Here is a 57671-nt window from a genome sequence, read left to right as displayed (position 1 = left end):
AGTCTCAGCTTCCAAAAAAACTGCATCCTGCTCGCGGCAAGGCCACTCAGCAGATCCCTGTACTGCGGCTGAATGGAGGTCAGCCCCTTAAACAGGCTGACCGCCATAGCCGCCATCGTAATGACGGTGATGACTGCAATACGCGACCAGATCCCGTCACCGAACCAATTGTTCATAATCGGGGCAAGGGCCACAATCGGAACGGCGTTCAGTGCAGACAGAACGGTAACTGCCGCCTTGCCGCTTGTTGGAAAGAAAGACGCACCCGCAGCCGCCAGAGCGCCTAGCAGAGAACCTAGCAGGAAACCGCCCAGCATTTCCGTTCCGCTGTACATTGCGTAACGAAAGAGCATATTGGCATTTTCCTGAATGGATATCGCAATCGCGGAAGGCACAGGCAGTTGGTAACTTTCCAGCGAGAATATCCAATGAAGCAACCTGAGCTGCCAGAGAGCGAGAAACATCACCCCTGCACCCCAAGGAAGCATGTTCAGTACAATCGAGCGCCCACGAACGCTGGTATACAGTCTGGTCTTTCCGGCTTGTCCCGGATGTCCATGAATTTCCGTTCCGGGAGCAGATGTCATCTGTGAACCAGTGAGTGGTGCAGCCGCGCCATTGATCGCAGCAATTGCCACACCTTCGTCCTGCTTCCGATGCATAACTCTACCTTCACTCATGTGGCATTGCCTCCTTTGGCCCTGAATTCAGGCTGCCAGGGGGTCAGCCAACGTTCGGCCAAACTAATGACCAGATACGAGATCAGGCCAATGCCAATGCTAAGCATGATGGTGGCCCAGAACATGCCCACTTGGGCATGGCCGTAATATAACGAACTAACCATCAGGACACCGAGTCCGTCAGGGGCACCCATCAATTCCACAACGATAGAGGAGGTCACCGCCAGCGGAGCAGCTATTTTCATACCTGAAAATAATCCCGGCAGTGCTGAGGGCAACAGACATTTGATATATCGTGCAGTCAATGAAGCTCCACAGGAACGCATCAGTTCCAGATGCTCCGGTGCCGCGCTTTTCAATCCTTTTAAGGTATGGATGATGATGGGGAAGAAAGTGACATACGCCGCCATAACCATTCGCGCCCATTCTGCATTGTGAATGATGCCGTACACAATTGGTGCGAGACCAATCACCGGAACCATCTGTGAGGAGACAACATATGGCGATAACGTGCGCTCCAGCCAGACAGCCCCGCTCATGAGTAACGCCAGCCCAAGACCAAGCATCGTTCCCCCTGCAAAACCAATGGCGGCATTGCCAAAGGTCACAGCTCCCTGCTCTGCCAGCGAACCCGAGTAACGAAACAAGGCTACAAGGACATCGTGCAGATAAGGAAGGCGAGACGCCGCCTGCTGGGGTGACAGGAACAGTTGGAGCATCCAGGCAATTCCTTCCCACAGCACCAATACGGCCATAATCCATATGACAACCCAGGATCGATATCCCGGTTTAAAGAACCGCAGGGACATGAGATTCATCACGCTCCTCGTAGAAGCAGTTGCGGATGGTCGTAATCATGTGGTAGAAAGCTTCCGTTTCTCTCAGTTCACTATGACGTTCAGGAGGCAGATTCACAGAATGAATGGAATGTACTTGCCCCGGATGCGCCGAGAGTACGATGATCCGGTCGGACAGAAATACCGCTTCGGGGATACTGTGTGTGACAAAGAGGAAGGTCTTGCCTGTCGAGCGCTTGATCTCAAGCAGCTCCAATTGAAGCTTTTCTTTGGTGAATTCGTCCAAGGCGGAGAAGGGTTCATCCATGAGCAGCAGTGGCGGATCAAGCGCAAGGGCACGGGCAATGGATACTCGTTGCTGCATGCCTCCGCTGAGCTGCCATGGATAATGGTCAGCGAAGCGGGTTAGCCCTACCATTTCAAGCAGCTCACCGCTAATGCGGCGACACTCCTTCCGGCGGGTACCGAGCAGCTCCAGTGGCAATTCCACATTGTGACGAACGGTGCGCCAATCGAACAAGGCAGGTGTCTGGAAGACAATACCGAACTGTCGCTGTAGTCGAGCCCGCTCAGGCTCCTGACCGGCAATGCGAACGGTGCCTGAGGTGGGCTGAAGTAGATCACCCACTAACCGGAGCAAGGTCGACTTGCCACAGCCGGAAGGGCCCAGCAGAGAGACAAACTCATTGGACTGGATCTGGAATGTAACATCCGACAATGCAGTGACTTGTTGTGTACCTGTGCCAAAGACAACGGACACATGATCTACATCAATATGGCAGGCTTCGGGGACTGTAGCTGAGGGTGCGGAGGACATGGGCATTCTCCTTTGTGGAAGTTATTTTCATTGCACACCAAGGCTGAATGGGAGGTTTATATACACGAACGTAACAGGTTTTGCTTGTTAGATAATACTATATCGCTTTGGGCGGGGATTACATTATACAGTGTGTTTTGAGTATGGGCCTGTTCATGTTACACAATGTAAAATGAGATGAATTCTCAGATACATCCATGTGAGTTTTCTTCGTATTTAGCTAACATACATTTCACTTAACAACAAACGCACGATCATTTGTATTTATTGAATAAATATTCGGAAAATATGACATATGCCCTCGTATTCTTGTTCATTTTCTTGTATAAAGATTGAATAGACGTACAAGGACTTCCACCTCTACGTGAATCAAGGCTCCAGAATGATGAAGGCGGTATCACTATTCCGGATCAATCACCACGCAGGCTGGCTTCCTTTGTCACATATCACTTTGAAAACCACATATATAGGTCTATCCAAAGATCAGTAGAACGAAGCTTTCAAATCCAGAAATCGGGGTGGTCATGATGTTTGATTGGCTGGGATGGAGAAAAGGATTGCCGCTGTGGCAATCGTATCGGTTGAACGCACATATGAAGGAAGATGTGGAACAGATTTTTGAGGGAATTGCCGAAACGAGACGGCAGATTATGATGGACTGGGCAGATGAACAGTGGAATCACCTGGACCGTTTGCTTCAACAGATACAGTCGGTCCAATTACAGGATGTATTAAAAGATTCACAGCAACGAAGCAAACTAGAAGCATCGTTTCAATCCAGTTATATTCGAGCCGTTGATAGCACGGAGCTATTCATGATGAACGAACAGAATCAGGTGGTATTCTCTACATATAAGAAACATATTGGACAGATCTATGAGGATCACGAAGCTTTGATAGGACCAGGATTGAAGTACTCCAGAGCAGATCGACATGAAAAAAAATGCTTGTATGGTCCTTACTCTGATCCACTGACGCTGGATATTGGTCCACGCTCGTCCGCTTTTCACGATGATGTCACCTTGCTGTTTATCTCCCCAATTCTGCAGGAAGGTCGCTATGTCGGTTCATTATGTAGCCGTGTACCCGGGGATGTACTGGGTGACCTGATTCAACGAGAGTCCGGTCATATCTATCCCGATTCCGGTGACAATTACCTCTTTATGGCCGAGTCGATATTACGGCCTCATCTGCAACCCGGCACTGCCTTATCCCGAAGCCGCTTCGAAGACCGTACCTTTACGCATGGGGAAAACCTCAAAGATGGCGTCACCACCGAATGGGGCATCGTTTCCGTTAAAGAGCATACCGAGCTGGAACTGATGTTCACCGATCCATCGACCGGAGAACTACACCCCGGAGTAGCAAACACCATTCAGAATGGTTCCAATCTGTTCGTAGCCTTTCCCGGCTACTCGGATTACAGACATATTTCTGTGATCGGCAAAGGCATTACCTTCCAGCTGCCACACTGTCCTGATCGCTGGGGCATGATGTGTGAAGGGGATCTGGAGGAAGTGTATCGGATACGAAACATCGGCTGGCGCCAGTTCAAGCAGCATAGTCTCTTCACGCTTTTGTCAGGCGTTGCAGGAGCCGCCCTTGTCTATGCCTTCACTGGAAGTAGTTGGAGCGCCGCAGCAATAGCAGCTTTTAATGTGTTATTTGGATTCTTCACTGCATTACAGCTGCATCGTAGCCAATATAGGCGGGTTCATGAAGACTTGCGTCGCATCAGCCGATTTATTCGAATTAATGCGGAAGGCAGGGGGGATCTGACCCAGCGCCTGGACACGTCTGCTTTTGCCCAAGACGAATCGGGTGAACTGGCGAAGTGGATCAACAACATGATTGACTCTCTGGAAGGCATTATGCTGAAGGTACAACTTGCCACAGTAGACGTAATGGACAACCAGTTTCAGATGCGAACTTCAACAGAGACAACCCAGGGCACGACTGAGCGTGTGAACCACAAGCTTGGTTCGATGATTCAGGCCATTCGCACCCAACTGGAAGATCTCGATCAGGCCAGAATTGCTGCCGATCACATGCGCATAACGCTGCAACAACTGGAGACCTCTGCAACCGAACAGATCGGCGTGGCCCAGCAGGAAGTGGAACGAATCGGCGATAAAATGACCCAAATCTCAGGAGCGGTATCCGACACTAACCGTACCATCCTGTCCTTCATGGATACCATGAAAGAGATTTACCGCGCACTGGCTGTCATTGATGAAATTTCAGCTCAGACCAATCTGCTGGCTCTGAATGCTACCATTGAAGCTGCACGCGTGGGTGAACATGGCCAAGGCTTCTCGGTTGTGGCAGGGGAAATCCGCAAACTGGCCGAATTATCCCGCTCTTCTACTGAAAATATTCATCAGATTCTGGACCGAATCTCCACGGCAGCAGGAGCTGCATCCCAATTAATCACAGAGGGAGATCAGGTACTTGCTGAAGGAACGACACTGGTTCAAGCCGCTTCGCAACTTCTGAAAAATGCTACCGCTGAAGAACCTGAGCGCACACAAGTCGTGGATCAAGTGGTCATGCTGATGGAAAATATCGCTGCAATCAGCCATCAGAATCGGGCTACTTCCGCTGAAGTGGAGGCCGAGATGATGGAGCTGATCCGTGATATGTTACAGGTTCAGCATTCTTCGCATAATGTGGAAGCCATTACAGTCTTTCTGCAACAACTCGTGGGACAATTCCACCTGAACCACCCCGCCAAAAATGCTGTCATCTGACGTTATCGTTGACGCGGATTGGAGAAATAGCTAAAATTTGATGCAACTGTTCCTTTTGAAATTGTCGTATCATTTATAATAGAAGATTTCCAATCTGAACCGATGAAAGGGTGGTCTGCATGGAATTGCTTCAGGATTCATTTGGCCGGATACATGACTACATCCGTATTTCTGTTACGGACCGCTGTAATTTACGCTGTGTGTATTGCATGCCTGCAGAGGGCATGGAGTTTGCTCCACATGATGAGATTATGAGCTACGAAGAGATCGCACAGGTGCTGAAGGTGCTTGCTCCGATGGGCATGCGTAAAGTTCGGCTCACCGGGGGCGAACCGCTGGTGCGTAAGGATCTGCATAAGCTCGTCGGCATGATCTCGGCGATTGACGGTATTGACGATATTGCACTGACGACCAACGCTCTTCTACTGGATAAGCAAGCTCAGGCATTGAAAGACGCTGGATTGAACCGGATTAACATCAGTCTGGATTCCCTGCGCGCTGATCGCTTCTCCATGATTACCCGCGGCGGAGATGTGAACAAGGTACTGAAAGGTATTGAAGCTGCAACAGCTGCTGGGCTTGCTCCGATCAAGCTAAATGTTGTGCTGATGAAGGGTATCAACGATGATGAGATCAAGGATTTTATTGCAATGACGATGGATCAACCTCTTCATGTGCGTTTTATTGAATATATGCCGATTGGACACGCTTCGGATTCATGGCGCAAATCTTATTTGCCGCTGGAAGCCGTGACAGATGTATGTGCTGAAGCAGGCTGGACGGTAGAAAATACAACAGGCCCTGCGGGCAATGGCCCATCACGCAATATGAAAATTGTGGGCTCCGAAGGCACATTCGGATTGATTCATCCCGTGAGCGATCATTTCTGTGACAATTGCAACCGACTTCGGCTGACCGCTGACGGACATATCAAAGCCTGCCTGTACTGGTCGGATGAGTATAATGTTCGCCGCTTCGTGGATGATCCGGATGCCATGGCGGCACTCTTCCTCAAAGCGCTGGGTACGAAACCGAAGAATCATGAGATGGCTCTGGCTTTGGAACAAAAAATGCAATCTCATACGCCGACTGTACGACGCATGTCCCAGATTGGCGGATAACAAAGCAGACGAGAACTTGATTGTTCTCGCCTGCTTTTTTGTCATGTTTTCATAAATTTCTGAAAATAATCAATTCTCCTGTTTCATTTGTTTAAAATTTAATTAATATATCTTATTGCCCTTGTTGGGTCTTCAAGATTCCCATAATTCTGACGATGTATATACAATACATCTAGATGATATGCACACATACACTATAGGAGCTGAACCTTATTGAACATTGTTGAAGCACTCGTTGCAGCGAGTCCGTATTTTAAAATTATGCTCAAGGAACACGATATCATGATTGCAGTAACCGATACGGAGAAGTTCTGGTATTATGTTCCCAGCAACGAGCTCGATCTGGGCATCAAGGCTGGAGACCCCGTTTCCCTCGATGACCCTACACTCCGTCGGGCACTTATACATGGGGAAACTTCAGCGAACCGAATTGATGCAAAATTCTATGGCACATCCATCAATTCGGCGGCCACCCCACTTCGGGATGAGCAAGGAAATATTGTGGGCACACTTGCCATTGGTTTCTCTCTTCAGAATGAGGAGAAACTGGAGTATTTCACTGAATTAATCGGCGGGATCAGCGGCAGATTGACGGATATGGTACAGACGGTAGCCGCTCAATCCGAACAATTGACAGCCTCATCTACACAGATTTTGGATAATACTCGCATGGCTGTGCAGAACTCAGGCGAGGTTAACAAAGTCGCCGCATTCATCCGTGAAATCTCAGAACAGACCAATCTACTCGGCTTGAACGCGGCTATCGAAGCAGCCCGAGCAGGCGAAGCAGGCGCCGGATTCAGCGTCGTTGCATCTGAAGTGCGCAAACTTTCTACGGGTACCAAAGAAGCTACGGTGAATATCGAACGTTCCTTGAAAGATGTTCAGCATTCCATTCAGCAGATGGAGCAGGAGATTACCTCCATCTCACAGTCTAGCAACCAACAGGCTGTGATGGTAACCGAGTTCAGCGAGGTCATTGATCAGTTGAACACTGTAAGCCGTGATTTGAAAGTGTTTATTGAATCCATGCTGTTGAAGGCAGAATAAATTCGATACGATGACCTTCACTCCAATGATTAACCATATATAAAAGACGCTACACCGAAGCGGTATCGAGCTCTACATGTTTCATCTCAATAACCAGATCAGCAGGCATCTATTGATAACCAAATTCAGCACCCACATACAACTCCCCGCGCGATTAACGTCACGGGGAGTTTTCTAATTCCAGTCAAAATGAACCACATCACGGTCCTTCTATGCATAGATAAGCTTCCACAGCATCATAACCGCCAGCCCGACCATGACCACAGCGGACAACCGATTGAACACCAGGCTGATGCGTCCAGTTCGATCCGTTCTCCCAATCACCCTGCCCGCGCCTGCAAGTCCCAAGAACCATATCCACGATACAGCCGCGGCTGTCAGGGCAAAATACATGCGCTCTACGCCTTCATACTGAAGTGAACTGGTGCCAATCACGGCAACCGTATCCAGCAGAGCATGGGGATTGAGTAGAGATACTGATGCGGCAAACGCAATCTGACGCCCCGCGGACATTACCGCCTGTGAACCTTCGACTAATTCGGATGACCTCCAGATACTCCATGCCATATACAGCAAAAACAAACTTCCTGCTGCATACAACACATTCGCCAGCACTGGCCATTGCAGCAAAATAAGCGACACCCCTCCAACGGCTGCCCCGATCAACAACGTATCACTGACACCTGCCGTTATTACAGCAGGCATAGCATGTATATAACGTCTCTGGCTCATGCCCTGATTAAAAATAAACACATTCTGCACACCCAGTGGCAGAATCAAGCCAAACGCCAGAATCACCGCGTGAATAACAACCTCCATCGTTCTTCCCCCTTATCTCTGTATTCCATCGTAGGGCAGATAATGGCTGACGTAACCAACCACTTGGATGGCATCAGACCCAACCAAATGTTATAGTGTTGGTTAAAAAGACAAACAGAGGTGATTCTGCCTGTCATGGAACGTTCTGATTCTCGACTAAACATGGGTTGGAAGCCGAATCCTTCTCTCGACTTGCCCTTATATCGCCAGATTGAAGCCTATATCCGCCAGAAGATCACAACAGGTGAATGGTCCGCAGGATACCGTCTCCCCTCACAGCGAATATGGGCTGAGTCTATGGGGGTAAACCGCAGTACATTGGTCACTGCCCTTGATAATCTGGCCGCCGCGGGTCTGCTTGAAGGCAGACATGGCGGGGGAACTTATATTTCCGGCTCCGGTTGGCATGGCATGGCTCACGGAGCGATGCCCAACTGGAATGAAGCCATTGAGGAGGGTTGGTACTATCCCAACCTGCCAGAGATCCAACAGATTAATCAGGCTGAATTCCGGCCTGGCATCATCCGTCTTGGTACAGGGGAGCTTGCCCCGGAGCTGATGCCTCAGGATGCTTTTAACGATATTCTATATGCCCTGTCCCAACGTTCTCGTACACTGAACTATCTGGAACCTCAGGGAAGTCTGGAGCTTCGTAAGGCCATATCCGTCCATTTGCAGACAACGGGCATCCAGGCCTCCCCGGATTCCATACTGATCGTATCCGGGTCTCTTCAGGCACTGCACTTGATCTCGGTTGGACTGCTCCCTCGCGGATCAGCAGTGCTGCTGGAAAAACCGTCGTACCTCTATTCCATTCATGCCTTTCAATCGGCAGGATTGAAAATGAGCGGGATCCCGATGGATGATGAAGGTCTACATATTGCAAGTCTGGAGATCGCAGCGCGGCATGTAAAAGATCAAGACCACATCTCGCTTCTCTATACGATTCCGAGCTTCCATAATCCCACCGGCTCTGTGATGAGTGATCCCCGCCGGGAAGAACTGGTGACCACCGCTCGAACAATGGGCATCTCCATACTGGAGGATGCCGCCTATAGTGATCTGTGGCTGGATAAGCCTCCTCCGTCATCGCTAAAAGCGCGTGACCAGGAAGGACGGGTGCTGCATATGGGCACCCTTTCAAAGGCAGTCAGTCCCGGGCTGCGCCTCGGATGGCTGGTTGGGCCAGAGCCGGTCATTCGCCGGCTCGCAGATATCAAGATGCAGACCGATTATGGTACCAGCTCACTCGCGCAAGAAGCCGCTGCCTTGTGGTTCGCAGAAGGACATCATGCAGAACATATGGAACGCCTTCGCCCTGAGTTACGCAGACGCAGAGACTTCATGCTGGATCTGTTGCAACGTCACTTTCGTGGCATGGCAAAGTGGAAAATACCCGCTGGCGGCTTTTATATCTGGCTGCAATTCACTGTATCCCCTCTCTCTATCCGCCAATTATTCCATACTTCTCTGGAACAGAATGTACTTATCCACCCGGGCTACCTATATGACCGGCTGGATGCGAGTCACATTCGGCTGTCTTACGCCTATGCTTCCCCTGATGAGATGGAACGCGGGTTACAATGCCTTGCAGAAGCTGTACACAGGCTCATGGATTCTGGCTCATGACTTCAAATGCTGGGTCCTGATTTCAAAACCAAAAAAAGCCTTGACCGAAAAGGACAATGTCCTTCAGATCAAGGCTTTTTGCGTTAGTTTTGTAAGTTTGATCGAATACCAAAAGCGGGTCGATACCAGCAGTGCTCCGGGATTCCATCGTATCATTCTTCTATTCGCTTACCCTTTGACCGCACCTTCCGCAATGCCCTCCATGATGAACTTCTGGAAGAACGCATAGATCAGGATAACCGGGATCGCAGTCAGTACCAAGGATGACAGAATCAACGGCCATTCCTTGTTATATTCGCCAAACAACATGTTTGTGGACAGAATCAGTGTATACCGATTCACATCGGTAAGCATGAGCAGTGGCAACAAGAAGTCATTCCAGATCCACAGAAAGTCCAGAATCGCAATGGTGACTGTGATTGGAAGCAAGAGCGGGAAGATAATCTGGAAGAACGTCTGGAACTCGTTACATCCATCAATCTGAGCCGATTCCTCCAATTCCCGCGGGATAGACTTCACAAACCCGTGATAGAGGAAGATAGCCATATTTACACCAAGCCCGATATAGATCAAGGCCAATCCGTACGTGCTTCCCTGTACACCCATGCCTTTGGCTACCCGTGTCAGCGGAATCATGATTGAATGAAACGGCACCAGCATGGACGCCACAAACAGGAAGAAGATCAGATTGCTCAGTCGACCGGAGGTACGTGACAGCTTGTATCCAGCCAATGAGGCACAGAAGACGATACCACCAATCCCCAGAAAGGATACAATCGCCGAGTTCATCGAACTGCCCAACAGATTGATTTTGTTAAATGCGTCCGAATAATTCTCCCAGTGAAGCGTCGTCGGCAGCGCGATAAAGGATTGGAACATCTCACCTTGGGTTTTAAAAGAGTTCACCACCGCCATGTAGATCGGTAGCATGGCCACGAGAGAACCCAGAATCAGCAGCAGGCGAATCAGATAGCTGTTCAGTCGTTGCATCCTCATGCTTCCACCTCTTTCTTCTTCATGACGGTGATCTGGATGAGTGTAAAGATGAGTACGATGATAAACAGCACAACCGATTTGGCACTCGCATAGCCGTATCTGAAGTTGTTGGAGAACGCTTCTTCATAGATATTCATCGTGATAACCTGTGTAGCACGGCCTGGTCCACCACCAGTCAGTCCATACACCACTTCAAACACTTTAAATGCTCCGTTCAGCGTCAGGAAGAAACAGATGGTCACAGCATGAGTAATCATCGGCAGCACCACATTGCGTAGCACCTGGAATGCGTTGGCTCCATCAATAACCGCGGCTTCCTTGAGACTTTTTGGCACACCCTGGAGAGCGGCCAGATAGATGATCATCATATACCCCACACCGTTCCAGAGCGAAACGATCAGAATGGAATAAAATGAAAACTTCGGATCTCCCAGCCATTGCTGATCCAGGAACGAAATGGCCAGTTTCTGTGCGAGTTGTGGCAGTACCTGAGAGAAGATGAATGTCCACATGAAGGCACTAATGATCGTACTGATCATGTTAGGCATGAAGAACAGGGTCCGGAATAGCCCTTTGCTGCGCGTCCGTGATTCAATCAACACGGCGAGCAGCAAGGCAATTCCATTTTGCAGAATGAGCATAAATATTACATATTTCATCGTGAACCACAGGGAGTTCAGGAAGTCGGGATCTTCTTTGAACAATTCAACAAAGTTGCCCAGACCGATAAAGCTGTAATCCCGATTAAGTCCGTTCCAATCCGTCAGACTATAGAACATGCCACTAAACGTGGGATACAGCAGGAAAATCGCATAGATGACAAAGGCAGGCGCAGTGAACGCGAGCAGTGACAGATACTTCTTGAACACATTCGTAGCCATAGGTTCTCCCCCTTTTCACTCGAAGCGGATAATCGATTGTAAACGGGGGAACGAAGAACGTTCTGCCAGCCGTTTCATCTGCTTGGAGATTGCGACGAAATAAAGTACCACTAATTTGTTGGCAACCCCCCTCCCAAAACCGTGGAGATTTGCCAACAAAAGCGGGTACTACATGTCTCGCAGCTCCTTACTTGTTGACTTTGTTGTAGGATTTCCACGCTTTGTCGAGCGCATCGATAACCTGCTGTTGATTTAATTGCCCGGAGTAGTAGCCTTGTAACGCTTTGCCTGATTCATCTTTAACTGCTTGTGGGATGGAAGGGTCCTGATAGGCTTTACCTTCATTCACATATTTCAGGGCATCGTCTACCCAAGGGAAGCTCTTGAAGTCATGAATCTTGGCAACCGGATTGAATTTGAGTGCTTCATAGAAAGCACTTGAATCTTTGTCATCGAGAATGTAGTTCACGAAGTCGAGTGCAACTTCCTTATTCTTGCTGGTTGACGATACCGCCAGTGAAGTGGACGTGCTCAGATTGATTTTGGTATCATCCGGATTATCATTGATCGGCATCGGTGCCACACCGAAATTCAAGTCCGGGTTCGATTTCAGAATCGTCTCGGCAAACCATGGTCCCTGAATCCACATCGCCGCGCTTCCTGAAGCGAAGGCTGCTGAACCATCATCTCCGCCGACTTCCAGCGCTTTATCTGTACCATTCGCATTGACCAGATCGAAGATATCGAACAAGGCTTTCATATCCGAGAAGGAGCCCTGATCCTGATTCATCTTATCCAAGAAGTCTTTGTGTTCCGATTGGGTCAAAGCTCCCACGGTGAGTGGCAGGAATAATTGCGGAATCCAGGATTCTTTATAGGACAGTTCAAACGGTGTAATGTTGGCTGCTTTCAGTTTCTCCACGACCGCTTTCATTTCCGTTAACGTCGTTGGTACTTCCAGCCCTTGCTCCTCGAAAATATCTTTATTGTACAGATAGCCCCATGATAACGTTTCCAATGGAACAGCTACGACTTTGCCCTCCGCATTCGTTACGGAAGGTTTCACCGAATCCAGTAATTTATCGACAAAAGGTTGATCCGACAGATCTTCCAGATAACCAGCTTTGCTGAACGGTGGGATCTCATTGACTGCATGCAGGGCGAACACATCCGGTGCATCATTGGAGGCGAGACGTGTCTTCAGAATCTGAGGTGCATTGTCCGCTGGCGGCATCTCCAGTTGCACGTTCACCTCAATATTTTTCTCTGCTTTTTCCTTGGCTTTGAACTGTTCTATATATTTATCGTAGTGTTCTTTCAGCCGAGGTTGTGCAACGAATACTTTGAGGGACACCGTGCTGCCTGATGCCGATTCTTCCTGCCCATTGTCCGTTCCTGCATTGGAACCGCAACCTGCGAGCAGAACACTGACCAGTACCGCACTTGCTACGCTTTTCCATACTTTCATCTCTTATGACCTCCCGGTGTGTGACTGGTTTGTCTTTCATAGGCTCATTATATATCAGAGAATGAAAGCGCTTCATTGGACAAAATTAGACTTGTGTATTGGATTATTTTAAACCTTAATCCAGCCGCAAAGGCATTCTTGAACGACTCATTCCGTGCCACTGCCTGCATTGCCTGATATACGAGCTTGTCCCTTGCGCATCTCCCCCGGTGAAACTCCGAAATGTTTCTTGAATACCCGATAGAAGTAGGACACATCCTCGTAGCCCGCCATCTCGGCAATATGCTTGAACGGAATCTGTTCATCCGTCACCCATTCCTTCGCTCGTGTCATACGTAACTGGACGACATAGTCGGTCACGTTCACCTCATACTCTTTCTTGAATACCTTGCTGAGATATTCCTTGCTGACAAAAAAGATCTGGGCAAGCTGCTCCAGCGTAATCATCTCCATACAGTGCTGCTCCATATATTGCTTCACTTCATCCAGGTTCAGCTTGTTCTTGAATTTGCGCTGCGCAATGAGTTGCTCCAGAGCCTGGTAGTACGGAGTCGCTATCCATGCAATTGTGGATTCTATGGAAGCCAGCGCTGTTGAAGGAGGTAATGCCGTTGCTTCGCGCCCCTCGTACAATCCATTGGAGACACACAGTTCATCCAGCAAAGCCTGTAGTTCATAGGCCACTCGTCCAAGCTGCCGGGGTCTGTTAATCTCACTGTGTTCCAGCTTCTGCTGCAGTTGCTGGAACCATTCCCGCAGACTTTGAATGTTCAGGTCGTTGAACCGCAAACGAGCCTGCTGTTGAAACAAAGAGAAATCACCAGCAAAGGAAGGCGGATACGCTTCCCATGATTCCGGCGCAGATTCAACCTTTTCCAATTCTTTGGCACATTTGGCCAGTACACCATTCAGTTCATCCGGATTCACCGGTTTGAGCAGATAATCTGCAGCCCGATGACGGATGGCATGTTTGGCATAATTGAAGTCGTCATATCCGCTCACCACGATCACCTTGATCTGTGGGAATTGCCCGCTTAGTGTCTGTAGCAGCTCCACACCATCTGTGCCGGGCATACGCATGTCCGTAATGATAATGTGAGGCTGATGCTGCTTGACCAGTTGTATGGCCTGCTCACCATCCTCTGCCTCACCTACAACGGTCATGCCAAGTTCCTTCCAATCTCCGAGGTTGCGCAAAATATCCCGGTTCCACGGTTCATCATCCACCAGCAGCACTCTGTACAGTTCCTTATTCACAAGGCTTCGCCTCCTGTATTGCAGGGAATACGTACCATAACGCTTGTCCCCTGTCCGTATTCACTTTCCATGCTCATCCCATATTCAGGTCCAAAATGCATTATAATTCGTGAGGCCGCATTGACCAGTCCAATACTTGTACCTGAACTCCATACTCGATCTGCCTGCCGGGTAAGCCGCTCCAGTCTGGACTGCATTTCCGCTAGTTTCTCAGCATCCATACCCACACCGTTATCACGAATTCGAATGGTTACATCTTTGGGTTCACAGACGACCTCAATGCCCAGTTTCCACTCACCCTGCTTCTTCTCCAGACCATGTAAAAATGCGTTCTCCACAATCGGTTGCAGAGACAACTTGGGAATATAACACGCCCGAAGTTCCCCGGTAATCTCCAAGGTATATTCAAGCCTGCCGGCAAAACGCTGCTTCTGAATCAGCATATAATGCTCCAGCTGGTCCAGTTCAGATTGTAGGGGCACCAGTCCATCCGGTGCTCGCACAATATAACGAAACATCTCGCTCAATGCTCGAATGACTTTATAACTGTCTGCCGGTTTTTGCGAGTACACCATGCCGCCAATCATCTGCAACGTATTTTGCAGGAAATGCGGATGGATCTGGGATTGCAGTGCTTTGAGCTCCGCCGTCTGTTTCTCCAGATTCATCAGGTAGTTGTCGCGAATGTGTTCACGGATACGGCTTGACATGCCATGCAGATTTTTCTCCAGCAGTCCAATCTCATCCACCCGGCCGCTTCGTACCACTTCCCTGTCTTTGATTAACTGGATACCCTTCATGGAATTCGCCAGTCTGACAATGGGCTTCGATGTACGCCAAGCCACGAGCGCAGCTATTCCCACAGAAATGACGGTTGCCAGGCCACCTACAACCAGTCCGTATTTCATCGTTTCCAAGGCACTCTCGTTAATCACATGGGCAGGTACAATCTTGATCACACGCAGTCCTGACGGTTCGATGGAATGATAGAATACGTATTCCTTGGCTGTACGGATGAAACCGGAATTTTCTTTGGCGCCTGCCAATCTCTCCAATGCTTCAGCGGACGGCTGGATGTCTTGATTCGGCTGATAGACCGGGCTGCCCGCACTGTCGGCGATGTATACTGCATAATCCCCCCTGCTATCCAGCAGCTCCAAGGTCTGATTGAACTCAGCCCACTTGACCTCCAGACTGATGGCCCCGATCTGTGCCTGATCCTCGAAGCGATTCATGCTGCGGGTCATGTGAAACTTTTGCGGATCGTCCGGATCATTGATAATCGTAAAATCTTTATGTTGTGCAAAAAGCTCATGATATCCTTCCGGGATTTCCGATACCGCTTTGATACGAGAATCCATGGAGTTGAAGGTGAACAAGGTGTCCAATTCCTTCAGATACAGCTCAACGCCAAATACATAATTGCCGGCAGAATAGTATACACTGTTCAGCATATTGAACATGGCCTTCTGTTCGTCGAATCGGCTGGCTGCCGGTGCTTCCTGGTTCAGCGCCAGATATTGATGCAGTTCGTCACTGATCTGAATGGAATAGATAATATTGTTCATGCGAGCGAACTGTTCACCCAGATAGATGGAGGCCCAGTTCATATTGGCTCGGTTGGTCTCCATAATCTCCTCTTCCATGGACGAGCGGGTATTCTCAGCTGCCATAGCGGTCATGGCAATGACGGGCAGAACAGCCAGCAGCGTCATGGTAAGAATCAATTTATTGCGAATGCTGCGTTTGAAAGGATCTGTCAGCTTCCGATAACATTCGGTAAACACAGCGCATCCACTCCTGAGCTAAAATAGACAAACGCCCCAGCATGGAAGCCGAGGGCGCTTTGGTCTTGATATTCGTTTGGAAATGTTAAATATCCACGTTATACAATAAAATGAATGGTTACACGAGATCACTACGTGTTCAGAACAACCTTCTGATCGCTGTTATCACCGGATTTTTTTGATTCCCTTTCTAAGGGGAAAATCCGGTGATAAAGGCGAACGCTCCGCTTCCTCAGGTTATTTCTGCCCTCTCCGTTAACGTGTACATGTTAAATTCAACTTATATACCTATATTTATTATTTCCTATTATTGTTCGATAATCCGTACGCACCATGGTTCCAGTTCGATCTTCTCTCCCGCAGCAATAGGGGTTCCGGCCAGAAGTTCAGTCCCTTCTCCATAAGCATTCACGAAGGATGTTGCCTCATCTGCATAATTGAAATAGTAGCGAATCGTGTTCCCCTGATCGTTCACACCGGTCTTCACTATGATCGGAAAAGCCAGCTCTTGATCAGTACCCCATACGCCCGCTTCCTTCATCACACGTTCCAACACCTTACGGATCACCGCAGAACTGGTATAACAGCCGACATAGGTTGCTTTGCCTTTTCCATAGGCATTCTGGGTAATTGCCGCATATTCGCCCCAATGTGGATGATCATACCAAGCGAGTACTTCAGCCGTTGTCGGTGTAATCAGCTCCATCCAGGTGTGAACCTGGTTCTGCTCCTCACCAACCCCGAACGGATCGTCGCGTAGCGACACATGCTTCGGCTCTACAAAAAGGTTATAGCTGATCCCGCATGCCTCACTGATCAAGCCTGGTTGGCGGGTAGAGCGTACCTTGATATGCTCATTTGCGAATCCGCTCTTGAACGAGTAGACGATATGTCCGCCATCCTCTACGAATTGATTCAATTTTTCCAGCAACGCATCCGACGCAGCATACAGAGCAGGTACAACGAGCACATCATATTCCGCATAACTCTCAACAGACGGGTCGATGAGGTCACAGCCAATATTCATTTTATACAATTCATCGTACATCCAGCGCACCACGTCATTGTAATTCTTGTCACTGGTGAAGTTAAACCCAAACCACTTGATTGATGTCAGGGCCTCATTGCTGAACAGCACAGCCACCCGATTCTTTTTCTTCAGATTAACGAGTTTTGGACTGAGACGGGCAAAATCCCTGCCAATGGTCTTCGCTTCGTTGTACACCGGATTCGGTTCAAAGTCATGACTGAGCAATCCTTTCCAGTACGTCTCGAACGAATTATGCAACGAATGCCAGTGCCAGTAGGCGACCATATTCGCTCCGGATGCCAGATGACTGAATGCTTGCAACCGCAGTTGTCCGGGATAAGGAACCCAATGCCAGAACGCTTGTGCTTCGGTCTCCAGTACAAGATAATTCGATTGTTTGGTCGAACGTGCCACATCCCCGCCGAATGAAATCTCAATGCCTGTCAGATCATCCTGGGAAGGATGGTAGATGTCCACACTGGTGATGTCAAAAGGTTTCGATGCGGCGAAGTGGTCCACATCTCCTTGAATGCCGTAGGAATATCCACGCCAGTCAAAGTCAAAATTCTGGGTAACAAACTGTCCTTCCTGTTTGTATTCATTCACGATCCCCACTTGCCAAGCCAAAAAGTTGGTTACCAGCTGTCGTTGGAATTTGGCAAATTCAGCGCCCAGACTGCCATTAATCGTTCCTACCACGGACGGGAAGTCCTCCCAGCTATTGATCCGATTGCTCCAGTAATCGAGGCCAAATTCCTTGTTAAGCTCATCCAGGGAGCTGAACTTGTTCCGCATATATTTGACGAATTGCAATTGTACATTATCTCCGGCGGTATTGTAATGTTTCGTCTCGTTATCTGTCTGATAACCGATGACAGCTGGATGTGTGCTTACCCGAGAGATCAGCTTGCGGATGATCCGCTCGGCATAAAATAGATAGGTTGGATGTGTAATATCCATGATCTGTCTTGCACCATATTTGCCAGGTCCCTGTGAGGTAGTAGCCAGCACGTCCGGATGTTCCTTGACCATCCACGTTGGAACAGCATACGTTGGTGTGCCAACGATGACCTGAATTCCCGCTTCATGCATGGCATCCAGCACACGGTCTACGGAAGAGAAGTCAAATACGCCATTTTGTGGTTCATGGGTACTCCAGGTTGATTCTGCAATGCGGACCACGTTGATCCCTGCATCCTTCATCATCTGAATGTCCTTGTCCAATCTTTCGTAAGGCATATATTCATCATAGTAAGCTACGCCATATAATAATTTGTCCATGATTTAAGCTCCTTTTTAAGTGGAAAATATAATGATCTTGACGTGTGCAAGAGTTGACATATTCCAATCCGTAATGGTAGCGTTTACATTATTATCGGTTGAAGAACTTGGATTGTTCAGTAACCTCTTCAAACGCTGATGTGTTCCATGGATGATCCATGCTCGCGTTAAACTGATTATAATGAAGTATACTAAGGGTGCCGATTGTATAAGGCGAGTTGTTTTTACCCTTTTCCGAGGTGAATGTTATGGATATTCGATCACAGCTCCGAGAAATGCCTCACCATACGCTGGCCCACTGGCTGCCTATTATCGACTCCAACATCAAATTCTATGGTGCGCACAGCCAACAAGTACCCCATGGATGGGCGATGCCGGAGGAATCACATCCGGGTTTTGAGATTATGTTGATCATCCAAGGTACTCAGGAGAGTGTGATTCATGGTTATACTTATACCGTGGAGGAAGGTTCCATTCTTCTCATTCCTCCCGGGTTCAAACATACGAATCAATGTGTATCGACGGAAGGCATGACTTATTTTAGCGCTCACTTTAATGTGGATGATCCGGTCTTCACCCTGAAGCTGATGTCACAGCATAGCCAAATCTACGCAGCAGGTACGGCCGTTAATCGGAAGATGCGCGTTGTGCTGGAGAGTTGGATGGGCATGATTAACGTATCCGAAGCCTACACGTCCACGGACAAAATGATCATGCAGGCCCGCATGTTTGAACTGTTCGCCCTGTTGTCCCAAGCCGCTGACAATGAACCGGAGTCCACAACTTCCGTTTCTGCTTCACATGCACCAGCTCCAACAGCCATGCATTATGCGGGAGCTATAGCGGAAGCAATCAAGCAGGCATTCCATGCCCAGCTTCGAACCAAGGAAAGCAGTGTATCCACGGTCAAAGTAGAGCAGATTATATCCTCGTTTGGCATCAGCCCGGGATATGGTCTACAGGTCTTTCGCAAGGTGTACGGGCGATCACCCAGGGCTTACCTTTCCAGCTTGAAGTTGCAGGAGGCCAAGGTACTGATCGAGCAGCCAGAGCTGTCGCTCGGTGAAATTGCATGGAAGCTTGGCTACACCCACCTGTCCCATTTCAGCAGACAATTCAAACGTTGGACAGGCCAAAGCCCGCTTCAATATCGCAATCATCATGCCGATGAATCAGGTGATCCTGTATCCTATAGATCTGAATCAAGTCCGGAATCTTGATTGCGTATACGCTCATACTCTTCCGGAGTGTTCATATTACTCATTTGCATCGCTACTTGATGCGCACCTGCGCTCTCGAGCTCTTCTACTTCGACATAGTGGCAACCGATCTCTTCAAGCCATCGCATGACTCGAAGATGATCCTGGTTCAGACGCTGCTTCAGATCAGGGAGCACTCGCTTGTGGTAAGCCCCTGCAAGAGGGTGGACATGTCCATCCACGCGTGGAACGACAGCAGAATATGAGTTATGCAATTCGACCAGCCTTTTTATCCCATCGAAAAAAGACGTTTGCAGGAGCGGCATGTCGCAAGCGCATACGAGATTCCAGTCTGTATCGGAAGTTTCCAACGCCGCGTGAAGACCAGCGAGTGGCCCCTTCCCCGGATAGTGATCCTGAACGCATTCGTAGCCCATTGCACCGTAGGTTGTCACATGGGGTCCAGCAGCCACGATGATACGGGATACTGCGGGTCTCATGGCCTTCGTGACATGTTGTAGTACAAGGGAACCGTTTAGTTCCAGCATGGCCTTGTTGGTTCCCATGCGGCTGGATAAACCTCCTGCCAATATGATGCCTGTCCATTCCCTTGTGTTCATGATGGCTTGCTCCCTCCTGGTAACGATGTGTGCTTGTTATATCAATGGATCAACTTTTTCTATAGATTGAATCCCCTTTCAACAAATGATACATTGAACAATATGCATTTGAAAGGAATGGCTTAATTGGACAGACCTGTACCTTCAAGAGGCAATCCCTCATTGGTTTCTCTGAAACTATATAACTTTTTCATATATGGCGCCATCTCCATCTTTGCCGGATTCCTGCAGCTATATCTGCAAGAGATTGGCATGACCAAACTGGAGATTGGCAGTCTGATGGCGATTGGACCCTTTGTATCCTTGTTCGCCAACCCGTTCTGGGGTTTCTGGAGCGATAAATCCCGCAATATTCGCATCATTCTGATGATCATGATGGGAGGCACATTCGTGCTCGCCCAAGGTGTATTCTATGCGCCCAGTTATACATGGATCTATGTAGCCATGATCTTCTTTTATTTTTTTCAAAGTCCATTATTTGCTCAAACCAATAGCCTGATTCTCGGATATATCGATGGCACAACCCAGAAGTTTGGATCATTCCGGCTCTGGGGTTCACTCGGTTGGGCACTGACTGCCGTCGCAGCTGGACCGCTCATTGACCGTTTTGGTATCGGCAGTGTATCCATTATCTTTGCGTGCATGATTGCCACCGCCTTTGTATTATCCGTATTTCTACCCAGACAGCCTATTGCTTCGGATACACCCGTGGTTACTTTTCGGCGGTTTGGCAAAGTCATGTTCAATCCGTATTTCATGGCATTTATCGGCCTGGGTGTACTCGTATCGGTGCCTAATGCAATGAACAGTACATTTATGTCACTATATATTGTAGAAATGGGTGGCGACAAACAGATGGTCGGCTGGGCCATCTTCACCTCATCCATTCTCGAAGTCGGCGTATTCCTGCTGCTCGACCGTTTGCTCAAACGCAAAATGAGCATGCTCCTGGCATCTCTCATTCTGATCAGTCTGCTGTTTGCACTGCGCTGGCAGCTCATGGCACTGGCTAACAACCCGCTGGAGATTGTATTCATTCAGTTGATGCACTCCATTACGTTCGGTGGGTACTTCTATGTAGGCACACAATTGACCATGCTGTTCATTCCAAGACCCTATCGTTCCTCCGGTCAAGCGGTGTATACGATGGCCTGGGGCGGTCTCTCCGGCGTGATTGCGGGTCTGTTCGGCGGTTGGCTGTTCCAGAGCTTCGGTGCGGAAGTCATGTATAGTATCGGGGTATTCTTCTCACTCATTGGCGCTGTCGGATTTGGCATCATGTGGTTGTCTAACCGCCGTAACGGCTATCAGCCGGTTGTATTGACGGAGATGGGCAATATGGATGAGGACAGATAATCTTTTGTTAGAAAAAGTTGAAAGATTTCCACTGGAGCACTACGATGACAGAATACCCTTCCGATCGCTGTTATCCCCGGATTTTTTTGATTCCCTTTTTTCAAGGGTAAAATCCGGTGATAAAGGCGACTGCTCCGCTTCTTCAGGTTATTTCTGTCCTCTCCGTTATCGTGTAAATTAATGTTCAAACATTCAAACAAAAGATTAAGAATAGGTGCAGTAAAGAGAAGGCGTCTAAGGTTTGTTGCTCCTAACGAACCTTAGACGCCTTATTTGCAGCAATTTCACGATATGCTAAAGCTAAGGAACCTCAGCCACTTTATTTTGCATAAAAGAAGTTAAAAACCCCAAAAAGACAGGCCAAGAGAGGAAATACGGTGTCTACGACTCGTTACGTTGCTGGAATGCCGAAATACACTTAAATAGCGTGCCCTCGGTTCGTTAGATTTTTACCACATGCGCACATGTATGCTTCAGCTCATGTTCATGTTCATGTTCATGCGAAATTGTATTACTACGTCTAAAACTGGACCTGGCTATATCCAGAAAAACAATAAAGGGCACCCTTCGCCATGATCATGACGAAGGATGCCCTTACTTTTACTAATTAATTAGCTGCTTGCCAGCACTCCTATGAACAGACCTTAAGTTCATTCATCAGTCTTATGCCTTCGGCAGTTGGAATGAGCTTTTCAGGGATACGACCCGGTTAAATACCGGACGTCCTGGCTCGGAATGTTTCGGATCTACACTGAAGTAACCATGACGGAAGAATTGGAATTTATCCTGAGCGTTCGCTTCCTTCATCTCTTGCTCCACATACCCGTGAACAACCTCAAGGGAGTTCGGGTTGAGTTGATCCAGGAACGTTTTCTCCGGTTGCTCTTCCACAACCTCAGCTTCAGCCCCAGCTACGGCCGCTTCGACCTCTGTTTCCGGTGCTTCATCCAGAATCAAAGGCTCATACAGACGGAATTCAGCAGGTACCGCTTGAGTCGCTTCTACCCAGTGAATCGTACCTTTAACTTTACGGCCAGTGAAGCCACTGCCGCTCTTCGTCTCCACATCATACGTACAATGAATCTCAGTCACATTGCCTTCTGCATCTTTGATCACATCGTTACATTTGATAAAGTATGCATGTTTCAGACGAACTTCGTTGCCAGGGAACAAACGGAAGTATTTGTTCGGTGGATTTTCCATGAAATCGTCTTGTTCAATATAAATCTCACGAGAGAACGGAATTTGGCGATTACCCATCTCCGGGTTCTCCACATTGTTCTCTGCTTCAAGCCATTCCACTTGCCCTTCAGGGTAGTTGGTAATAACCACTTTGAGCGGGTGCAGGACAGCCATCGTGCGTGGAGCTTTCAGTTTCAGGTCTTCACGGACAAAATGCTCCAGCGTTTGCAGGTCGATAACTCCATAATTTTTGGAAATGCCTGTCTCATATACAAAATCACGAATAGCTTCCGGTGTATAACCCCGGCGGCGCAGACCCGAAATTGTTGGCATACGTGGATCATCCCATCCATCCACATGTCCTTCATCTACGAGCAGTTTCAGCTTCCGCTTGCTTGTTACCATCTGGGACAGATTCAGGCGACCAAATTCATATTGATGCGGTTTGTTCTCCATCTCACACTCGGCAATAACCCAATCGTAGAATGGACGTTGATCCTCGAACTCCAGGGAACAGAGGGAGTGCGTTACACCTTCAATGGCATCTTCGAGCGGGTGAGCGAAAGCGTACATCGGATAGATGCACCATTTGTCGCCCGTGTTATGATGATGTGCATGTGAAATTCGGTAAATCACCGGATCACGCAGGTTGATATTCGGTGCAGACATATCGATCTTGGCACGCAGCACTTTCTCTCCGTTCTTGAATTCGCCTGCACGCATACGTGTGAACAGGTCGAGATTCTCTTCCACCGAACGATCACGGTACGGGCTGTTCTTGCCCGGCTCCGTCAGCGTTCCGCGCATTTGACGAATTTCGTCGGCGCTTTGGTCGTCGATATAGGCTTTACCTTTTTTAATTAACAAGACCGCACGGTTGTACATCTCATCAAAATAATCCGAGGCAAAACGTTTCTCGTTCCATTCGTATCCGAGCCATTTCACATCTTCCTGAATCGATTGAACGTACTCTACATCTTCCTTGACCGGATTCGTGTCATCAAAGCGCAGATTCGTTTTGCCGCCAAATTCGCCGCCCAGCGTAAAGTTAATCCAGATCGCCTTGGCATGGCCGATATGCAGATAACCGTTCGGTTCCGGAGGAAAACGGGTAATAACTTCCTGGACTTTCCCTGACCGGAGATCTTCGGTAATAATATTTTTGATAAAGTTAGGTGGGGTTGTACGATTGTCCACAGGTATCAAACCTTTCATGAATTGATTGGAACTTTCAGTAATTGCAACGCGTTTCATTTAAATATACCTTTAACGGGGGAGGAGTTCAATAAAGAAGGAACCGAAGTCAGGTACAGCCGTGTATAAATAGGCCCAAAACCATTTTGACGGGTTCGCTCGAATCATGTAGCATGATAGTAAAAACAAAATTAAAGGGAGGGTTTCCCATTCCATCAAATTCGCTTAAACTGACCAAAGAACAGCAGGATGAAGCCATTCGCACCATCCAGTCGTATTTCGAAGAGGAACGTGGCGAAGAACTGGGTGATCTGGCCGCTTGGGGTGTCCTCGACCTGTTCATGACACAGCTCGCTCCCTACATATATAATCAGGCACTCCGTGACGCCCGCACAACGGTCAATCAACGCATGGCATCGATGGAAGAAGACCTGTTTGCACTGGAGCAAAAGTTACCCAAGACTTCCCGTTAATTCACTACAACTAAACCTATACTATATAAAGAAAGAAGGTTGCATTCATGTTTACCTATTCATTGGATGAATATACCGAACTTCGGCCACTGGCCATGGAACACACCAAACCGCTGTTCGAACTCACGGATCGTTCACGGGATCAACTGAGACATTGGTTACCATGGGTAGATCATGTGACAGAAGTGGAACACACCTCGAACTTCATTACCAATGCGTTAAAACAAGGTGCCGAAAATGGTGGATTTACTGCTGGCGTGTGGTTAAAAGGTGATCTTGCCGGTATCATCGGATTCCACGAGATTAACTGGACCAACCGCTCGGTAAGCATCGGATATTGGCTTGGCAAAGGTTTTGAGGGTCAGGGCTTGATGACAAGCGCTTGTCGCGTTCTGGTTGATTATGCACTGGTCACACTGGATCTGAATCGCGTCGAGATTCGCTCGGCAACAAACAACAAACGAAGTCGCGCCATCCCTGAAAGACTCGGATTCGTTCTCGAGGGTGTCATTCGTCAGGCAGAGAAGCTGCCTAAAGGATACGTGAACCATGCAGTATACGGCATGCTTCAGCATGAATGGGAACTTTTGCGTTAATTCGCCTACATAATGATTCGGGAGTGATCTCCCCAACATATCGGATCAACAAGAATACCCTCTATCTCCACGGAATGTGGTGACAGAGGGTTTTTATTTATTGTATCCATGAACTTTTAGAGGGCTCGGACCATGCCACCATCCACGATCAATGAGGTTCCGGTAATGTACGTATTGGCCCCGGATAACAGGAACACTACCGCTTTGGCGAACTCCTCTGGTTGACCATAACGGCCGAGTGGAATCTCCTTGCGGAACTGTTCCGAGACTTCGTCCTCACTGACTCCGCTCTGCTCTGCCCGTGCAGCATCCAGCTCACGAATGCGGTCTGTGGCAATACGTCCTGGCGCCACCGTGTTGATCAAAATTCCGTATGGAGCCAGTTCTTGGGATAACGTCTTCGCCAATCCAAAAACGCCGGTACGGAACGTGTTGGACAGAACCAGACCTGGAATGGGCTGCTTCACTGAAGTTGAAGCGATATTCACAATGTGTCCTCCGCTTTCTTTCATATAAGGAAGAGCACCGCGAATCAGCCTTACATAACTGAGTACATTTAATTCAAATGCACGCTCCCAATCTTCATCCGTCAGTGACTCAAATGAACCCGATGGTGGGCCACCCGAATTGTTCACAAGAATATCAATCTGCCCGAACAGTTCTGCTGTCTTGTGAATCAGAGTCTCAATATCTTCCTTACGTGTCACATCGGTTGCACAATATTCCACACGTCCACCACCACCAAGCGCCAGAAGCTCCTGCTTCACTGCTGCGAGCTTTTCTTCGCTCCGGCTGGCAAGCATGACGTCAGCACCTTCTGCTGCCAATTGAGCGGCTACCGCTTTGCCCAGCCCGCGGCTAGAAGCCAGCACCAGTGCTTTTTTACCTTGAAGTCCCATGTCCATCGTTGTTCCTCCTCCTCTGCTACATTTCTATTTGGTCTGGATAAAATAACCCATTAGAATATCGTCCACATACTTACCGCCGATATAAAACTCGGATACCAGCCTGCCTTCCGTCACAAATCCACACTGGGTATAAAACGTAATCGCTCCCGGATTGCTGGAGAGTACGCGCAGCCTGAGCTTACGAACGCCTTGTTGGGCCGCATGCTGCTTGATAGCATCCATCAAAGCTGTAGCAATGCCACAACGCCGATCATGAGGATGAACTGCAATATGAATCTCGTAGACATGACGATTGACCGGCATTCCTGTGGCTGGCTGAAAGCCCACATAACCACATACCCGCTCTCCCTGCACCGCAATCAATTGACTGCCTGGCGGGCAATGCTGCAGATATTGCTGCCTGGAACGCCAATGCATCGGTGCAGGAGAGGTGTATTTGTCCCATACCAGGGTGTCCAATTCCATTAGCTGGGCTGCATCTTTAATCTCGGATGGACGAATCGTAAATGTATGGCTGGTAAGCATAATGATTCAACCTTTCGTGCTATAGTCGACAACGCTGTACGTTACAACGTCGGGGAAGTTAATAAAGGTAAGAAACGTAGGAATACGTTGTTCGTTTGCTTCACTGTTTACATATATTCGCTCTATATATTGTAGCATAGCCTCAGCTTTGACTAAAATTCCTCTCCATGATGAACGAAATTCGATCTTTACCATTCAAAAAAATGAAATAAACACTTAACCTTGCCGTAACGTCATGGTTTATACTGTTTCGATAAGGAGGGATGCATCATGAACATCAAGGAGGCGGCAAGCAGACTTGGTATATCGGCGAGAGCTATTCGCTTTTATGAGGAAAAAGGATTAATTCTACCCGCCAAACAGACCACTAACGGGTATCGCACATACACAGAAAATGATATCTGGCGGCTTCAGACCATTGCTGCGCTGCGTGAGATTGGCATGTCGCTACAGGATATTACACACGCGCTCGGAGAGATCGATCAAGGGAACCAGCAGCGGCTGGAAGAATATCTGGAGCTGCAACAGGCCGTCATGTATGCCCAGTGGATTGAACTCAAACGTATGATGGATACAACCCAGCGCATGATTGAACTGAATCGTCAGGACGGTCCGCTGGATGTCAGCCATCTGCACGATCTTGCGGACAGTGCGCGTCGCCTGCGTGAAGCGCGGCAGAACTGGCATGATCGGTGGAATTATGACACACAGGCAGCCATCCATGATCAGCGAGTGCAGGCGGTGGGAAGTGCCCGTTCTGGACAACCCCATTCAGAGGGCAGGCATCATTCGGACAACACCGAGCCTATAAGTGATGAGCATGAAGTTTCACATCCACACCAACATGCAGATCATTCCACGCCGAGCGATTCCACTGATACGGCACAGTCTTCCTTTTATCTGTATCACAACTATGATGAAGCACTCGAACAGACAACTCATTGGATCTCTCCCGCCCTTGGTGAGAAAGGACTCGATATTGGTACAGGTACGGGTAATTTGGCTGGGAAACTGCTACAGCACGGCGCAGACATGACCGCAATTGATCAGTCCCGGGAGATGCTGCGCAGATGCCGTACCAAATATCCTGACATGCATGTGAAGCTCGGTAATTTCCTGGCGCTGCCTTTTACCGATCATTCCTTCGACTTTGTCGTATCCAGCTTCGCCTTCCATCATCTGAGTCCAGATCAGCAACTACTGGCCTTACAGGAGATGCAGCGGGTATTAACCTCGCGCGGACGTATCGGTCTAACGGATCTGATGTTTGTTGATGCTACTCACCGTGAAAAATATATTCGGCAGGCTGAAACGACAGGACACGAGGAACAGCTGCGCGCCTTGCGTGACCGTCACTTCCCTCTGCTGGGTGAGCTATGCCGCTGGCTGGAACAACAGGGCTACGTCACAAAACATGTGCGGCATAATGAGCTGTTACATACGTTGCTGGCGGTTCCGCTGCGGTGAGCAATCATGAGTATATGCCAAAAAGGCCATCCCGCCTTGAATAAAGGAGGATGACCTTGGTGTACATCATGCTATGAAATTACATATAAATATCAACAACCGTGCGCTCAGTTGCACTGCGTGCCTGTCTGAACTCATCAAGTGAGATGCAGACCCCGCCCTGACGGTAACGGTTCGCTGTACGCTCGGTGCGAATGTCCTTACCGTTCACCGCTACACGGCTCACAGCACCTTCGTTCAAGTGATAGATAAACGTCACTGGCTCACCTGCATACTCGAATTCGAATTGCATGCCGTTCAGCTCAGCTGGCAATACCGGGTCAATGACCAGATCGCCGCCCTCTTGACGAATGCCAAGCGCATTGGAGATCAGCTGGTTCATGTAGATTCCAGGGCCGCTGGAGTAGATTCTCCATCCCCCTTTCACTTGTACAGTCCCTTTACGAAGCTGGTCAAAATGCTCCTGTGCCTCGTAACGCGTATTGAACTTGCCGTCGGAACTACTGAAGTACGAGTTCGCTTGACGAATCTCCGCGTTAGGCACAACCTCTCCGATGCCAACCGGGTTGATCATCGCAAGGCCATTCCACACCTGATCTGTCTTGCCGAGCTTCGCCATCGCTTCCACGTAACGGATATGGGCGTGTACATATTGCAAACCAATCTCACGTCCGAAGTTGGATGCTTGCTCTGCACGTTTGAAGTGTGTGCTTACACCGCCAGCATATTGAGCCGGACGATTCATCAGACGTACGCCATCCGGGCACAGGAACTGTTCACGGATCAATGCGTAATGTGATTCTGCTTGCTCCGCATTCAGCAATTCACCGATCATGCTGCGCGTCATTGGCAACAGGCGATATTGAATGCCTGTCTCTGTGTCCGTTGGATGAAGCATCAGCTTCGCTTGGTCGGCTTCTTCCATGTACACAAAGCCTGGAATCACATCTGTGCCCAGCATGTAACGGTTAAAGTCCTCACGAATGCCTTGTGCGAGTACGTCAAGCTCCTTCGCAAAGTCTGCATCCTTGAATTTCAGCGCTTGCGAGAGCACATTCACGGACTGATACGTCAATGCCACCGTCCAACTGCTCACCATGTATTGCTTCAGCTGTGCATTGGCTGGTTGGAGCGTATCATCCCAGTCTCCATCTCCGTAGGAAGACAGGAACGTATCGTGCAGGAAGTGCGAACGGATATATTCGATCTCTTTTTTCGCGTGATCCAGTACAGTTGCCGTCTCTTCCGTGAAGCCGAAGCTATGTTTAACGGTATAAGGTACTTTTTCATCCAGGATTGCATAATCACGAGTCGCTGTCAGGTAATCCGCCAGAACTTTCAGCGGCCATACGATGATGTCACCATGGCTCTCTTCCTGTTGAATGGCAAAATATTTATCAAACATGAACCATTGCGGCCAGTTGCCATCATCTTCATATTGGTGGGTATAGACCATTTTGATGATATCGCGAACTTGCTCATATTTTTGCGTTGCCATAAAGTATTCAACCGGACCTTGGCACACATCACGTGTACCCCATGCCGCGCCGCCGTACTGCTCCAAACCGTGAGGTACGGAGTAGTGAACCAGCATGTTGTGGGTGTACCACCAAGCCAACGCATTTACTTTGAACAGATCCTCTGCACTCTGACCTTCTCCACGGGACAAACGGAACCCGTTCATCACACCTGCGAAGAACTCGCGATATGCCCGCACTTCCTCTTCAAACGTCAGACTTGAAACTGCCGCCGCGCCGCTATCCGCTTGGCCTTCCAATACCCCTTGTACCTTCAGCGTCCATTCAGTACTCGCTTCCAGACTAAGTGTAACCAGCGATGCGGAACCACTGCGGATACCACTTGCCAGCAGCGTTTCGTCCCCTACATTTACAGCTGCGCCGTCTACCGACATGCGGTATTGAAGGTCTGGATACGTTCCTGCGCTAATCGCTTGTGGATCAGCCTTGAAGATCAATGTATCGCCATCCTGCGTCATATGCAGCGGATACTCGTATTCATTGACATTCATCGTAATTTGGTTCGTTACCAGGTAACGGTATGCCGTACCACTTGTGGAGCGTACGTTCATGCTCACTTCCGTCGTATGTGCACCTGTGTAATTGGTCACGATGATCGTGTCGGATTCGGTTTTGTAGATCCAGCGTGCATAGTTGAAGCCAATCTCGAACAGGGATGGCATTGTCAGCAGACGATATTGTCCGTCCATTTCCACATAGATGCGTTGTCCAGCCGTCTTCGGCACGTTCAAGGCATTGCGGGCATTACTGATCATTTTATTAAAATTGGTGTTACCAATAACGAGCTGTGAGTTGAAAATACCGTACATATACGATGTCGTTGTAATAACCTGTGCCCCAAGTTGCACGTTGCCACCACTCATCAGAATGTGACCGTGCGGACGCTCTACAAGCAATTCTTTTGCTTTCAGAACGATGTGTTCGTAGCTGCCTGTGAAGAAAGATAACAGTTCCTCACCGCTGTGCTCTTCCTGATGACGATCAGGGAACAGAGCATGAATCTCATCTTGCGTCAGATCAAGCGTAACCAGAGGTTCACCCAGGAAGGAGGACAGTTTCACCTGTTCCAACGTGTCGCCATTTTCCACAGTCAGAGCCTGTACTTCATTCCAAGCTGCTGTAACTTCATCTCCGAATTCCAGAGCAGAGATTCCTTCGGCATGATTAGGCTTCGCCAGTCCATAGAAGACCACCTGAGCCTCTCCGTTCAGATTCAGCAGTTCCGATTGCAAAGCGGTATAGGCAAATTCATACTGATACGTCTCATTCGCCAGTGTTGGGCGATTCAAGCTCTCTGGTTGATTCGTTTCCTTGTACGACAGACCGAAGAATTGGAATCCATCTGTGGAATAACCGATTGCTTTCGTCAGGGAACCTTGTTGCATATACGGAAATGCACCGCCCTGAGGCTGGTTTTGACGGGAACACACCACATAACCTTTTGCTTCATCTTCAAACACCGTATGATCAATGTATTGTGACAGATAAGCTTCATTGCTGCGCACCGCACCTGGATCAGCAAGACCTACATCCTGTCCATATACGACGTCTACGTTTTGTTGTTGTCCTGTGAGCTTCACATCCCAGAACCAGACACCTTGTGGTGTTGCCGTAAATACGACCTGATAGCCAATGCCCTGTTCACTGCCTTCCGGCTGGACTGTGCCCTCCCAGATCAACTGGTTGCTGGACTGTGCTTTGCTTGTAATCACTTTGCTATTCGAACGTACACCGAGCAGCGGGAACGAGCTGATGTTCTCTCCTTCGTGTACACGCAGGTAGAGGTTGTTCAGAGATCCATCAATCTGGTTGCTGAGCAACTGGTTCAACATTGTTGTACCGGATGTCGCCTGGTATAGGTCGCCACTGTTCAAAAAGGTAAAGGATAACTCCCCGGCATTCAACCGGATCGGTTCATTAATCATCGTTGTCATAGGGTTCACTCCTTGAATTAGTATAGAATCGAAACGTTTCGATAAATCTGAAAAAGAATAGGGGCCTCTTCAAACCGGCCTTTTACAGCCCGTCCGGACGATAACCCCATCATTGAACTTTCACTTCAGCATGCAGGCATTTCCTTGGTTGTCAGACTCGGCCTAAACCGAACGTACAGAGCTGCGCTCGATCAGATTAATCGTTAACGTATATGAAGGGTCAACCGCTTCGCCATTGAGCATTTGGAATAACAGATGTCCGGCGAGCGACCCGGCTTCATGCTTCGGCTGGCGTATCGTTGTCAGCGGTGGACGAACATATTCCGACAACTGAATATCATCAAAACCGATCACGGAAATGTCATTCGGCACCGATATACCACGCTCTTCCAATGCTTTCAGGCCCCCAATGGCCATCTCATCGTTACCGTAAAATACCGCTGAGGGAAGATCGCCCTGCATCATCATCATTTTGGTAGCACTGTATCCACCCTCACGGACAAAGTTGCCGTTCAGACGCCATTTGGACTTTTCTTCAAGTCCCGCTTCCCGCATCGCTCGCAGATACCCTTGGTAACGGAGCGCGTTGTCATACGAGTTGGATGGGCCACTGATATAAGCAATCTTCTGATGTCCAGCCTGGATCAGATGGTGCGTAGCAAGATAACCGCCCTGCTCTCCATCCACCAGCACGTTGACCAAATGGTCACTCGACAGTTGACGATCCATCACAATGATCGGAAAGCGCTGTCCGGCAGATTCCACCAGAATATCATCATGAATGTTATGCGCCAGGATGATGGCTCCGTCTACTCTTTTTTCACGCAAAAATCTCACTGCCGTTGAATCCCGTCCACCCATGGAGCTACACGCAATCAGGTCATACCCGTTAGCGAGGGCTACATCCTGTACACTACGGATCAACTCCGAGTAATACGGGCCCGACAGATCTGTCAAGATCAAAGCGATCGTGTTCGTCCGGCTCCGCTTCAGGTCCATGGCAAAGCCGTTCTTGCGGTAATTCAGTTCTCGTGCTGCCTCAAGCACTTTAGCCTTGGTCTTGGCACTAACCTTGCTATCCCCGCTCAGCGCATAGGAAGCAGTCGAGAGTGCTACACCTGCCAGCTTTGCCACATCCTTAATCGTTGCCATTCCACGTTCGCTCCTTCTAAACTATATATAAGTTCAACTAAAGAATATTTACACTTACCACTCCGATGACAGAATAACCTTCCGATCGCTGTTATCCCCAGATTTTTTTGATTCCCTTCTTCAAAGGGAAAATCCGGGGATAAAGGCGAACGCTTCGCTTCTTCACGTTATTTCTGTCCTCTCCGTTCTCGCGTAAAAAGTTTAGTTGAACCTATATAGAACAAATTCTAAGGTTATCTACATTCTATACGATACATGGTTAGAACAACCACTAAATCCTGTATTATCGTTTATTAATCTTTGTACATATCATTGCTATGGATGTCAATCGAAACGTTTCGAGGTGTTCTCAAAAAAAATCCTTGTCTCCATCCTTACGGCACCATGGTTGAATGTGCCCCGTTCCAGTCCGTACCATTCGTGATGGTCATAACACGTCTTTCAATCTGACGCCCTCTGACCAGTTTGTGCCTAACGCAATGAAACTGGCAGTAAACGCCAGATTGAAACGTTTCGACATTTTCATTATAGTCGGTGTTGATAGCGATTTCAACCACTTTATCCATTTTTCACAGAAAAATATGAATTGTCCAATCTGTCCATCCACGTCACTTCATTTATAGTATATACTGCATAATAGTCGAGATCCGAGAATTACGCCAGTATACAAAGGGCATGAGACGAATTATGCCCCTGCTGACTTTATGTAAGGAGACAGTTATCTAATGAATATTTTCAAGCCCACGTATCATAAAAAATCGCTGTCCCGCCCCATTTCCTTGCAGAAGATTCAGTCTGTACCCGTTGCCCTGTTCAAGCTGTGTCATCTGGTGCAGCTTCACGACCGCGAAGCATTCTCTCGCATAGATGAAATGTGGAACACACTTCATGTACTATACGTCGTTACTGCTGGTCAGGCCAGGATAATTAGTGCAGAGGGAAAACTCACATTAAATGCAGGCTCCGCAGTCGTTCGGCAAGCCGGAAACCTGCTTCAGCACGAGAACAAGCGCGGCTCTCTGTCGCCCATACAGGGTATTGCGATTGCTTTTGATTCCACTGAAAATGAACACTTGTCCTGGCCTTTCGGGTTACCAGCCCCCATTGTGAGCCGCAATCTCACTGACAAGGCAGTGGAGCTGGTTCAAGCCTGTTCGAAAGGCCATGATTCCAGCCCTTTCAGGCCACATATGCTGTTCTATGAGTTACTGGACATCTTGCAAGATCATGTAGCCTATTCTGCTCATGAAGATCACTCTTGGCTCGATAACGTACTCAGACATATCCATCAGATGTATACACATCCGCTGACCCGCGAACAATTGGCACGAGATGCCAATGTGAGTCCCGAGCATTTCTCACGGGAGTTCAAGAAACATACTGGTCTTACTTTTGTTGAATATGTGACTCGTCTCAGAATCAGGATGGCCCAAGAGCATCTGTTGATCGCGAATCCTGCGCTACAGGAAATTGCACAACTGACAGGCTACAGGGACACGTTCTATCTGAGCCGCAAATTCAAACAGATGGTTGGCTCGGCACCAACTCACTACCGGAAAATGCCCAAGAAGATTGTATCGTTGACTTACAACTATACGGCTTCACTTCTGGCACTGGGCCACATCCCCCACATGGGCGCCGTAGCAAGCTGGATGGAAGATACACGGGGAGAACATGAGCGTGATCACTTTGAACAGTATTCCGAGTATGAGCTGGTTAAACATCCAGAGCTGATTGAAAATGCTCATCCTGATGTCATTATCGGGTATGCACCACATCCCGGTTCTGATGAACTACGTGTGATTGCCCCGACCATTCTGATGCCCTTTGAAGAACTCGATTGGCAGGAGCAGCTTCTTCATCTGGGCCGAATTACCGGGCTTGAGTCCAATGCACGGGCGTTATTGAATCGATATCATCAACTTGAACAAGAGGCCAATCATGTGTTGGATCAATCGATGGAAGGGACACGCGGGTCTGCCGTTTGCATGTTTATGATCGGAGAGGACGGCGCCTATATCTATGGTCATGGCTGGGGCAGAGCTTCCCATGTGCTGTATCAATCCCTTGGTTTCACCCCACCCTCACAGATGGTGCAGGATGGGCAGTTACTGACAGGGTATGTTCATGTTCCGTTGTCAGAGATTCACTTGTATGCAGCAGATCACATGTTTGTTGCCTATCCTGAGGAACCTTCCGAGCGAGAAAGGCTGGATAACCTGCTGAATCAGGAATTCTGGGGTACCCTCTCCGCCGTTCGGGAAGGACGTGTATACGAGATCGATGCCGACACGTTCTACGGATTTGATCCCTTTTCCGTTATGGAGCAATTGAAGCGTATCATGCATCACCTCACATCATAATTGTCCATGCGATAGTGATCATAGTTGTCCATGTACAAAACTCACGTCTTCCTCTATGTTATTAATGAGAATAATAATCATTATTGATTATACATAGGGGGAACAAGGATATGTTTGCTGCAAAAAAACGCTTTTCCGGCTTGCTGCTTATGCTCGCCATCATTATGATTCTGGCTGCTTGTAGCAGCGGAACAGGCTCCACTTCCACCGAACAGACATCGGCAGCGGGAACCGAAACAACAACAGCCTCTTCCGAGACGAACACAGACACGTCGTCCGGTTCGGACAATTCGAATGCTACGCGAATCTACAAGTCATTAAGCGGGGATGTTGAAATTCCGGCTGAACCCAAACGGATCGTGACGGATATGTACGTAAGTGATCTGCTTGCACTGGGTGTGAAACCTGTTGGTGCTGTTCAATATTATTTGGAAAACCCGTTCTATGCAGATCAGGTGGAGGGCATTGAAAGCATCGGTGATCGGGCAGCGGTATCGATGGAGAAGGTTATTGCCATGAACCCGGATCTGATCATTACATACTCCGACCAGGCCAGCGAAATTGAGAGTTATCAAAAGATCGCACCTACCGTAGTGATTCCTTATGGTACATTCACCAATGTACATGACGAAATTCGGGGATTCGGAGAACTGATGAACAAAACTGAAGCAGCCGAAGCCTGGCTGAAAACGTACGATGAACGGATTGAAGCCGCTCGTGCTAAGGTGAAAACCGTCATCAAACCGGAGGAAACCTTCTCCATCCTTGAAGTATCCGACAAGAGTTATTATGGATATGGAGACAATTTTGGTCGAGGAGGACAAGCGGTCTACAGTGCTTTGCAACTTGCCCCACTCGAAATCACAAAAAAAGAACTGATGGGTGATACCCAATGGAAAGAGATTTCGCGTGAAGTTGTTGGTGATTATGCAGGGGATCATATCTTCTTAACCGTTGGAGAGAACAATAAAAATTACCAAGGCGACTCCATCTGGCAATCCCTGCCGGCAGTGAAAAACAATCAGGTGTACGAATTGCTGGAAGACCGTTACTGGTACTTCGACCCGATTGCGATTCAAGGTCAGGCTGAAGAATTCGCCGATATGATCGTAGAACGTGCCGAGCAAAATCGTAAATAACATAAGCATGAATACAGGTGTCCGGATAGGCTGATCAGCCTGCTCGGGCATTTGTGTCATATCAAGGAGGACTTACATATGCTTCGCCGTTTCATGTCTTATTATCGTCCTTACAAAAGGCTCTTTATATTAGACTTCTCCTGTGCCATCGCCGCCGCGCTGCTGGAGCTGGCCTTTCCACTTGCCGTTAACCGGGTAGTCGATCAACTGCTTCCGGCTGGCAATTGGTCCATGATCTTGACGGCATGTGTGGGATTGCTCGGCATCTACCTGCTCAGTTCCTTTTTCCATTATGCAGTCACCTATTGGGGCCACAAGCTCGGTATTAACATCGAATCCGATATGCGGCGTGAACTGTTCCAGCGTGTACAGAAACAGTCCTTCCGTTTCTTCGATAACAATAAGACCGGGCACCTGGTCTCCCGCATGACCAACGATCTGATGGATATTGGTGAGATCGCGCATCACGGACCCGAGGACTTATTCATTGCCTTCATGACACTCGCCGGAGCTTTCGGTATTATGCTGGGAATCAACTGGCAGCTCGCTGTGATGACGTTTATCATTGTGCCGCTGATGATCTACCTGTCGCTGTACTTCAGTCGCAAAATGTCCAAGGCGTTCAAGCGCATGTTTGCAGATATCGCCGATTATAATGCACGGGTAGAGAACAATGTGAGCGGCATCCGTGTGGTACAGGCTTTTGCCAATGAAAAGCATGAAGTAGGACGTTTCGTTGAGAACAACGAACGTTTCAGACTCACTAAACTGATCACCTACCGCATTATGGCCTGGAACTCTTCACTTAGCTTCATTCTGATGAAATTTGTATCCCTGTTTGTACTGGTATGTGGAACCTGGTTTGTCATTCAAGGAAGTATGACTTACGGGGAGTTCATCGCTTTTGTAATGCTGTCCAATGTATTCCTCGGACCGATCGAAAAGATTAACTCCGTCATTGAGACGTATCCCAAAGGCATCGCCGGTTTCAGACGTTATCTGGAGCTGCTTGAGGCCGTACCGGATGTAGAAGACACACCACAGGCAAAACCAATTCCGGATGTGAAAGGCGATATTGCCTTCCATAACGTCACCTTTTCTTATGGAGAACATAAACCCACGCTGTCTGAGGTCAACCTTAATGTTCAGGCAGGCCAGACGGTCGCTCTGGTTGGACCTTCAGGAGGGGGCAAAACGACGCTATGCAGTCTGATCCCACGTTTCTACGATGTGGATGCGGGACATATCTCCATTGATGGCATTCCAGTGAAGGACATGACGCTGGAATCACTGCGCTCCCATATCGGGATTGTGCAGCAGGATATTTTCCTGTTTGACGGAACGATTCGTGAAAATATTGCATACGGCAAGCTAAATGCTTCCGATGAAGAAATCTGGCAAGCCATTCGCCGAGCACAACTGGAAGAACTGGTACAATCCCAGCCAGATGGACTGGACACCATGATTGGTGAACGTGGCGTAAAACTCTCCGGCGGACAGAAGCAACGTCTATCCATCGCAAGAATGATCCTGAAGAACCCGCCTATTCTCATTTTGGATGAAGCCACTTCCGCACTTGATACCGAGACGGAAGCTGCCATTCAACTGGCCTTGTCCGAGCTGGCTCAGGGACGTACGACATTGGTGATTGCCCATCGACTGGCGACGATCAGACACGCCGATCGAATCGTGGTGGTGGAGAACGGTAGCGTCGCTGAACAAGGAAGCCATGAAGAACTGCTCGCGCGTAAAGGCTCGTATAGCCGACTGCATCAAGCCCAGTTTGGTTAAGTAACATGCCCTAACAATAGCAACCATCGAAAAAACCAAATACGGAATGAAAACAACCTTCCCTCTGCAAACGAGGTGAAGGTTGTTTTATTCATTTCAGATATCCTTTTGATTTCCAGAACCGTTTCGCAAATGATTCAGCAGCGTACGGTAGCTCTCCATTCAGTAGATCTTCATTCGCTTGAATGAGCACTTGGCGTCCACGTTCCAGCAATTGAACGGCATGCAGTAACTGAGAGCCTCCAATATAATGAATTTCAAGCAACAACGGTTCTTCTTCCTCATCCTCGTTATTCTGAGCCGAGTATTCGATCAACACACTTTCCGAGCCGTCCGCATGTTGGTGCAGGGTATAATAGTATTTCTCCACCTGGGTCTCCCCTTGAGCATCCACATACTCTCTTCCAATACGTAGCATGGCTGGCTGGGGAACACCATTAGACATCTGACCTGCTTGTCGAAATGCAAAATATAACTCTCCAATCCACAGTCCGTGCCGATCATCATCATAATAATCGTCATATGGCTCCACGACAGGCAGTGCTAACAAATCATGGATCAGTTGGTGCGGAATTAAGGAACGGGCATACTGATAATTCGATACAGACTGCAACAAGGTGCTCCATCCTTGCTCGCTTAACTGCTGAATATCAGCAGGTGAGTTCTCCGAGAATACGTTCCATTCCGAATTCTCATTGTGCAGATAACGATATGCTCCTGAGATCATCCAGACAGGTTTACCCGATTGTACGATATGTTTATCAGGAGAGTTGGAACCTTGATCCGAAGGCTCCATCTTAAGCAACAATGCACAATTGTGGTCATCCTGAAAATACAGACTGCGGAAATACCCCTCCGTATGCTCATCTCCATAGACCGATACTCGGCAAAATTGCTCGTCCAACCAAAATTCATAGCTGTTCAGTAACTCATCCTCCTCTCTTACAGGCAACAAAGATGGATGAGTAAGACGCTCTATGTTCTCAGCGGTAACCCGATGATCTTCGAACCAATCCGGCACATCTGGCTCTGATTCATCAGCATGAATGTACTTTCGGTTGATTACAGGTTGTCCCTGCTGCAGCCTCCTTAACATTTCTTCTCGCCAAGGAAACGGCTCTGTATCTTCATCAATCACACATTCAGGAACCAATAACGTCAACATGTCAGAGCCCCGCCATGGTCCGAGATCCTCCCATTCTTCAAGCTGACGCTTCACATTACGCTGTCCTTGAACCTGAATCTTATATTGCTCGGTACTTACCAGCAATCCACCTTCTACATTCCCTCTCACTGTCAATTCTCCATGGTTATAATCCCCCCAGAACATATCCTCCACATAGAGATTACCTGTAATATATATTTCCTGCCCACCCACGATCATATAGGGCGTTATGAGATTCCCAAGTACAACCAGATTTGAACTGGCCGCGTCGGAACTTGTATTGCCAATATAACGATCCACTGTCAGATTTCCGTCAACTAAGATCAAAAAAGGTCCTTCATCCAACAACAGTTCACTGATATGAAGATCACCAGAATGTAACCATACTTCCTCGGCTTCAAATTCACCGTTGTGCGCTTCATTATGAGTGTACATCCAACTTTCCTGAGGCAACTTCGTTTGTATATCTGCAAAAGACACCTTGTGACCTATCTGATGTATGGACATGTCCTGACACTCCTCATCCACTAATATATGGATAGAATCTATCTAATCTACAGATAGGACACTACCCATTTTTATTATACTAGAGGAAATATACACCATACCATAACAAAAACCCTCACCCAAGTAGAATGAAGGTTGAACTTGTGAACGACAACAGCCCCAAGCCTATTAAATACATATATGATCTAGTCCATTCTTATCACTTCCCATTTAAAATTGCGTTTGCCCGCTGACGGAAATTCTTCGCCGCCGGTCATAGCAAGCGCTTCCAATCCATCTTGGGCAATGCCGGTCAGCTCTGTTCCTAATCGCGACCAGTTCACAACACTGGAGATCCCGTCCGAGATCATAAATTCATCATCGACCAACAAAACCTTGTACATCGTATGCAGCCTCCTGCCTTTTACCAGATCCATTCTATTATATGAGCATTATGCACAAATAGAGGGGAGAACGATGATTGACATGGTTATGAAGCATAACAAGTCTGATTTCTGAACAATCCTGTCTCATCTCATCGAGAAAAATCATCCACTAGCCGGCTATTGGAGCTGGTCCCTTCAAAGACAAGAAAACCCTCACCCCGCTATAGGGTGAAGGTTAGCCTCGCTTCATTTTTAAAATAACCAGGGTGCAGAAGGCGTATTTACGTTACAACGTTACGTATCCATCCCATACTCCTTCACTTCACGATTACGGTTCAACACTGCGTGCAGTACAAAACCAAGTACCGCAATTGCCGCTGTGCCCGTTGCCAGCCACGCTACAGGAATAAGCCCTTGCTTGTCATACATGACCCCCATCGCATATGGCCCGATAACCCGTCCAACCGCACCGATCCCACCCGATATCCCGATGTAAAAAGGAGCAGCTCTGCCCGCATGCTCCGAGATAAATGCAGGCGTTGCAGGGGAGATCAACATCTCCCCAAACGTGGCAAGTACCATGGCGAGCACCATGCCCGGATAGCTGTACATGGTAATCATGACAATGTAGGCCATGCCATAGAATACCGCACTCGCGGTCATCTGGGCCGTAGAGGTACGGGCCATGGTCCGTTTCACCCAACTGGTGAAAGGTTATCCTACAAAGATCAGTACCCCGTTCAGGGTCCAGAGCAGACCGTACATTCTTTTCTCCATTCCCTCAGAAATGATATACGGAGATACGCCGGTATTCCATATGGAATTGCCGAATAACAGGAACAACACGCCCAAGCTCATAAACAGATATAATCGGGTATTGCCCAGCAATGCCCAGACGCCCGGCCCATCGGGAACAGTTTTGCGTTTCGTCAGATGTACTTCCCCCTGATCCGGTTCAACCCGCGACAGATAATACCAGAAGAACATCGCAAATCCGGCTGAAGTCACTCCGTTCAGTACAAAGCTGAGGTGATAGGAAAAGTCAGCCAGAAAACCACTCAGCGCCGTACCAATCGCCACCCCGATATTGTTCGCTACATAGATAATATTGAATAGTTCACCGCGTCTCTCCGCAAACCGGAAGCCGATAAAGGCTTGAATCGCTGGCAGCGACAATGAACTGAACAAGCCAATCCAGCCCATGGCACATATAAATACGACCCAGTACGCGCTAATCCAGGGCAGCGCAAACAGACCTAATGCATTAAGCGCCAGTGAGCCAATGATCAGCTTCTTCACGCCCACCCGGTGATACAAGGACCCTCCAAGCAATTGTCCAAAGATGCCACCCAGGGACTGAATGAGGATTACAAAACCCGCGTTGGCCATCGTCCGTCCTAGCTCATCAAACACATACATGGTGGTCAGCGGCCACATCAAGGCACTACCGGTTGCGTTAACCAGACTTGCCAGCAAAAAAACTCTCACTTCTTTTGGATAGTTATCCAGCCATCTCATCATCTCTAGTTCATTCTCCTTAATACGCTACAAAACGTGTTCCCATACCAAAAAAACCTTTGCCCTGACGGCATAACCAGCCAGAGCGAAGGCCTTTGGAAGTGTTACATGTATTGCTCTTTAGATCCTGCTCAAGTTCTATCCTTTGTTCATCTTACCTCAAAAACATCCCGCTGCAAGCACACTCATTGACGCTTCACTTCGACAGTGGCCGAGAAGAATGTAGCCCCGTTGCCCATGTCCGACAACCGATTGGACGTGAGTGAATTGGCTCTCTGCTTCTTGCCTTCCCCATCCCACCATAAGCCTTGGCTGATGACGGTTCCCGGCAGCATGGCTTCACTCACCTTGGCGGTAAGTTCGATACGCCCACGATCATTCCATACGACTACTGCATCGCCATCCTGCACGTTTCTGCGAGCAGCATCCTCGGGGTGCATTTGCAATAAAGGCATCTTTTCCAAACGCTGGTGTTTGGCTGAGTTACCGAAGGTCGAGTTCAGGAAATTATGGTTTGGCGGTGACAGGAACATCAACGGATACGTATCGGCAGGTCCAGCCGGATTCTCCCCATCATATCCTTCAATCAGAGCGCTATAGGTAGGGAGCGGTGGAAGCCCTCGCTGTTCCATTGTCTCCGAATACAATTCAATTTTGCCTGAAGGCGTGGGCAGCTGATCCAGAAATGCAGCATGTGACGACATATCCAGCTTCACGAAACGGTGTTCCTTCAGTCCTTCTAACGTAACTCCATTCATGTAAGGATTGCCTGTACCCTGGAGTGCGTCCTTAATCATCTGTTCAGGCGTTTCTCCGAAGATTGCAGGATCATACCCCATGGCCTGCCCAAGCAGGGAAAACAACTCTACATTACTCTTGCTCTCTCCAATCGGTACAATCACTGGCTCTTGCAGATGAACGTACTGATGCCAATAGGAGGCATACAGGTCCGTCGCTTCAAATGAAGACGTAGCGGGCAATACGATATCTGCATATTTTGCCGTATCCGTCATGAACAGATCATGCACAACCGTGAACAGATCTTCCCTTGCAAAACCTCGCTCCACTCGTTCCGTATCCGGTGCCACCACCAGTGGGTTGCTGCAGTAGACCATCATGGCCCGGATCGGCTGCTCCGCTTCCAGCAGCGCTTCACCAATCCGGTTCATGTTCACCACCCGCGGCTCCGAATTCTGCCGCAGTTCCGGACGTTCCAGCGAATCGCTATTCGTGCTCACGTAACTGTTGGTACGCACGGCACCGCCGCCTTGTTTCAGCCATTGCCCTGTAATGGCAGGCAGACAAGCTACGCTACGCACGTTCATACCCCCATTATCATGGTGCTGGAGGCCATTGCCGATGTGAATATGGGCTGCCTGTGCGTTGCCATACCGTTCAGCCAACTCCACAATGGTCTCCTCGGGCACACCAGTAATGCGTGCAACGCGTTCAGGGGTGTAACTGCGGACATGATCACGTAGTGCCTCATGTCCTACCGTATACTTTTGCATAAACGCTTCATCCGTCAGTCCCCGTTCAAACAGCACATGCATCAATCCGAGCGCCAGTGCACTGTCTGTGCCTGGGTACAGAGGAATAAACCAGTCGCCCCATTGAGCAGTACGATTGCGATGAACGTCGATTACGACGATCTGGGCGCCTTTCTTGCGTGCTTTCTCCGCCAAAACGACCTGATGCATATTTGTACTGACGATATTGCCGCCCCACACCAGGATGAGATCCGCATGCTCCGTATCTTCCGGCACCGTTCCATGGTTGGCTCCCATCGTATATTTCCAGCCCGTATTTCCGGCGGCATTACAGATCGTCTGCTCCAGCACACTTGCACCTAGTGCATTGAAGAAACGTCGATCCATGCCGTCTACGCCGAGAATGCCCATGTTACCGTAGAAGCTGTAGGGCAGGATGCTCTCAGGCCCGTAGGTTTCGGACAATGCAGTGAACTTGGTCGTAATCTCCTTAATTGCTTCATCCCAACTGATTCGTTCGAACTTGCCTTCACCCTTGGCTCCAACACGTCTCATCGGATATTGCAGACGCTCGGGGTGATACACCCGCTCCGTCATATTTCTAACTTTATTACAAATGGCACCCTTGGTTATCGGATGGTCCGGATTGCCCGCCACCTTCACAATTTTGCCGTTCTCTTTATGTAATAACAGACCACAAGTGTCTGGACAATCGAGCGGGCATACCGCTGCAAATACCCCATTCTCCTGATCGATCATCGTATGGCTCCCCCTCTGTAAAAGCTATCCCTATATCATATCTTCTCCGAGGTTATCACGTAAAGAGAACAGTATCTTTTTGCTTCATATTCACCGCTATAGCGGCTTCGAAATATTTTTAAAAAAATGTTATGCCAATTGATTCAACTTCAGAATACAGGGGTAAATTAAAAATAAGGCATTAGGCTAGTGTTTCCCCACTTCCTCCTCATGCCATATCATGGACCACTCCCGAAATTCGCCATGAACAGGTTTCGTTCCCCCGAACCTTTTCATGGCGAATTTATTTTGCGTTAACATCCAACAAAGACATTACACAAAAAAAACGATTCCGACCTGCTCCATCACAGCATATTCGCCATGAAACGGAGCAAGATCAGAATCGTCTTCACTTCTATGTGTATATGAAGCATAAGTGTCGGGTCATGCATTGTAATGTTATTACGCTACGCCTGCTTGCTCAACATCACTCTAGCCTCCGTCTCCACAGCTTCGATCGACGTTGCTACCTCCAGTTTCACTTTTGGCTCAGCTTGACGCAGGTACACCACCCAATAGGCTGCAGCTACAAACAGAGCACCTCCAGTCAGATTCCCAAGCCATACCGGAATGAAATTCATTACATATTGGCCCCACGAATAATGTCCTTCGAAGATTGCCGCCGGGATGAGGAACATATTAGCCACAACGTGCTGGAATCCAATAGCTACAAACGCCATCGTTGGAAACCAAATGCCCAGTACCTTGCCACTCATCGTATCCGATGCATAAGATAGCCACACGGCCAACGCGACCAGCCAGTTACAGCCGATACCGGAGATGAAAGCTTGCAGGAATCCGTCATGCAACTTGTGACCCGCCATATCCACTACTTTTGCCAGATATACACCCTCTCCGGTCAGACCAAGCACATGTCCAAACACGTACGCGACAAACAAAGCTCCAATAAAGTTACCAATCGTCACTAATGTTAGATTTTTCAACATGCTACCTACGGATAACTTTCGAGCAATCGTAGCGAGCGGAACAGCCATCATATTCCCTGTCAGCAATTCACCGCCACCTATGAGTACTAGCATCAATCCGACCGGGAACACTGCTGCTCCAATCAGATTAACCAAGCTTCCCCATTCAGCCGGTGCAGAAGCAATCACACGAATATCCAGCAGAAATCCCAGCGCAATAAAAGCCCCTGCCAGAAAACTGAGCACGAGTACAGAAGATACCGGATTTTGAGCCTTCTTCATGCCTGTTTGCGCCGTATATTGTGCAACCTCAAGAGGTGTTTTTGCTGCCATATCTTTCATCCTCTCCTTCATTGTTCTTCGTGGAATAAAACCGCCTGAATTTCTTTGTTGATACGTTGAATGCCATATCTCAATTGTATATGGGTATAGCGCGAAACTTTGTGCAAATTATCACAATGCGGTTTAAAAAAGATGCTTTTAAGATCGGCTTTGCATAGTTATGACAGCAAGAGACAGTTAGGCCTTATATAGCTAAAAAATCACAAAAAAGACTGACGATATACTCGCCAGTCTTCTTTTTGCTTATAATCGTCCGCCTTGTTTCGTATTCCTGGCAGTTATTGTACACCTTATATTTACAGATAAGCATGACTTATCTTTGTTTGGCGTTTATCAAGATCGCTGTTAAAACCATCGATTCTGCTTCCTTACACCATTGCTGGTGCTTTTACTTCTACCGGTGGCAGTGCTTGCAGACCAGCCGTGTTCAGGAAGTTCCACGGTTTGTTGTAATGTGGCTGGAAGAAGAAGTCGATGAAGGCCAGCTCATCTACGGTCATGTTGTTTTGGATGCAGACCGAGATCGTATTAATCGATTGGGTCAGATCAACCTGAGACATCACCTGTGCTCCAACGATCCGACGAGTAGCCTGCTCATATACCACTTTGAGCAACAGTTTCTCCGCCGTTGGCATGAACTCTGGACGATAGCTGTCTTCCAGTACTACCGCCTCCACAATCAGACCTTCGTCAGCAGCAGACATTTCAGTCATTCCTGTACCCGCGATATTTTGCTCATAAATTTTGATACCCGATGTTCCTTGTGTACCCATATACGGTGTCGTAGGACGAACCAGGTTACGGGCTACGAGTGTACCCATCCGCACGGCGTTAGTCGCGAGTGGAATGTAAGATGCTTTACCTGTCGGGTTGTAATGAATGGCGCAGCTGTCACCCGCAGCGAAGACGTCTTTTTGACTGGTTTGCATATATTTATCCACGATGATTGCGCCGTTTGGCAGCATATCCACTTGGCCTTTGAGCAGCTCGGTATTTGGACGGAAACCAATGCACAGAATAACCAGATCGGTTTCGAACTCCCCTTTGGACGTGATTACTTTGGTTACTTTGCCGTTCTCCCCAGTAAACTTCTGTACCGTTTGACCAAGAGCGAGCTTGATACCGCGTCCAGTCAGCGTATCTTCAATCGCATCCGTGAACTCAGGATCCAAATATTTATTCAGAATCCGGTCCACGCTGTCGATCAGGGTAACTTCCTTACCGTTCATCTGGAAAGCTTCCACCAGTTCTACGCCGATATATCCTGCACCTACAACGGTGACCCGTTTGGCATCTTTGGCTTTTTCAATAATTGTGTTGGAATGATTGTAGTTTTTGCATAGCAGAATATTATCCATCTCGATGCCTTCAAGTTTCGGAACGACAGGCCATGAACCTGTTGTCACGATCAGTTTGTCAAACGTATCTTCAAATTCTTCCCCGGTTTGCAGGTTTTTAGCCCGCAAGGTATGACCCTTGGCATCGACCGCTGTCACTTCGTGAAGCATCTTGGTCTCAACACCAAGCTCTGCCAATTGATTAGGCGAAGAATAGAACAAGCCGTCAGGGTCTTTCACAACTCCACCTACGTAGAGCGCAATGCCACAAGATAGGAAGGAGATATTGTCATTGCGCTCATACACGGTGATGGTAGCATCCGGGTACAATTTGGCGGTGTTTACGATGGCTGCGGTTCCTGCGTGTGTACATCCGATAACTGCGATTTTCATTAAAAGTTCCTCCTCGAAATATATAAATGAGTTTGAATATAACGTTATTATGGTTGTGAAATATTTCACTTCTTGTTCGAAACTGTATATGTGATTTATTTCACTTTATACACTCATTATAATGTGATCTTTTTCACATTTCAATAGGTTGAGCAAAAAAAAATTTGTCGAATGAGGTTATTCGCTGTATTTAAGCCTTTCTTCCCTTCATTGTATTGATTTCATTGTCCCCGGATTCGGGTTGGTTTATGCTATGCAATGGCTTCCGCGATCCCTGTCGTTCAATGCCTGCTGTACTCTGCATGGTTCCTGTCACGCTTGACATCACCGCGATGACAGCTGGAATAACTATCCCTTATGCTGCTTCAGTCAATTCTCCACCCGTTAGGATTACAACGGAGGTTCTATCCTCCAATAAGCCACGTATATAAAATAAAATAATCAAAGAAGCCTGTCCTTGCACATGCAAGGACAGGCTTCTCAAACAATCATGGTTTAACCGAGCAATTTCTCGATATCTGCGATCATTGTCTCAGGAGATTCTTTCGGTTCAACACGACCGACCACTTCACCTTCACGGTTAACAAGGAACTTGGTAAAGTTCCATTGGATGTCGCTTGTTTCACCTGCGCCAGGTTGTTGCTCCTTCAGGTATTGGAACAGGGGATGTGTATCCTTACCATTCACATCTACCTTGGCAAACACCGGGAAATTCACACCATAGTTAATCTGGCAAAATGACTCAGCTTCCTCACTTGTACCTGGCTCCTGCCCTCCAAACTGGTTACAAGGGAACCCCAGTACAACGAGACCCTGATCGCGATAACGATCATAGAGTTTTTGCAATTCACCGTATTGCGGGGTCAGTCCACACTTGCTAGCTGTATTGGCAATGACCAATACCTTACCTTGATACAGATCCAGTGAGACTTCTTGATTCGCGGTGGTTACCGCTTGATATGAATATACGGACATGACTGATTCCTCCCATGACAAGTGTTGGATTGGGCTGCTCCGAGCACGTTAGTATAACCAATGAACATACAGCCTGTCTTATTATTATAAACCTGATCCGATGTGATTACCAAATTCCGGGTCTCCCCATATTGTTTTGCTCCCATGAATAAGAATGAGCCGCGTGCATAGCGCACAGCGGCTTCATTCTTTCTATAATGCAGGACCAGCATATGGCCCATTCTGTTAACTTCCTGTCGCTTGAACGCGCTGTTCTGTCCGTCCTCCAGCATGAACCATTGCACTGTTCATGACCATCTGCTCCGGCTGCTTCGGTTGCTGGCGTTCGCCTGCAAGTGCATAGGGCAAGCAGAGTGGTACACCGGAACGCGGATCAATCACGATATCTGCTTCAATGTTGAATACTTCACGAAGCACATCCGAGTTCATGACTTCCACAGGTGAACCATGAGCAATGGCTTTACCTTTTTTGATACCAATCATGTGATGTGCATAACGGGAAGCATGATTCAAGTCATGTACAACCATAACAATGGTACGGTTAGCTGTGGCATTCAGCTGCTCAAGCAGTTGTAGTACTTCAAGCTGGTGAGCCATATCCAGGAACGTTGTAGGCTCGTCCAGGAAGAGGATATCCGTCTCTTGAGCAAGTGCCATGGCAATCCAGGCACGCTGACGCTGTCCACCGGACAGTTGATCAATCGGACGATCGTGGAATTCTGTCATGCCTGTCACTTCAATAGCCCATTCAATCATACGTTTGTCTTCCGCCCGCATGGAGCCAAATCCTTTTTGATAAGGAAAGCGACCATACGATACCAGTTCAGTAACGGTAAGTCCTTCAGGGGCTGTTGGATTCTGTGGCAAAATCGCAAGCTGCTTGGCAACTTCACGCGTGGATTGTTTATGGATGGACTTCCCGTCGAGCAATACATTACCTGCTTTTGGAGCCATAATACGTGCCATCGTTTTCAAGATGGTTGATTTCCCTGATCCATTGGCTCCAACAAGTGCTGTAATTTTTCCTTGGGGAATCTGAATATTCAGATCCTCTACAATTAGTCTTTCCTCATAAGCGATATCCAGCTTGGTCGTCTCCAGACGAAACATGCGATCATCCCTCTCTCATTTATCCCGGTTATGTAATCCGGCTATGACAACGAAAACGAAATTATAATTCTGTGTATTTCCGACGCAAATATCTTCTACACTAAAGATACTGATAATCATTATCATTTGTCAACATGAAAATGCAAATCTTCTGCTTGTTCCAAGCTTTATTCCGATCTTTTTAAGTAGTTTTAAGTTAATCTTTATAAATAAATATGAGAGCTTTTCTCATTCACTACGCGCATTTCATCACTTCCGCTTATCTCTTGAACTCTTGAATCGTTAAATTTGTGTCGGAAATGTGAATATATGATTTTTTCATGCGATTGCTGCATCCGGGGTGTGGATCAAAAAAAAAGATGACCTTGAAATCTAAAGTCCAAGGTCACCTCACATACGCTCGTTTAATAAGGTATGAAGTCCGCATTTTTCAATATTGGATCAAAAGCACTTAATAAATCTATGCAACATGCTCATATAAAATAACTTACAGCTTCGGCTGCGGCATCAATTGGATTACGGTCATGCCGCCTTGAGTACTCTGCACACTGGCAATACTCTCAGCATCAAGATCAGCTGGAAGATCGATCTGCAATCCATACGGATAGAGACGATCTGCATCTCCAATAGACATCTGTGCAGGAGTGGTCGCATCCTCTTCATTGGATACTGATGTGTCAGGCGATGTCGAACCTGTAGTAGCTTGATCTGCATCGTTGCCTTGATCCGTGTCTCCACTCGCAGCATTAGACGATGTATTCGCCCCTGTATCCGTTGTTGTACCGGTAACAGGATCTGAAGTGGAATCACCCGATGTTGATGGGTCTGCCTGTGGATCACCATCCTCCGCCTGCTCTGTGTTCCCCACGGTACCCGCTGACGTCCCATCCGCGCTTCCTTCGGAAGTACTTCCTGAACTACCATCAGAAGGCTCTTGGGTATCCGGCTCTTCATTCCGATTAAAGCTCTCCCACTTGCCTGTGGTATCCAGCTCCTGAGTACTGCCATCTTTCATTGTCAATTGAAGTTTGCCTTGCTCAAACTCAGTGCTTCCCGTATCGTTTCTGAAACGGATCACCAGTTGAGCAGTTGATTGCGTACCCTCCTGTTCACTCGCAGGAATCATATAAGCAATCTGCTCCGCAAGTTGTACCTCGGGTTCAGCCGGTATGGCAGGATCCTGGGTAGATGGAGGAGATGCCGCTGGCGGCTCTACAGAATCTTTCATCCATGCATATGTACCGCCAGCAATACCCAGAACCAGGATCAAGAGGAGTAACCCGAACAGATTCTTCCTTTTACCTGTCAGCATCCGCACCAGTGGAGAGGACAATTCCGTCTTCGCACGGTCATAGACGGGCTTCATTGTCTTGTTCGCTCTCGCATAATACGGTTTGAAAGCCGACTTCGACTTGAAAGCTTCACGGTCATGGGCCTTGAAATACGCCACGAGGGCATCCGCATATCCTTTATGTGCATTGGACCCCCGGACAAACATCCGCTGATTCCCTGACCATTCGAAGAATGGATACAGCCCTTCAGCACGGTCTGCATGGCTGCGGACGAATTCAATCAGGCCAGGGTAGTCCAGTCGGTTGCTACCGCTTCCTCCCCGATAAAAAGCCATCGGCAAAGCTTCATAGGCCGCAATCACCGGATGAGCCTGCAGCTCCCCGGCAAGCCAGCGACGTGTCCAGCGTTGAAGTTCATTGCGTTCTGGGAGGGAAAGTGCCTCCAATGCCTCTTCTTCATTTCCCTCGCCACTAAGCCACACTCTCGCAGCCAGCATCATGTTGGTTCGAGCAGATACATCAGCGCCCTGACGTGCTGCCCAATCCCGTACCTCATTGCCATGCTGCAATATATCGATGCTAAGTAGCTGCTCACGGTTAACCCGTTCCAGATCCAGATCCTGAATCATAAACAGGTTAATGACATAAGCAAGCTTGTCTGCAAGACGGGTTAACTCCTCCTGATATGCCGGATCTTGACCAACAGCCGGAGATCCCCCTTTTCGATTAGGGCGGGCTGTAGATTCAGACTGACCAATTCGTGCCGTAATACCTGTATCATAAATGCCTTCAGCTGGTACCCGATCCAGTATGCTAACGCGCTGGAGTGCTTCATTCGCAGATTGCACCGGACTCGGTGCAGAACGTAACCGTTCACGCAGCTCACCGGCTGTCCGCTCCAGCAAGAAACTGGAGTGGATTGCAGATGGATGGGACGTAACCCATCTTCGGATCACTTCCACGACGTTTGCTGCCGATTCGGTGCGTTTCAGTTGATTGTCCAGATAAGGCTCGAACAATAGCTTGGTGAGTGATTCATTGGCCAGCACTTTATCAAAGAAAGCCCGATTCAGCTGCGTATCCCGATCCAAGACAGCATACAATTCCTGCACAGCACGCATACGCTTCTGGGCGCGGGCATTATTCACACCATAGATGAAATAGTCCACAATCCGGGATTGCACCACGGGTGCGGCAACACTGAAATATTCTCCAATGTGAGCAGCAACCGCTTCTTCGGGTACGTTCTCACGCTTCACGCTGTCCAGTTCACGGCTGAGCAAGGTCAGGAACAGCTCGTTCAGACGCGAACGCTGCCGTGCTCCTCCTTCCGGCTTCAGATAGGTCAATAAACCACTCAGGACATGGCTTTTGTTATCCAAGTACAGATCTTCCATGCCTTGTTCAAGTCCATAGAACACCGAGAGTTCGCCATAGGCTTCGATGGAAAGCTCCCGTCCAGGCTCCATGCCAGACAACATCTCGTCGGCAAATGTATAGAACGCATCCGCAGCGCCCGGTTCCTGCAATAAGGCCCAGGCGAAGTCCGCATAAGGTAACTTCGCCACAGATGCATCCGCATGCGTCACTCTGCCGGATACCATATCAAAGGTGAAGTCCTTCTCCGTATTCCGGTCTTTCGGACGTAACGTCCCCCGCTCGACAAACTGGATATGGATGCCCTTCTTGGCCTGCGGCTCCTTGGCAAACGTCATGAATCCCAGCTGCCGCCGGAATGCGTATGGTAACGCCGTGTACAGCAAACGTAGCAAGCCTTTGGCCCCTGCGGTCACTTCTTCTGCGGGAAGGTCCAGCGCAATGTATACTTTTCTGCGTGTCGCTACGGACTGCATTACCGCGTAAAGCAGGCGCTTGAACAGCACTTCGTTCATCTTCAAGGCGCTCAGTATCTGGCTTGGCGATGAATCTGCACTCAGACTAGCGCCAGGTTGAGTCCATCCTTCTTGTCTAGCAGCTGCATCTCTTGCCGCACCCTGTCCGCTTCCAGGTGATATAGGCAATTCAGCAAGCGTAGGCAGTACTGTACCTTGTTCGATGTCATAGGACGTGGCGAACACGGCATCCAGCCAGCCGCCTTGCTTCATCTGTTCTTCCGAGCGCTCGGGAGACAAGACGTAATTATGAGCAAAAAAGGCACTGCGCAGCCCCGTGAAATCCGCAGACTGGTACACATTTTGCCCAAGAATGGTCTCTCCGCTCTCCAGATGAAGCAGATGAATGGAAGCCGGGAACTTCGTCTCGTCCTTCTCGCTACGGCCTGTTAGCTCCGCTGGAGCGTCATAGACACAGTAGGGGTGAAGCACTTTTTTGATAAAAGAAGGGTCCAGTCCCGGCGATGCCGCAACCGTATCAAACCCCTCTGTTGTGCGAAACACCCCGCGCCGCTCTCGGGTATACAATTGTTGTTCAATGGGCGGGGTTACGGAAGAACGCATCATCCCACTCTCCCCTCAATGTACTTCAGCTTGTAAAGCAGCCACAGGAAGGGTTCATCCACGCGGATCGGGCTAACCACACCCTGCAATTTCATATCTACCGGATTGCTGCCCAGCGCAGATACTGCGAAATAGGCTGTATCCTTGAAGTACACATCCATCGTGCCCTTGAACGGACGATCCACCTTCTCGATAAAACGGCGGATCTCCCCGTCGATATTCTCGAACTCGGTTAAGTCGAACCAATCGCGGTGAACCATGTTGCGGAAGACGTTACTGTTGGATTTGATATAATCCCCCTCTTCATCCTTGAGGGAATGCAGCATGTCGCTTTTGGTAAGCACAACAGCAGTTGGAATATTCGTTTTGGCTTTGTCCTGATACGCGATAAAATCTCCAAACATCGTCAGCACCACGTCGCGCGGCTCATCGTATCGTGGTGTCCACTCTCCCGGCTCATTGCCGAGGTTAATGCGGATTTTGTCCCGAATCGAACGAATCTGAAGCGGGTCCACCATGAACAGGATACCTGCCGAGTTCTTGATGTGCTGCCCGTGAAGTCCGAGATAATCCTGCTCCACCATACCCTCACCTGCGACGTCAAAAAACACCAGCGTCAGCGGTGCTTTATCTTCGTCCTTGAATACAAATTGGAAGATAAATGGCTCCTGCAGCTTCTCCTTCTGTGTGGAATCCAGCAGATCGCCCCGTTCGAACAACGGTTCTTCATAATCCGCACGAAATCGGCGGCTGATCTCCGCATTCAGTGGCATGCAAGCCGCGTCAAAATGATCGGCCGTATAATGCTGCAACGTATGGATCAATGAAGTCATGTAGACGGATTTCCCCACCTGGGATGCACCGATAATGGAAATGATATTGCTCGGTGCTTTACCCGCCGTAACAGGCAGCTCGTTATGACACTGCGGACACAGTCTGCGACGTGTAACGACACCGTACCGATCGTTCAGCCCCATCACGATGTTATCGGAATAAATCCGGTGTTCCTCCGGTACATCATGCGGAGCCAATACGGCCTCCATATCAAATACCGTGTCTAGTCCAAATCGCTCACGATACCGATTCAACTTCGCATCTTCCCCGAGTGCGTAGTCCTCATCATCATCGCGGTGATGGGCGGCGCGGAACACCACCTCTTCCGGTGAAAACTTACTAAAACAATAAGGACAGACAATATCGTAAAACAGCGGGCGTTCCTCCGGCTGTTGTCTCTTCAAAAACCGACTAAAAAAGCTCATAGCCACTCCCCTCCCTGATCAGTCAGACTAAGATGATTTACACTCCCACTACGATGACAGATTAACCTTCCAATCGCTGTTATCCCCAGATTTTTTTTGATTCCCTTTTCTAAAGGGAAAAATCCGGTGATAAAGGCGAACGCTTCGCTTTTTCAGGTTATTTCTGTCCTCTCCGTTTCTGTGTAAAAAATTAGCCTAACGATCTAGTTTGATATTAATCTATAGGCGGCTCCATATTTCGGTCCGTCCGTGAAGAATAACCGCACATAATCATCCTTGGCGACTTCCACGGGCGGCATCTCATTTCTTCCGGGAGCAAAATCACTCACAAAAGGATACACCGTACCATCTTCCTTATTCAACGGAACCCCGCCCTGTTTGCGAACATAACAGAGGGCTTCCTTCGGAACGGGCACTTCCGCTGTGACGGTGATCAATACACTTTTTCGTTTCTGAAAAAAACCGCTCTTGTAGCGAATGGAAAAGCGGATATCCGCCTTCCCAGCGCTTGCAATCACCATATTGTCCTCATCTCGTTGACGGATCAGCACAGGCCCATCTTCCTGCATCTGACACACATACACCGTGTACTTGATGGCACCAAAACCTGTGATCCGATCCGTATAACCATTGCTCGCCTTATATTCCTCTCTCGTGTACAGCTTCAGCTTGCCCTGTGCAGGCTCTTCCCCGATACGATCATCGCTCATCATATCCAGCTCCAGCCGTTCCACATATACAGCTTCTACCCGTTCCGGCCAGAGCCAGCGAAGTGTACAACGTCCTTCGTCCACCGCAAGTGTCAGTTTTCGAATCAAGGGTGTCGAAGGGTCAGCATCCGTAAATCGCATTTCCATTGACCTCCCGACGTTAGAATCCTTTGCTGCGTGTATCTCTAGGTCTCTGACCGAATCCTTCAGCTGAAGAAGTTCCGCCGCCAGCTTCACGACGACCTCGGCTCTTCCGTGGCGTGTTCTCCTTGATTGGAACAATCCAGGAGAACAGGGTCAATACGCCTGACAAGATAAGCATTGCACCAAGTCGTACGAAGGTATCCCCCACGTTCGAACCGTCGAGGCCCCATTCCAGCAAAAGCCCTGCCAGAAGACCCGACACCGCTCCACCAATACCAAAGCTGAGCGCGAGATGACGATTATCGAATACGAGTCCGAGTGATACACCCAGTGCTACTCCAATCAGCAATACGGCTGCCACACGGAAAATCGCCAGATAAACGCTATGTTCCATCATGCCTGTACGTTCCGTCACCAGCGTCCGCTCATCAATCGTATCGTAGATCTGCTGGAATGCCAGATTCAGACCACCTGAGTCCGGTACATCATAGTACATGCCACCCGTTTGCTGGGCAATATTACGCAGCAGATCCGTACCCGATGGGTCCACCAGGCTTAGGCCCACCGTATTGATGGAAATCTGTTCCTTGGTATATTGGGACAAGATATCGGCCGTATCCGCTTCACTGAAGCCATCGGATAACAAGATGACGACCGTACCACGTTTCGGGTCCTGTTTGCCCTGAATCTGTTCCATGCCTTCCCGCAGCACGGCATCAAAATTGGTGCCGCCCGAAGTCGTGACAATGCCATCTATTTTGCTATAAACCTCATTTTTGGCCGCTTCACTATCTAGCGCAATAAAGGGCTGCAACAACTGCGGCTGGTCATCAAACGTAATGACAGCTACCTGTTTGTCACTCTCCATTTGGCTGATCAGTGTCTTGGCTGCTTCAAAGCGTCCGTTATCCGGATCTGTATCATTCATGCTGCCCGAGTTGTCGATCATCAGTACGATGTCCTTCACTTGCTTCACACCGCCCGGATTGATCTGATACAACAATTGCAGAGCGAGTCCAACAACAAACAACAGAGCCAGCGTTGCCGGAACAAGCAATTTCCACGACAGTCCCAGATATCGGAGCTTCCATGAAGCGCCATTCAGCTTGGGTGAGATCATCTCGGCAATCAAACAGAACAATCCTACGCTAAGCGCCAGTACGCCAAAGTATAATCCCATTAGCAACAGACGTGGCATCTGCCCAAGCCATTGACGCAGCATGATTTCTCCTGCCGCAAAGCCCACTGCCCCGCCAATCAGGCTGAACAGGACCAGGAGAAGATTGATTTTTCGCTGCATGTCTACATGCATCCTTTCCATACCAGCTGTAAGCAGGCTGAGTTAATACAAGATTGTAGCAGGTTGAACCCATTTTAGTGAGTTATGAAATTGATTCTGATAATTATTCGGTGTACTGGATGGAGAACAGATCTGCGTCCAATCACGGAGTTGCAGACAAACATCATGTTTGCCCGGCGCAACTTCGCATCAGCAGCCCCTTTGCACCTCCCTTCCATCCATATTACCGCGAAACTTCTTAACGGATGGGTGACAACTTCTCCACTAGACCTGCGGGGTGAAGTTCATAACCATTCTCCGTGTACGAGTCATAATATACCTTGCCGTTCCGATACACCATGAGATCCTCCAGATGGAAACCGCCCATCAGATTCAGCTTCTCTACACCACTGCTGCGTTCTTCGTACACAACACCCAGCTTATAGATGCGTGAAGTCTCTTCGGCATGCGCCGCGTAGTCCATGAATGCACTATGATGGTCACCAAAGAAATACTTCTCTTCATACCGATGTTCCTGCGTATAATCGAATACCCGTACCCGAACGACCGCCTGATCCTCCAGCGTGTGGTACAACCTGCGGAACAGATCATCCCGGGTCAATACATCTTTGTCCCCGTAGGCAATCGTTACATTGGCCCGCTGCAACAGCTCTTCTTCAAATGGCAATCGCAACGGCTCGGCCGTAAGCAGCAACGAGTGACATACCTCCATCAGACGTTTCAGCAGACGTTCATCGCCTTCTGTGGCAAGCCGGTTCATGTCTCCCATGTAACGGTCCTCAAACCATACATCCCGTCCGCGCTTGGTTTCCAGGTCGATGATTAGCTCTTCCGTCACTTTGCCGTAGTACTCCATCACGTTCTGACCGATGTATTCATCCGCAGCAGCGATACTTTGGGTAGCTGTCTCTCGCAGTGTGCGTTCCAGCGCTTCAAGTGCTGCTGTCACGTGGCGACTGAATTGGTGAAGCTCTTCCAACTCCGTATCGTAGATGCGCAGCAGATGTAATTCATTTTCCAGTCGCAGCAATTCTACCTTCGGTACATACACTCGCTCCAGCATGCAGTCAATCAGATTGCGTACATTCTGTTTATCACGGAACAACGCTCGTTTGAACGACTGATCTTCCACCCTCTCTTGCTGACGTTGCTCCAGCAGAGCACGTGCCGATTCAAGCTGCATCGATTTATCCCGAATCAGTCCGAGCAGCGCTTCACGTACACTGCCAGGCTCACTGTCACTCCAGGCTGCCCACTGGAAGTAACCAACCTCTGGATACTCCGCGCGGGATTGTTCGGCCTGACGGCGCAGAGAGCCGCCAGAACTGCGCTCGCGCACACGCTCTTCGACAAGACGGACGACGTTATCACGGAAGTACGCTTCAGCTCCTTGTCCGAACAACGCTCTCTCCGCTTCACGAAGCGAGAGCGGCTTCAGATCGGAGAAACTGACGTTATGCGTCATGATGCCACTCATGCCACTAACCAGATCTTCACTCGGCAGCAGGCCTTCGACTTTGCGTTCCACCGAGGCCGCGTCCAGTCCGAAGAAAGCGAGCTTGTCCTTGATGCTCCAATCCGGCTCCTGCCGCATGCGTGCAAGAAGATACCGGTACATGTGATATAACACCGCCAGTGCTATCGGCTTGTTTGGCCGCCTGATCTCGGCAAAACCCGCACTTGCATAACCATGCTGATCAGAGGTGGTCCGAATATTGTTTTTGAAGGATGTATTGTTGTAGGTGTTCGTTCCCGTGCTTGAAACGGTACCCGAGTGAGTTGCA

The 57671-nt window shown here is 48.6% G+C and carries 40 protein-coding genes and 1 pseudogene (2 of these 41 cut by a window edge); 12 read left to right on the top strand and 29 right to left on the bottom strand.

Going from position 1 to position 57671, the window contains the following annotated elements:
- The 3 genes in view from AB4111_RS21610 to AB4111_RS21600 are tightly spaced (each overlapping or abutting the next) and all read right to left on the bottom strand, a layout consistent with a single transcriptional unit that may run on beyond the window.
- Nucleotides 1–680 carry the 5' portion of an ABC transporter permease gene (locus AB4111_RS21610; RefSeq protein ID WP_442033171.1) on the bottom strand. 259 nt of this gene lie to the left of the window's left edge, so only the first 680 of its 939 coding nucleotides appear in the window; the start codon lies at nt 678–680; its stop codon lies beyond the left edge, outside the window.
- Entirely contained in the window at nt 677–1489 is an 813-nt protein-coding gene (locus tag AB4111_RS21605; protein WP_442033170.1) for an ABC transporter permease, read from the bottom strand. Before AB4111_RS21605 ends, AB4111_RS21610 begins: the two co-directional genes overlap by 4 nt.
- Nucleotides 1470–2294 (bottom strand): ABC transporter ATP-binding protein, encoded by an 825-nt coding sequence (locus AB4111_RS21600; RefSeq protein WP_442033169.1) that lies wholly within the window; start codon nt 2292–2294, stop codon nt 1470–1472. The genes AB4111_RS21605 and AB4111_RS21600 overlap by 20 nt, the downstream gene beginning before the upstream one ends.
- A 524-nt stretch (nt 2295–2818) precedes the next feature.
- Here AB4111_RS21600 and AB4111_RS21595 point away from each other — a divergent pair.
- The 3 genes from AB4111_RS21595 (at nt 2819) to AB4111_RS21585 (ending at nt 7215) form a co-directional block, all read left to right on the top strand.
- Nucleotides 2819–5044, top strand: a complete 2226-nt coding sequence (locus AB4111_RS21595; protein WP_442033168.1) for a methyl-accepting chemotaxis protein — start codon at nt 2819–2821, stop codon at nt 5042–5044.
- 119 nt (nt 5045–5163) lie between these two features.
- Nucleotides 5164–6165 (top strand): GTP 3',8-cyclase MoaA, encoded by a 1002-nt coding sequence (gene moaA, locus AB4111_RS21590; protein WP_192134940.1) that lies wholly within the window; start codon nt 5164–5166, stop codon nt 6163–6165.
- A 213-nt stretch (nt 6166–6378) separates the two neighbouring features.
- Nucleotides 6379–7215 carry a methyl-accepting chemotaxis protein gene (locus tag AB4111_RS21585; protein WP_192134938.1) on the top strand — a complete coding sequence of 279 codons (837 nt, stop codon included), beginning with the start codon at nt 6379–6381 and terminating at the stop codon, nt 7213–7215.
- A gap of 210 nt (nt 7216–7425) precedes the next feature.
- Here AB4111_RS21585 and AB4111_RS21580 read toward each other — a convergent pair whose 3' ends face one another.
- Complete coding sequence (locus tag AB4111_RS21580) at nt 7426–8034, bottom strand: LysE/ArgO family amino acid transporter (protein ID WP_442033167.1); 609 nt, start codon at nt 8032–8034, stop codon at nt 7426–7428.
- A gap of 135 nt (nt 8035–8169) precedes the next feature.
- Between AB4111_RS21580 and AB4111_RS21575 the strand changes: the two genes are divergently transcribed.
- Complete coding sequence (locus AB4111_RS21575) at nt 8170–9663, top strand: aminotransferase-like domain-containing protein (RefSeq protein WP_442033166.1); 1494 nt, start codon at nt 8170–8172, stop codon at nt 9661–9663.
- 168 nt (nt 9664–9831) lie between these two features.
- On the opposite strand, the gene AB4111_RS21570 is transcribed toward AB4111_RS21575, so the two are convergent.
- The 6 genes from AB4111_RS21570 to AB4111_RS21545 all read right to left on the bottom strand — a co-directional run bounded on the left by AB4111_RS21570 (nt 9832) and on the right by AB4111_RS21545 (nt 18363).
- Entirely contained in the window at nt 9832–10659 is an 828-nt protein-coding gene (locus tag AB4111_RS21570; RefSeq protein ID WP_062836914.1) for a carbohydrate ABC transporter permease, read from the bottom strand.
- Nucleotides 10656–11540 (bottom strand): carbohydrate ABC transporter permease, encoded by an 885-nt coding sequence (locus AB4111_RS21565; protein WP_124116573.1) that lies wholly within the window; start codon nt 11538–11540, stop codon nt 10656–10658. The genes AB4111_RS21570 and AB4111_RS21565 overlap by 4 nt, the downstream gene beginning before the upstream one ends.
- Nucleotides 11541–11727: 187 nt before the next feature.
- Complete coding sequence (locus AB4111_RS21560) at nt 11728–13008, bottom strand: ABC transporter substrate-binding protein (protein ID WP_442033165.1); 1281 nt, start codon at nt 13006–13008, stop codon at nt 11728–11730.
- 147 nt (nt 13009–13155) lie between these two features.
- Nucleotides 13156–14265 carry a response regulator transcription factor gene (locus tag AB4111_RS21555; protein WP_442033164.1) on the bottom strand — a complete coding sequence of 370 codons (1110 nt, stop codon included), beginning with the start codon at nt 14263–14265 and terminating at the stop codon, nt 13156–13158.
- On the bottom strand, nt 14262–16052 hold the full coding sequence (locus AB4111_RS21550; protein WP_442033163.1) for a sensor histidine kinase: 1791 nt from the start codon (nt 16050–16052) through the stop codon (nt 14262–14264). The genes AB4111_RS21555 and AB4111_RS21550 overlap by 4 nt, the downstream gene beginning before the upstream one ends.
- Before the next feature lie 307 nt (nt 16053–16359).
- Nucleotides 16360–18363, bottom strand: a complete 2004-nt coding sequence (locus AB4111_RS21545; RefSeq protein WP_442033162.1) for a beta-galactosidase — start codon at nt 18361–18363, stop codon at nt 16360–16362.
- A gap of 248 nt (nt 18364–18611) precedes the next feature.
- Between AB4111_RS21545 and AB4111_RS21540 the strand changes: the two genes are divergently transcribed.
- A complete protein-coding gene (locus AB4111_RS21540; RefSeq protein ID WP_442033161.1) occupies nt 18612–19583 on the top strand; it encodes an AraC family transcriptional regulator in 972 nt (323 codons plus the stop codon).
- On the opposite strand, the gene mobA is transcribed toward AB4111_RS21540, so the two are convergent.
- The gene (gene mobA / locus AB4111_RS21535) at nt 19553–20182 is read right to left on the bottom strand and encodes a molybdenum cofactor guanylyltransferase (protein ID WP_442033160.1); all 630 of its coding nucleotides are present in this window, start codon (nt 20180–20182) and stop codon (nt 19553–19555) included. The genes AB4111_RS21540 and mobA overlap by 31 nt on opposite strands.
- Before the next feature lie 162 nt (nt 20183–20344).
- On the opposite strand from mobA, the gene AB4111_RS21530 reads away from it, so the two are divergent.
- Entirely contained in the window at nt 20345–21538 is a 1194-nt protein-coding gene (locus AB4111_RS21530; RefSeq protein ID WP_442033159.1) for an MFS transporter, read from the top strand.
- A gap of 663 nt (nt 21539–22201) precedes the next feature.
- On the opposite strand, the gene AB4111_RS21525 is transcribed toward AB4111_RS21530, so the two are convergent.
- Nucleotides 22202–23935: a glutamine--tRNA ligase/YqeY domain fusion protein gene (locus tag AB4111_RS21525; RefSeq protein ID WP_442033295.1), complete on the bottom strand. Its 1734-nt coding sequence runs from the start codon at nt 23933–23935 to the stop codon at nt 22202–22204.
- 152 nt (nt 23936–24087) lie between these two features.
- Here AB4111_RS21525 and AB4111_RS21520 point away from each other — a divergent pair, with 152 nt between their 5' ends.
- A complete protein-coding gene (locus AB4111_RS21520) occupies nt 24088–24387 on the top strand; it encodes a DUF2164 domain-containing protein (RefSeq protein WP_440391277.1) in 300 nt (99 codons plus the stop codon).
- Between the two features lie 47 nt (nt 24388–24434).
- Nucleotides 24435–24983, top strand: coding sequence for a GNAT family N-acetyltransferase (locus AB4111_RS21515; RefSeq protein WP_253441402.1), 549 nt, complete (start codon nt 24435–24437; stop codon nt 24981–24983).
- A 116-nt stretch (nt 24984–25099) separates the two neighbouring features.
- Here the strand turns inward: AB4111_RS21515 and AB4111_RS21510 are convergent, their stop codons facing one another.
- On the bottom strand, nt 25100–25888 hold the full coding sequence (locus AB4111_RS21510) for an SDR family oxidoreductase (protein ID WP_442033158.1): 789 nt from the start codon (nt 25886–25888) through the stop codon (nt 25100–25102).
- Between the two features lie 27 nt (nt 25889–25915).
- Entirely contained in the window at nt 25916–26416 is a 501-nt protein-coding gene (locus AB4111_RS21505) for a GNAT family N-acetyltransferase (protein WP_442033157.1), read from the bottom strand.
- A 270-nt stretch (nt 26417–26686) separates the two neighbouring features.
- Between AB4111_RS21505 and AB4111_RS21500 the strand changes: the two genes are divergently transcribed.
- Entirely contained in the window at nt 26687–27883 is a 1197-nt protein-coding gene (locus tag AB4111_RS21500; RefSeq protein ID WP_442033156.1) for a methyltransferase domain-containing protein, read from the top strand.
- Between the two features lie 79 nt (nt 27884–27962).
- Here the strand turns inward: AB4111_RS21500 and AB4111_RS21495 are convergent, their stop codons facing one another.
- Nucleotides 27963–31355 carry a GH36-type glycosyl hydrolase domain-containing protein gene (locus AB4111_RS21495; RefSeq protein ID WP_442033155.1) on the bottom strand — a complete coding sequence of 1131 codons (3393 nt, stop codon included), beginning with the start codon at nt 31353–31355 and terminating at the stop codon, nt 27963–27965.
- 162 nt (nt 31356–31517) lie between these two features.
- Nucleotides 31518–32507, bottom strand: a complete 990-nt coding sequence (locus tag AB4111_RS21490; RefSeq protein ID WP_253441412.1) for a LacI family DNA-binding transcriptional regulator — start codon at nt 32505–32507, stop codon at nt 31518–31520.
- Nucleotides 32508–33232: 725 nt separating this feature from the next.
- On the opposite strand from AB4111_RS21490, the gene AB4111_RS21485 reads away from it, so the two are divergent.
- From AB4111_RS21485 to AB4111_RS21475, 3 genes are all read left to right on the top strand, one after another.
- Nucleotides 33233–34870, top strand: a complete 1638-nt coding sequence (locus AB4111_RS21485) for an ABC transporter substrate-binding protein (protein WP_442033154.1) — start codon at nt 33233–33235, stop codon at nt 34868–34870.
- Nucleotides 34871–34980: 110 nt separating this feature from the next.
- The gene (locus tag AB4111_RS21480) at nt 34981–36009 is read left to right on the top strand and encodes an ABC transporter substrate-binding protein (RefSeq protein ID WP_442033153.1); all 1029 of its coding nucleotides are present in this window, start codon (nt 34981–34983) and stop codon (nt 36007–36009) included.
- A 78-nt stretch (nt 36010–36087) separates the two neighbouring features.
- Nucleotides 36088–37800, top strand: coding sequence for an ABC transporter ATP-binding protein (locus tag AB4111_RS21475; protein ID WP_442033152.1), 1713 nt, complete (start codon nt 36088–36090; stop codon nt 37798–37800).
- 91 nt (nt 37801–37891) lie between these two features.
- Here the strand turns inward: AB4111_RS21475 and AB4111_RS21470 are convergent, their stop codons facing one another.
- From AB4111_RS21470 to AB4111_RS21410, 13 genes and pseudogenes are all read right to left on the bottom strand, one after another.
- Nucleotides 37892–39472, bottom strand: a complete 1581-nt coding sequence (locus tag AB4111_RS21470) for a hypothetical protein (RefSeq protein ID WP_442033151.1) — start codon at nt 39470–39472, stop codon at nt 37892–37894.
- A 185-nt stretch (nt 39473–39657) separates the two neighbouring features.
- Nucleotides 39658–39855 carry a hypothetical protein gene (locus AB4111_RS21465; protein ID WP_442033150.1) on the bottom strand — a complete coding sequence of 66 codons (198 nt, stop codon included), beginning with the start codon at nt 39853–39855 and terminating at the stop codon, nt 39658–39660.
- 276 nt (nt 39856–40131) lie between these two features.
- Nucleotides 40132–41355, bottom strand: a pseudogene (locus tag AB4111_RS21460) (MFS transporter).
- Between the two features lie 185 nt (nt 41356–41540).
- Nucleotides 41541–43604: a molybdopterin-containing oxidoreductase family protein gene (locus AB4111_RS21455; protein ID WP_442033149.1), complete on the bottom strand. Its 2064-nt coding sequence runs from the start codon at nt 43602–43604 to the stop codon at nt 41541–41543.
- 446 nt (nt 43605–44050) lie between these two features.
- Nucleotides 44051–44902: a formate/nitrite transporter family protein gene (locus tag AB4111_RS21450; RefSeq protein WP_442033148.1), complete on the bottom strand. Its 852-nt coding sequence runs from the start codon at nt 44900–44902 to the stop codon at nt 44051–44053.
- Nucleotides 44903–45279: 377 nt separating this feature from the next.
- Nucleotides 45280–46641: an FAD-dependent oxidoreductase gene (locus tag AB4111_RS21445; RefSeq protein WP_442033147.1), complete on the bottom strand. Its 1362-nt coding sequence runs from the start codon at nt 46639–46641 to the stop codon at nt 45280–45282.
- A 495-nt stretch (nt 46642–47136) separates the two neighbouring features.
- Nucleotides 47137–47616, bottom strand: coding sequence for a glutathione peroxidase (locus tag AB4111_RS21440; protein WP_442033146.1), 480 nt, complete (start codon nt 47614–47616; stop codon nt 47137–47139).
- A gap of 225 nt (nt 47617–47841) precedes the next feature.
- The gene (locus AB4111_RS21435) at nt 47842–48726 is read right to left on the bottom strand and encodes an ABC transporter ATP-binding protein (RefSeq protein WP_442033145.1); all 885 of its coding nucleotides are present in this window, start codon (nt 48724–48726) and stop codon (nt 47842–47844) included.
- Between the two features lie 487 nt (nt 48727–49213).
- Nucleotides 49214–52477 (bottom strand): GAP1-N2 domain-containing protein, encoded by a 3264-nt coding sequence (locus AB4111_RS21430; protein ID WP_442033144.1) that lies wholly within the window; start codon nt 52475–52477, stop codon nt 49214–49216.
- Nucleotides 52474–53733, bottom strand: coding sequence for a TRAFAC clade GTPase domain-containing protein (locus tag AB4111_RS21425; RefSeq protein ID WP_024632789.1), 1260 nt, complete (start codon nt 53731–53733; stop codon nt 52474–52476). Before AB4111_RS21425 ends, AB4111_RS21430 begins: the two co-directional genes overlap by 4 nt.
- 203 nt (nt 53734–53936) lie before the next feature.
- A complete protein-coding gene (locus AB4111_RS21420; RefSeq protein WP_442033143.1) occupies nt 53937–54584 on the bottom strand; it encodes a beta-mannanase in 648 nt (215 codons plus the stop codon).
- Between the two features lie 19 nt (nt 54585–54603).
- The gene (locus tag AB4111_RS21415; protein WP_442033142.1) at nt 54604–55887 is read right to left on the bottom strand and encodes a vWA domain-containing protein; all 1284 of its coding nucleotides are present in this window, start codon (nt 55885–55887) and stop codon (nt 54604–54606) included.
- 238 nt (nt 55888–56125) lie between these two features.
- A protein-coding gene (locus tag AB4111_RS21410) for a transcription initiation factor TFIID (RefSeq protein WP_442033141.1) crosses the window boundary here: on the bottom strand, nt 56126–57671 show its 3' portion. It continues 890 nt past the right edge of the window; the window shows 1546 of its 2436 coding nt (coding positions 891–2436); its start codon lies beyond the right edge, outside the window — the gene reads right to left on this strand; the stop codon is at nt 56126–56128.

Origin of the sequence: Paenibacillus sp. 2KB_22 (assembly GCF_052115745.1) — a bacterium.
Classification (GTDB): domain Bacteria; phylum Bacillota; class Bacilli; order Paenibacillales; family Paenibacillaceae; genus Paenibacillus.
The sequence above is the reverse complement of the archived record's forward strand: the minus strand, read 5'-3'. Positions and strand labels throughout refer to the sequence as shown.

Excerpts from the sequence above, each read along its gene's own strand:
- AB4111_RS21480 (WP_442033153.1), top strand. The coding sequence starts at position 34,981 with ATGTTTGCTGCAAAAAAACGCTTTTCCGGCTTGCTGCTTATGCTCGCC.
- AB4111_RS21525 (WP_442033295.1), bottom strand. The coding sequence starts at position 23,935 with ATGAAAGGTTTGATACCTGTGGACAATCGTACAACCCCACCTAACTTT.
- AB4111_RS21495 (WP_442033155.1), bottom strand. The coding sequence starts at position 31,355 with ATGACAACGATGATTAATGAACCGATCCGGTTGAATGCCGGGGAGTTA.
- AB4111_RS21430 (WP_442033144.1), bottom strand. The coding sequence starts at position 52,477 with ATGATGCGTTCTTCCGTAACCCCGCCCATTGAACAACAATTGTATACC.
- AB4111_RS21485 (WP_442033154.1), top strand. The coding sequence starts at position 33,233 with ATGAATATTTTCAAGCCCACGTATCATAAAAAATCGCTGTCCCGCCCC.
- AB4111_RS21595 (WP_442033168.1), top strand. The coding sequence starts at position 2,819 with ATGATGTTTGATTGGCTGGGATGGAGAAAAGGATTGCCGCTGTGGCAA.
- AB4111_RS21575 (WP_442033166.1), top strand. The coding sequence starts at position 8,170 with ATGGAACGTTCTGATTCTCGACTAAACATGGGTTGGAAGCCGAATCCT.
- AB4111_RS21520 (WP_440391277.1), top strand. The coding sequence starts at position 24,088 with ATGATAGTAAAAACAAAATTAAAGGGAGGGTTTCCCATTCCATCAAAT.
- mobA (WP_442033160.1), bottom strand. The coding sequence starts at position 20,182 with ATGAACACAAGGGAATGGACAGGCATCATATTGGCAGGAGGTTTATCC.
- AB4111_RS21540 (WP_442033161.1), top strand. The coding sequence starts at position 18,612 with ATGGATATTCGATCACAGCTCCGAGAAATGCCTCACCATACGCTGGCC.
- AB4111_RS21565 (WP_124116573.1), bottom strand. The coding sequence starts at position 11,540 with ATGGCTACGAATGTGTTCAAGAAGTATCTGTCACTGCTCGCGTTCACT.
- AB4111_RS21545 (WP_442033162.1), bottom strand. The coding sequence starts at position 18,363 with ATGGACAAATTATTATATGGCGTAGCTTACTATGATGAATATATGCCT.
- AB4111_RS21605 (WP_442033170.1), bottom strand. The coding sequence starts at position 1,489 with ATGTCCCTGCGGTTCTTTAAACCGGGATATCGATCCTGGGTTGTCATA.
- AB4111_RS21455 (WP_442033149.1), bottom strand. The coding sequence starts at position 43,604 with ATGATCGATCAGGAGAATGGGGTATTTGCAGCGGTATGCCCGCTCGAT.
- AB4111_RS21570 (WP_062836914.1), bottom strand. The coding sequence starts at position 10,659 with ATGAGGATGCAACGACTGAACAGCTATCTGATTCGCCTGCTGCTGATT.
- AB4111_RS21515 (WP_253441402.1), top strand. The coding sequence starts at position 24,435 with ATGTTTACCTATTCATTGGATGAATATACCGAACTTCGGCCACTGGCC.
- AB4111_RS21470 (WP_442033151.1), bottom strand. The coding sequence starts at position 39,472 with ATGTCCATACATCAGATAGGTCACAAGGTGTCTTTTGCAGATATACAA.
- AB4111_RS21580 (WP_442033167.1), bottom strand. The coding sequence starts at position 8,034 with ATGGAGGTTGTTATTCACGCGGTGATTCTGGCGTTTGGCTTGATTCTG.
- AB4111_RS21510 (WP_442033158.1), bottom strand. The coding sequence starts at position 25,888 with ATGGACATGGGACTTCAAGGTAAAAAAGCACTGGTGCTGGCTTCTAGC.
- AB4111_RS21420 (WP_442033143.1), bottom strand. The coding sequence starts at position 54,584 with ATGCGATTTACGGATGCTGACCCTTCGACACCCTTGATTCGAAAACTG.
- AB4111_RS21490 (WP_253441412.1), bottom strand. The coding sequence starts at position 32,507 with ATGGCAACGATTAAGGATGTGGCAAAGCTGGCAGGTGTAGCACTCTCG.
- AB4111_RS21415 (WP_442033142.1), bottom strand. The coding sequence starts at position 55,887 with ATGCAGCGAAAAATCAATCTTCTCCTGGTCCTGTTCAGCCTGATTGGC.
- AB4111_RS21440 (WP_442033146.1), bottom strand. The coding sequence starts at position 47,616 with ATGTCCGTATATTCATATCAAGCGGTAACCACCGCGAATCAAGAAGTC.
- AB4111_RS21600 (WP_442033169.1), bottom strand. The coding sequence starts at position 2,294 with ATGTCCTCCGCACCCTCAGCTACAGTCCCCGAAGCCTGCCATATTGAT.
- AB4111_RS21465 (WP_442033150.1), bottom strand. The coding sequence starts at position 39,855 with ATGTACAAGGTTTTGTTGGTCGATGATGAATTTATGATCTCGGACGGG.
- moaA (WP_192134940.1), top strand. The coding sequence starts at position 5,164 with ATGGAATTGCTTCAGGATTCATTTGGCCGGATACATGACTACATCCGT.
- AB4111_RS21475 (WP_442033152.1), top strand. The coding sequence starts at position 36,088 with ATGCTTCGCCGTTTCATGTCTTATTATCGTCCTTACAAAAGGCTCTTT.
- AB4111_RS21450 (WP_442033148.1), bottom strand. The coding sequence starts at position 44,902 with ATGGCAGCAAAAACACCTCTTGAGGTTGCACAATATACGGCGCAAACA.
- AB4111_RS21505 (WP_442033157.1), bottom strand. The coding sequence starts at position 26,416 with ATGCTTACCAGCCATACATTTACGATTCGTCCATCCGAGATTAAAGAT.
- AB4111_RS21500 (WP_442033156.1), top strand. The coding sequence starts at position 26,687 with ATGAACATCAAGGAGGCGGCAAGCAGACTTGGTATATCGGCGAGAGCT.
- AB4111_RS21435 (WP_442033145.1), bottom strand. The coding sequence starts at position 48,726 with ATGTTTCGTCTGGAGACGACCAAGCTGGATATCGCTTATGAGGAAAGA.
- AB4111_RS21445 (WP_442033147.1), bottom strand. The coding sequence starts at position 46,641 with ATGAAAATCGCAGTTATCGGATGTACACACGCAGGAACCGCAGCCATC.
- AB4111_RS21560 (WP_442033165.1), bottom strand. The coding sequence starts at position 13,008 with ATGAAAGTATGGAAAAGCGTAGCAAGTGCGGTACTGGTCAGTGTTCTG.
- AB4111_RS21425 (WP_024632789.1), bottom strand. The coding sequence starts at position 53,733 with ATGAGCTTTTTTAGTCGGTTTTTGAAGAGACAACAGCCGGAGGAACGC.